This is a genomic window from Streptomyces sp. NPDC001093, from assembly GCF_040298985.1.
Classification (GTDB): Bacteria; Actinomycetota; Actinomycetes; order Streptomycetales; family Streptomycetaceae; genus Streptomyces.
Genome location: NZ_JBEPBF010000029.1, coordinates 1 through 56,953, shown reverse-complemented (window position 1 = coordinate 56,953; position 56,953 = coordinate 1). Strand labels below are relative to the sequence as shown.

The following is a 56,953-nucleotide window of genomic DNA, read 5'->3' as shown; positions in this document are numbered from 1 at the left end:
GATCGCCAGCGCGGTCACCACCGGGACGAGCATGGCCTTGCGGATCGCGGCGCCTGCGGCGAGTACCGGAGTGGGGACACCCGGCTCGGTGTCGAGCAGGGCATGGCGGCCGCGTCGCTCGCTGTTCTCAGGGCGGGAGCCCAGCGGCACGTCGACGGACGCCCCCGCCGAGGGGTCGGCCGAGGAGGTGGAGGGGCTCGACTCGACACCCTCGGGGTACGTGTGCGGGGGAACGGGCGTGGTGTGCTGCATGTGGGTATCTGCCGCTTACGCGCGGCCTGCGGTAGGGACTTCTTGTATGAGCGCCAACTGGGCTTCATCCGTGCGGACTTGCCTAGGGAGCGCCTGGGCCGGGCCAGTCCGCGTCAGCGGCTGCCGGCCGGCCGCATGACGCCGGTCACGCAGCGGGGTGGCGGGACCGGCGCCGGTCACGACATGGGCCGTCGACGGCAGCGGGCCTCGGTCGAGAAGGCTTCTAGAAGAAGCCGCCGTCCACGGGCAGCGTGCGGCCGGTCATGTAGGCGGCGTCGTCGGAGGCGAGGAAGGCATAACCCGCGGCGATCTCCTCGGGCTTGGCCAGACGGCCGAGAGCGCCGTGGACCGACAGCCACTGGGAGAGCGGCATCGAATCCCTGAGCAGGGGGTGCTGATAGCGGGCGCCGTGCTCCGCGGCCATGTCGGTGGCGGTGCCGCCGGGGGCGATCGCGTTGACTGTGATGCCGCGCCGGCCGAGCTCTGCGGAGAGGTTGAGGACTATGGATTCCACGGCCGCCTTGGACGAGGCGTACAGGGTGTGGCCGAACACCGCGCGGGAGGCGCTCACCGAGGAGGTCAGCACGATCCGCCCGCCCTCCCGCATGTGGGCCGCGGCGTGCTGGACGGCGAACAGCTGACCGCGAGTGTTCACGGCGAAGACGTGGTCGAAGTCGGCCGGGGTGATGTTCTCCAGCGCGTCGAAGTGCTCGATGCCGGCGCACGAGGCCAGGACGTCGAGCCGGCCGAACTCGGACACCGCCTGCTCGACCAGGGCCCTGGTCTGCTCGGGATCGGCGACGTCCGTGCGCACGGCCAGTGCCCTGCCGCCGTCGGCCGTGACCGTGTCGACCAGCTCGTCCGCCGCCTGCTTGTTGCCGCGGTAGCCGATGGCGACCGCGGCTCCCTCTGCGGCCAGACGCGCGACGACCGCCGCGCCGATCCCCCGGCTGCCTCCGGTCACCACCGCGGCCTTGCCCGCGAAGCGGCTGCTGCCCAGTGAGGTCATAGGTCTTCTTTCCTTCCCGTGTTGACGAACCGGCTCTCGGGACACACCGGGTGCACCAGCCGCGCCGCCGCCCCCTGCCCACGAATGCAAGGGAGGTCGGGGCTCTGGGTCCAGCCATCGCGTTCCACGGGCCGACACGGACCAGGCTAGCACTAACCGCAGTAAATCCTTCACTTATCCTGGGTGTCGTACGCTCGGCACGCACGCGGAGCACGACGACAGCAGAGGTGGACCACCGTGACCGGCAGCACCCCAGGGCGAGACGGGACCCCGCAGCTGCGCGCCGACGCCGCACGCAACCGCGCCCAGATCCTGACCGCGGCGCGCACCGCCTTCCGTGAGTCGGGCACCGCCGTCCCCCTGGACGAGATCGCCCGCCGGGCAGGCGTGAACATCGCCACCCTCTACCGACGCTTCCCTGACCGCGACGCCCTGATCGCCCAGGTCCTCCTGGACGGATTCGCCCTCGTGCTCGACACCGCCCGCGCGGCGGCGAAGCAGGCGCAGACCGACCCGTTCACGGCTGTGGAGACCTTCCTGCAGGACCTCATCGACAACCGCGACCTGCTGTCACTGCCCCTGATCGGGGGCCCGATGACGAACAAACCCCAGGCCCGCGAACTGCAACGGGAGATCGCCGCCGCACTGGAGGAGATCCTCACCGAAGGGCGCACCCGCCAGGCTCTCCGGCCCGACATCACAGCCGTCGACCTGATCACCACTGCCGCGCTGATCTGCCGCCCCCTGCCCTACCTCCCACCCCAGCAGGCCACCGCGCTGGCCGCGCGACACCTCGGCGTCTTCCTCGACGGGCTGCGCCCGGAACGCACCCGCACCCTGCCGGCAGCTCCCACCCACGAGGAGATGACAGCCCACCTCGTCCCCGAAGGCGGATCGGCCGACACCCCGACCGAGCCCTGACCCGCAGCCATGCCCGCTGTGGGGCCTGCCTTCCCCGTCCGGATGGCAGGCCCCGCAAGCTTTTCTGGATACCCGCCGGCGATGGCCGCGGTGATGGCCCTGTCCGGCTGGACCCTGGAACGCTTCGGCGCCCGGACGATGTGGAGCACGAGCATCCGCCTGTGCCTCCTCGGGTCGGTACTGTGCGGCACCGCCGGGGATGCCCGCAGTCTCATCGCGTTCGGGATCCCGTCCGCGTTGGGCCCGGTGGTCGGTGGCGCCATCGTCGATGACTGGAACTGGCGCTGGATCTTCTTCATCAACGTCCCGGTGTGCATCGCCGCCATCGTGCTCGCCTGGCGGACCATGCCGACCAGGCGGTCACGCACCGCCGGGAAGCTGGATGTCCTTGGCCTCCTGGTGCTCTCCCCGGCCTGCGCCGGGGTGGTCTTCGGCCTGAACGAGGCCAGCAAGCACATTTCGTTCGCCGATCGGCACGTCGTGGTCCCGCTGGCCATCGGGGTCCTGCTGCTCGCAGCGTTCGCGGTGCACGCGCTCCGCACCGACAACCCGATCCTGGATCTGCGGTTGCTGAAGGTCCGCGGCTTCCTGTCCTCATCGGCTGCGAATCGACGACACCGAGGATGCGCGGGGTGTCGTAGAGCGGGTCGGGCATCGCCCCGATCCGGTTCAACAGTCCCATCCGCCCCGCCGTCACTCCCAGGGCGTTGGCCCGTCCGAGCTCCGGCCCGGCCGGTCAATGCGAGCGCGATCCGGTCCGGCACCGCGCCCAGTCGATCGGTGCACCGGGGCGTAGGGGATGGTCAAACCCGGTATCTGTGCGACAGATGTGCGCTGAGAGCAGGAGCCGTCAGCGCAGACGAATCGCCTCACCGACAGCAAGGGTCCGCACGGCGTGCCCGGCCACCGGGAGATCCTGCAGACGGCGCTCGTAGCGGTCCTGCACACGAGCCGATGCCCGGCCACAGGCTGGACACGAGCCCGCGTCGCGGCGGCCGCTCAACCGCGCCACCATCCCGCACGCGCCGTACGCCGCCGCGGTGACCAGTACCTCGAGGCCCTTGAACAGCACATCCTGCCAGGTGAGTTCGTCGCGGTTCATGTCCTGGGTGCCGCCAGACCCGCTTTCCGGCCGTGCCGGCTGCGGGGCCCACAACCGCTGGTGTTCGGGTCGCCTCCGCGGGTTAGCCGGTCGCCGCGGGGACGGGGAGGTGACCAGCGCCGCGTGCTGCCGGCCTCCACAGCAGTCGCGGTCGTGGACGTCGCCCTGCCGGACAGGCCGGGGGAAGGAGACCTTCACAGCCCGGGCGAGGCCATGGTGCCAGGTGCTCGATGACGTCGCGGTCGCGGATCCCGCCCATCGCGATGGTCTGGCAGCCCACCAGGCGGGAGCCCTCCAGCCTGATCGTGCAGGTGTCCGCCTCGTGGTACTCGGCCCCGCTCACCCGCACCGTGCGGTCATCGAGCGCGGTGTAGCTGGCGCGTCCGGTGTCCAGGGCACCGGACGGCTCGTTGATCAGGTAGGGGTTCGCGTTCTCGTACAGAGTGGCCGTCTGCTCCGGGAAGGTCACCCGGGCGGCTGCGCAGCAGGCCGTGGTTATCGACTGGACCACGGCGCTCAGCAGGCTCGGTCTCAGCTGACGGCTCCTGCTTCTGCTTCTCGAATTGGGTGCGCTTCGGCCGGCGGTGTGGCACCGTGGGGCCGCTGGGCCCGTCGCTCTCCCCCGTGACGACGGGCCAGTTCTCGTATCAAGCGTGCGCCCCGGCGAGCCCTGGGTGTGAGGCCGACACGAACGGCACCTGCTTTTGGAGGCCAGGCGGCGACGCTTCGTCCTCATCCTGGCCCCACAGCACTGGTCAGCCGTCATTCAGAGGGGCAGTTGTCCCACAGCTGGGAGAGCTCCCGGGGAATTCCGACGCAGCCGCCGCTGAACGGGGCGGCGCTGTGGCTGTAACCCCAGGGCCGGCCGCCCCGGAGGATGAAGTACTTGCGCGCACTGCCATCGTCCTGGATGCCGACCTGCTCCTGGCGCGTCGCGCCCGGGGTGAGTTCGAAGGCGGTCGCGGCGTACCGCGTGTCCCCGCACTGCCCGTAAAGGAACTGGCCCGGGCGCGGCTTGATGTGGTGGAAAAGGGCGTTGTGGCTGGTGTACGCCCGGGTGACCGCCGTCTTGACCGCCGCGGTCGCGACCAGGTTCCGGCATCCGGTGATCTTCGCAGACGCAGCCGGCACCGTCTGGCCATCGCCTGCAGACGCGGTGGCCGCCGGCTGAGTCCCGCCCGGAGCCGCTGCAGCCGAACCGCCCGCATGAACCGAACCAGCCCCAGAACCAGTACCGGTACTGCTGCACGCGCCGAGCAGAAACACGGCGGACACCGCGACAGCGGTCGAAGCCATCGCGCGAGGCATAGTGGAACGCATCAGAACTGGTCCCCCCCAGAAAGAGCACATGACGTGGAAACAGGCAGGTCGCGCCTGTCCCGTGCACGCCATTCTTTCGGCCGTTCTCGACAACAATCCCCCCGTCCCGTCACAGCCCTGCAACGACAAACCGCCCATCCTGGGTTCGACGGGCGCCCCACTGGCCTCCTTGGTCCGGCACCCCAGCCCAGGTGTTGGAGGAGCTGCTGAATAACCTCGCAGACGGCGACGGCTGGGACGCGGCCATCGGCGCTCCGGTGATCGAGAAGATGGCCACCGCCCCAGGCATCAGACATTTGCGTGGGTCAGAAGCGCGGCAGATGGTGCACCACCAGCAACCAGGGAACTGCTGAGACGAACGTGCAGCGCGCCGAAGGCCGGATCCCCTATCTCCGGTCGAGTCACCCACTGCGCGGCGGCCCTGGGGCCAAGGGCTCAGATGCCGGTGCTCGGAAATCACGAGGGAGCGTTTCCGTACCACTCGATCCGCTGCCCGGCAAACCGCGGTCTACAGCGGAGGCTCAGGCCCTGTCGTCGAATGTGACCTTGAGGACCTTGCATGCCCATGCAGTTCATGAACGCCAAGCAGACCGCCGAGTATCTGAACATGTCGATCACATGTGTGTACCGAGATGCACCCAAACTCGGACTCGTCCCCTACAAGTTCGGGAACGGCCGTAGCGCCAAGCTGCAGTTCAAGGTCACCGATGTGCACGCCTGGGCTCGGCAGCAGAAGCTCGGCTGAGTTCCTCCACGCTGGATTCCTGGCCACCGGCGCGGCCAGGAATCACCCGCCGCGTCAGGCTGCGAGTGCCATGTCCAGCACCTGCGCCGCCTTGCCGATCGATCCCGGCAGAAGGTGCCGGTAGATCTTGAACGTGACGTCGACGCTCTTGTGTCCCATCCACTCGGCGACGTCCGTGATCGGGATGCCGTTGCTCAGGCAGTTCGACGCGTAGAACTGGCGGTTGCCGTAGAGGACCATCCCTTCCGGGACGTCCGCCTTGCCCGCTGCCCTGATCCGCTTCCACTGGTTGTCCATCCCCCAATGCGGATACGGCTTGCGAGGGTCGGTCGGCTGACGCAGCAGGCAGCCGTCAAACGTGCCGTACGTGTCGGCGTACCACTCGATCGTCTCCCTGATCCGCGCGGGAAGGGGCACGTCGCGGTACTCCCCCGCCTTCCTGTGCTTGAGCGGCCCGTACCGGCGAGTCGACAGCACGACCTGCTCGGTGACCCGGTACACGTCATCGGCCACGATGTTGTCCAGGTTCACCGCGAAGGCCTCGCCGTTCCGCAGGCCGCAGCCGCTCATCAGGTCCACGACCAGCATGAAGGCGTCGTCACCCGCGGCCCGTATCGCTCGAAGCTGTTCGAGAGACGGGATCACCGCCCGAGCCGGTCGTACTGCGGCGGCTTGACGCCATCCAACGGGTTGTCGGAGAAAATACCGAGCCGATGCGCATCGAGGAGAACCGCGCGCAGCTTGTCGAAGGCGTTGGACTGCGTGGCCACACCAACACCATTGCGTTCCATGGTTCGGATGAAGCCGTCAACCACCTTGTGGTCGAAGGAGTTCATCCGCCGACTGCCGAGCGCCGGGTAGAGGTGGTGCTCCAGCAGCGAGTCGAGGTGCCGCAGCGACGAGACAGCCAGGTGCCGCTGGCCGGCCTTCCACTCCTCGACATACTCCTCGAAGCGCATCCGCCCGTACTTCTGGATCCGCTCCGCCTTCGACTGGGACCGAGGCATCGCCTTCTTCTGGTTGTAGACCTCCATCAAACGCGCGATCGCCTTGTCCTGGGTTCCGAAGCCGGACTCCTCCGTATGCTTGCCCCCCCCCATTGCGGTACCGGATCTTGTACTCGTGCGGGCACTTCGACCAACGGGACTCGGGGTGCTCGCAGCCCTTGAAGAAGGTGCCCATCCCGCGGGCGAGCGCGCGTGCCGCCATGCGGTGCTGTCTCCTCGGCGTCCAATGCTGACCTTTTGCTGACGTCCGAGGGTCTTCGATGCCCCTGACCTGGGAAGAATCGCCAATCACGTGATATGTGGTGGGATTTCGCGGGGCGCACCCAGTCAGAGATCGAGCAGGCCCGCGACGACTGGACGAAAGGGACCCGATTCGGCGAGGTGAAGGGGTACGAAGGGGGGCCGTTGCCCGCGCCGGAGCTGCCGCCGGTACCGTTGAAATCTCGGGGTCGAGCGCGCTGAACTGGCATTTTCGCAGTTCTCATCAGGCCGATGCTGACCCAATACTGACTTTACTGACGGATGCTCAGCTTCGTGGGCCACCTGCCCGCACTCCACCGTGTTCAGAAGCTGACGTTGCTTCGTGCTCGTCGAGCGACTGGATGTTTCCCCCGGGGGGGATCTCGAGGTGACGGTGGTGGGGGGCGTCACGATCGGGCCAACTCGGCGCACCCACCGTCTTGGGTACCGCGTCGACGGCAGCGACACTGTGCCGAACTCGCCCCAAGCCTTCACACGACCCCGAAGCCGAACTCGCGTCGCCGACCGGGTGACACCGCCCGCCAGGCGGAGTCGCCGCTCACCTACCTGATGAGCCGCGCGGGCCGGGTGGCGACGTAGAGCAGGTACTCGAGGGGACCGCGCCGGAACAGCCGCGTCCACACGGCCGCCAGGAGTACGGCAGCCGCCAGGAAGCCGAGGAGTACCGGCAATGCGCTCATGGTGTCCCCCTCGGTCGCGGGCACGTACCAGACGTCGGCGAAGAACCAGAGGGCGACGATGTGCAGGACGTAGTCGGTCAGCGCGATCATGCCGACCGCCGCGATGGGACTGGCCAGACGCGTGAGACGCGGCATCCGGTCGGCGACGGTCAGACAGCCGGCCACCACCACCAAGGCGACGCCCGTGTTGCCGAGGATCGAGAAGGACGTCTGGCTGTGCGGTGCGGCGACCAGCAGCCAGGCGGGCGGGACGCCGTTCTCGGGTTCGCCGACGGTGTCGGACCACCATGCCGACGACGCTGGTTCGCCCGTGGCGGCCGCGATGGTGGAAAGAGCGTGCGGGACCAGCCGCAGGGCCAACCAGGAGCCGCCGTAGCCCAACAGAGCGAGCGCCCCGCCCGCAACAGCCAACCGAGACCGGATGCCCGACCGCGAGAGATCCAGCCGGGCCACAGCCATGCCCGCGACGAGGAACGGTGTCCAGGTCAGAACCGGATACGCACCAGTGAACGCTAGTTCGAGAATGCCGTCCGTGCCGCTGATCCGGGCCAGCGGGTCCCAGGCCGTGACAGCGTCTGACCAGGTCCCGTCCTCGATCGACCTCCGTACCGCGTACAGGGCCTGGGGCAGGATCAACGCGCCCGCGGCGGCGATGAGCGCGAGCGTCCGCGCCCGCAACCGGTACAGCGGGAGAACAACCAGGAAGAGCAGTCCGTAGAAGCTGAGGATCACCTCCACCGTTGTGTCGAGAGCGGTCAGGGCGTATCCGAGCGCCAGGAGGACAACGGCCCGGATGACGATCCTGGCCACTGCCTGACGGCCGGAGCGCCCGGTGTGGGGGTGCGGCCGGCCGGTGATGATGACCAGCGAGAAGCCGGCGAGCAGCGCGAAGAGGGCGGAGGAGCGGCCCCGCGCCGTCTCCAGCAGGAACCCCACCGGCCCGCCCACTGTCACGTCGGGGCCGACATGGGCGGAGTACATGCCGAAGACTGCGAGGCCACGGGCCAGGTCAATGCCGATCAGCCGTCCGGTCGACGGCATTGCACCAGCAGGGGCGGAGGGGCGCTCCGCCTCAAGGTCATGCGGCGCCTGCGTGGGCGCAGCCGGCGTTGCGTTCTGCGTCATGTCTTCAGGTCTTGCCAGGCCACCGCCCCACATCACCCGACGCGTTTCCGAAGGCCCCCCGCCAACCTGCCGAAGCCACTCCGGCCGACTGGCTGGGGCCGCGCCGCCAATCGGCGGGAATCGCCTCCGGCCCGACGAAGGACGGCTGCCGCGGTGGTACGCATCGAGTGGCGAGCATGTGAGGAGCGGAGCGCAGGTGATCCGGGTACTGGTGGTCGACGACGAGGCTCTGATCCGCACGGGCTTCACGCACATCCTGAATGCGGCAGACGACATCGAGGTAGTGGCGGCGGTCGACGGCAGCCGGGCCCTGCCCATGGTGCGTGAGTCACAGCCTGACATCGTTCTCCTGGACATCCGGATGCCGGACGTGGACGGCCTCACCGTCCTGGCCGACATCCGCCGCATGCCGGATCCTCCCGTGGTGGCCATGCTCACCACCTTCGACACCGACGAATACGTGGCGACCGCACTGCGCTCGGGAGCCGCCGGCTATCTGCTCAAGGACACCGACCCCGAGCAGCTGCCCTATCTGGTGCGAGCCCTGGCCGAGGGCGGGACGGTGCTGTCTTCCAAGATCACTCGCACCGTGGTGGACGGATACCTCGACCAGGACGGTCGCGAGCCCGCCGCCCGCCTCACCGCCCGGCTGACCGAGCGCGAGCGGGCCGTGCTCATGCTCATGGCCGAGGGCCTGGCGAACACCGACATCGGCGAACGTCTGCACCTGAGCACCGGCACGGTCAAAGGCCACGTCAGCACCGTGCTCGGCAAGCTGCAGGTCAGCAGCCGCGTTCAGGCCGCCCTGATCGCCGAACGCGCGGGTCTGCTGGCGCCGCCCCAGGGCGCGGACGCCCGGTGAAACCGAGAGGACTGTCGGCTGCGCTACTGGACGCCTCCCTGGTCCTGGTCGCGCTGGCGGACGCGTGGGTTCATGTCGACATCGAGGCACTGCCGGCCATGGTCTGGCCGCTCCTGGCCGGCCTCGCCCTTGCACTGCGCCGCCACAGACCGCTGCTGGCCTTCACGCTCACGATCCCCGCCGCCATGACCACCGACGCGGTGTTCGCCACCACGGCCGCCCTGTACGCTCTCGCCTCGTTCAGCCGCCACCGCGTCCTGCTGGCGGGCTGCGCCCTGGCCTACGCGATCACCGACTTCCTGCCCTGGCCGTGGTCGTCCCTGAAAGCCAACGAACTCACCCACGCCGACACGCTGTTGCACCTCACCTACACGTTGGCCACCGCAGCCGCTCCCGTCTTTCTGGGCCAGCTCGTACAGGCGCGCCGCGACCTCTCCCAACGGCTCGCCGAGATCTCCGAGGCCCGCGAGCACGAACGGCTGCTCACGGCCCAGAGCGTCCTCGCACAGGAGCGCGCACAACTTGCCCGGGAGATGCATGACGTGGTCTCCCACCAGGTCAGCCTCATCGCCGTCCAGGCCGGAGCACTCCAGGTGGGCAGCCGGGACGCCGAGACCAGACACGCCGCAACCACGATCCGTCAGCTCAGCGTGCAGACCCTCGAGGAGCTGCGGCACATGGTGAGCGTGCTGCGCGCCTCCGGCAGTCGCCACACAGAACTCACCCCCCAACCGTCCCTCGCCACCCTGGAGCGGCTGGTCGAAACCAGCGGCATCGACGCGGAACTGAAGACGGACCTGCCTGACGACCTTCCTCCCACCATCCAGCGCGCCGTCTACCGCACCGTCCAGGAGGCCCTGACCAACGTCCGCAAACACGCCCCCGGTGCCAGGGCCATCGTCCACATCACTCACGCGGACGGCACCATCCGCACCACCGTCGCCAACAGCGCCCCCACCCGGCCCGCGCTCCTCCTGCCCGGCGCCCATCACGGCCTCATCGGCCTGCGCCAACGCGCCGAACTCCTCGGCGGAACCATCAGCTGCGGGCCGACGCCCGACGGCGGCTACGAGCTCAACCTGGAACTGCCGGCCGCCAACTCGCCATGACCCTGCATGCGGATGAAGGCGTGATGGTCGCGGATGGTGTCCAAGACCTCGGCGAGCTGGCCGCGGGCCGCAGCCGAGCGCAGGTGGTCCAGGTAGTCGCGGGATTCAACGTGAACGTTGATCCCGGTGGGCCTACGCCCCTATGTCCTCCTCCCGTCGGACGGCAAGCCGGTTCGCCTGCCGGGGCCATCGACCGGGTCGACCAGTATGTGGCGTTCGCCGGCTTCTCCTCCAGCGTCTCGACTATGACCCGCTCCACATCGGCATCGGTGTTCTTCCTGGCGACGCCTGACCTGGGCTCGTCGGACAGGCCCTCCAGACCGCGGGCGAGGAAGCGGCTTCGCCCGGTGCGGACCGTGTCCGGAGCGGCCTTCAGCCGCCGTGACACCTCCGTGATCGAATGCCCCTCGGCACACTCCGGAACGATCCGGGACCGCAAGGCCAGAGAGCCTGAGCCGTCGACCGTCGACGCACCCGTCCCTGCAGCACAGCCCGCCGTGCATCCGTCACCGACAACGGCGGGATCAGGTCACTAGGCCTCCGGGGCCAGGGTGTCCACCTGTGCGGTGTCAGTGGTGTCGGCGATGTCGAGCATCTGATCGCCGTACAGGTCCTGCAGCCAGTTGGTCTGGTAGACGGTGTCGAGGTAGCGCTCGCCGAGGTCCGGCGCGATGGCCACCGCTGTGACGACACTCCCGTCATGTCGTGCGAGCCAGTCCGTCGCGGCGCTGACCACCGTTCCGGTGGAGCCGCCGAACAGGAAGCCGCGTCTGGCCATGCGCCGACACATGCGGATGGTGTCCGTCTCCTCCACCTGGATCACCTCGTCCACATAGGACTCGTCGAGCAGCGGCGGGCGCATGCTCATACCGAGGCCCGGGATCATCCGGCGGCCCGGCTCGCCGCCGAACGCCACGGAACCCACGCTGTCCACGGCGACGATCCGCACCGGCCGGTGCCGCTGCCGGAAGTAGCGCGCGCAGCCCATCAGGGTCCCGGTGGTGCCCGCCCCGACGAAAAGGACGTCCACTTCCGGGAACTGACGGGCGATCTCCGGGCCCGTCGTGCGGTAGTGCGCCCACCAGTTGCCCTCATTGGTGTACTGGCTGAGCCAGACGTACCGGTCGTCGGAGGCGCACAGCGCACGGACGTACTCGATTCGCGTGCCCAGGAAGCCGCCGTTGGAGTCCTGGTCGGCAACGATGTGCACCTCGCTGCCGACCGCTTCCATCAGCAGCCTGGTCGAGAGGTTGCACCGGGAGTCCGTCACGCACAGGAACCGGTAGCCCTTGCTCGCGGCGATCACGCTGAGTGCGACCCCCAGGTTCCCGGAGGACGACTCGACGAGGACGGAATCCGGTGCCAGGATTCCGTCACGTTCGGCGCTCTCCACCATCTCCTTCGCGGCCTTCAGCTTGATGGAGCCGGCGAAGTTGAACGCCTCGCACTTCAAATGGAGCGGGTATCCGCAGATCGACTCCAGATCGATGAAGAGATCGCTCTGGTTGAATTCGTACGGAGCCGAAACGACAGGCACGACAGACCTCCTGGTGCCGGGCCGAGGACGACAGCCTCAGCCGTAACGGCGAAGTTCGTGGAAGAAGTCATCGATGAGACGGAGGTTCCCCTCCCGGGACACCTTGTCGTAGACATACTTGCCGACGGCGAGGTCGAGGACGCCGAGCCCGAACGGTGAGAAGACCACCGGCCGGCCGGGTGGTGGTGTGGCGCGCCCGGCCATGACGTCGCTGAGCGTTCCGTTCAGGAAGTCTCGGTTGCCGGTGAGCTGTTCCACCAGGTGGGGCGACGTGTCGGCCTTCAGGCAGTGCTCGACGTCGTCGACGAAGTTGGCCGAGCCCAGCAGGACCTCGGGGGCGAGGTCGCGCAGGGACACGTGCAGGACCAGGGGGTTGTGGCTGAACCAGGCCGGGTCGGTGACGTGTGGCCGGCCGGCGATGGTGGCGAAGACCACGAGGTCGCTGGCGCGGACGAGGTCCTCGGCGCTGTCGTGGACCGTGATCGCTGCTGTGGTGCCGGCCTGCCGCAGATAGCCGCAGAAGCCGGTGGCGCTGCCGGCGGACACATCGTGCACGCCGACCGCCTCGAAAGCCCAGCCGGTGGCGCTGAGGAACGTGTGGATGTAACGGGCGATCAGGCCCGTGCCGAAGAAACCGATGCGGGTGGGGCGGGGACGGCTGCGGCTGAGCCAGTCGGCCGCCAGTGCCGCGGACGCCGCGGTCCTGGTGGCGCTGATGATCGAGCTCTCCAGGCAGGCGAACGGGTAGCCTGTGTCGTGGTCGTTGAGGATGAGCACCGCGGAGGCCCGCGGCAGCCCGGCACTCACGTTCTGCGGAAAACTGGAGATCCACTTCAGACCGTCCACGGGGACCGACCCGCCGAGGGAAGCCGGCAGTGCGATGATCCGCGCAGTGGGACGGTCGGGGAAGCGCAGGAAGTACGACGGCGGGTTGACCGTGTCTCCGGCGTCGTGCAGCCGGTAGGCGGCCTCGACCAGTTCCACGAGCTGCTTCTCGCGCCCACTCAGTGCTTGCTGCACCTGTTCACCGCTGATCACGGCGAAGGTCGGCAGGGAAGCCGGTTCGCGCGTGGCCGGCCGGGTGGCGGTCGGCAGTACGTCGGTCATCGCTCGCTCGCCTCCGAAGCCGGGCAGACGTCGGCCGGCCGGAGGGGCTCGGCCATGCCGACCAGCACCTGCCGCTCTCCGGTGAAGGCCTCTCGGCTGTGCGCGGTGCGGATGTTGTCCACGAGCAGCAGGTCACCGGCCTGCCAGGGTTCGCGTCGGGTGTGCGCCTCGTAGGTGGAGTTGATCAGCTCGACGACGTCCGCACCGATCGGGCTGCCGTCGCCGTAGCGGGTGTTGAACGGCAGTCCGTCCTCGCTGTAGACGTCCACCAGGTACTCGCGCACCTCGGGGGCCAGCGTCCACTCGTTGAGGAAGGCGATCTGGTTGAACCAGCAGCGCCGGCCCGTGAGCGGGTGCCGGACGACGGCGCTGCGGCGCTGCTCCGTGCGCAGTGTCCCGTCGGACTGCCAGGTGAAGTCGATGGAGTTGCTCCGGCAGTAGCGCTCGATCTCGGAGCGGTCGCCGGTGCCGAACGACTCCACCAGGCTCGCCCCGATCTCGTCGTTGTAGGTACGGGTCAGGATCCAGCCCTCGCGCTCGAACCGTTCGGTGAGCCCGGTGGGCAGGGCCCGCAGCACCTCTTCGGCATCGGCCACCGCCGTCGCCCCGCCCTGCTCGGGCGCGGCCAGGCAGGCGAACAGCATCAGACCGGGCACCTCGAGCAGGTAGCTGAGCTCGTGGTGCATGCACATCGGCTGGTTGGCGGGCCAGGTCGTGGACGCGTACAGGCCGAGGCCGTGGGCCTGACGGGGTGCGAAGGCCTCCCTCTCCGCCATCAGGCCGTCGGCCAGACGCGCGAAGACGGCGCCGACCTGGTCGACGTCCCGCAGCCCGAGCCCACGGACCACCAACGCCCCGTGTTCGGTGACCTGCGCGCGCAGCGCCTCGCGGAACTCGGCCGCCCAGCCGGCGGCGTCGTCGAGTGGGTCGACGTGCAGCAGCGCCGGTCTGTCCGGTCGCAGCTCCACATCGAGTGCTGATGTCAGGGATGAGAAGGGCAATTCGGATTCCTTTCGGTCGACCGCCGGGGATGCGACGGGTCTCAGGAGGAGGCAAGTGGTACGACGGTGCTCAGGACGGCCTGTGCCGCCTCGGCCGGACGGGTGCGAAGGAAGTGGTGGCCGCCGTGGGCGAGCTCGTGCAGACTGACGTGTTCGGCCAGGAGCAGCCAGTCCATGTGGTGGTCGGCGTAATCGGCGGTGTGCGGGTCGTCGGCGGCGACGACCACGGTGACCGGCGTGGGAAGCCTCACCCTCGGCGGCGCATCGAGGACCTCGCGGAAGTAGCGGTGTGCGCCGAGGCAGTCGTGCCGGTAGGCCGCACCGATGTGTTCGGCGTGCCGCTCGTTCAGCTCCGCCAGTTCCGTATAGCCGGTGTCCGCGGTCAGCCGCGCCGCGATCTCGGCGTCGCTGCGGCTGTCGAGTTCGCCGATGGCCGTGTGCCGGTCGGTGGCCGTACCGAGCAGGTGCGCACCGAGGAACAGCCGCGTCACGCGCACGCCTCGCTGCAGGAGTCTCCTGGCCGTCTCCATGGCCGGCGCGGCGCCCGAGGAATGGCCCCACAGCATGACCCGGGTCAGGCCGCGCGCCGTGATCTCGGCGGCGACCTGCTCGGCCACCTGCTCGATCGAGGCGAACGGTCCGGGGGGTGCGGCCAGGTTGTGACCGGGGAGCTCCACGGCGAGGACCGCCACTCCGCCGGCCGCCAACGCGCTCGCCATCGGCTGGTAGTTGACCGCGTTGCCGCCTGCGTAGGGGAAGCACACCAACGCGCACTCCGGCACACCGCGGCCGTCCGACAGGGGCACCAGCAGCTCTGGGCGCTCCCGGGCCGTGCCGTCGATCAGGGCGGCCAGGTCGGCGAGCACCGGGTGCCGGGTGATGTCCTTCAGGGACACCACGCGGTCGAGCGCGAGGGTGAGTCTGACCGCGGTCAGGGAGGTGCCCCCGGAGTCGAAGAAGTGGTCCGTGCGGCGAATCTGCTGCTCGGGCACCCCCAGCAGCTCGGCCCAGGCCGCGGCCAGCCTCCGCTCGGTGGGGCTGAGCGGGCCGGCGTCGTTCCCCGCCTCCCTTTCCGGTGCCGACTCCTCGGCCAGTGCGGTCAGGGCCTTGCGGTCGATCTTGCCGTTGGCGGTCAGCGGGAGGCTGTCCTGCCAGTGGAAGGCCGACGGGACCATGTAGGCGGGCAGCGCCGCGCCGAGGGCCTCACGGAGTGCCTGCGGCAGCTGCCTGCTGCCGGAGTAGAAGGCGATCAGCTGCTTGCCGCCGCCGGACCGCTCGGCGACGACCACCGCGCCGTCCCGTACTCCGTCCACCCGCAACAGGCAGTTCTCGATCTCGCCGATCTCGATCCGGAAGCCGCGGATCTTGACCTGGCTGTCCCGGCGGCCGAGGAACTCCAGTTTGCCGCCGGGGTGCCAGCGCCCCCAGTCCCCGCCCAGGTAGAGCCGTTCACCCGGCCGGTACGGGTCCGTCCGGTACGCCTCCCGGGTCCGCTCGGGATCGTTGACGTACCCCCGGCCCACGCAGACACCGGAGAACGCGATCAGCCCCGGGGCGCCGAGCGGTACCAGGGACAGGTACTCGTCCACGACGTAGACGCGCACGTTGTTCACGGGCCGCCCGAGCAGCACCCGGTCGGGCACCCCGTGAAGGATCTCGTGGTTGGTGTCGTCCGACGTCTCCGTCAGCCCGTAGGCGTTGAGCAGAGCGATGCCCGGCTGGACCGCGAACCAGCGCTGGACCAGCTCCCGTTTGAGTGCCTCGCCGGTGACCGACACGCACCGCAGGTCCGGCAGCGTACGCGGATGCTGCTCCAGATACGAGACCACGACCTCGAGATAGGACGGCACGACCTGTGCCACACCGACCCGGCCACGCTCCAGTGTGTCGACGAACCGCTCCACGTCCGTGATCACGTCCTGCTCGACCAGCAGGGTCCGCCCGCCGGCCAGCAGCGGGGCCATGAGCTGCCACAGGGAGATGTCGAAGCACTGCGGGGCGGTCTGGGCCACCACGCACCCCGCGCCGATCGCCAGGTCCTCGATCTTGGCGTGGAGATGGTTGAGCATGCCCGCGTGCTCGCACATCGCCCCCTTCGGCTCACCGGTGGAGCCGGACGTGAAGTAGATGTAGGCGAGTTGGCCGGGGTCGACCTGAACGCCGAGGTCATGGTCGGCGTGCGGTTCGGCGTACGCCGTGTCGACCAGCAGCTTCTCGACTCCCGGCAGGGTGGCCAGCGCCTGGTCGAGGGTGTGGGTGCTGCCGGACTCGGTCAGGACCAGTCGGCACCCCGCTCGCGACAGCGTCGCCGCGATACGGCCGGCCGGGAAGTGCGGCTCGATCGGCAGGTACACGCCGCCCGCCTTGAACACCGCCAGCACCGCTGCCGGCCAGTCGAGGTTGCGCTCGGTGACGACGGCGACCACGTCCTCCCGGCCCAGGCCCCTCGCCAGCAGAGCTCGCGCCAGTCTGTTGGCGCGCCGGTCGAGCTCGCCGTACGTCCACTCCTGCTCGCCGTGCACGGCCGCCACGGCCTGTGGATGCGCCCGCACCCGCTGCTCGAACAGTTCGTGTGCCCGCGCGTCGGGCAGCGGCCGGCGGGGCCCTGCCAGACCTTCCAGCTGCTCCTGAGCCTCGTCCGCCGACAGCAGGCTCTGCCGCGTGTGGTCGGCGTCCGGATCCGCCGTCATGAGCCGCAGCGCCGTCAGGTGGTAGCCGCCGATACGTGCCGCCGCCGCGGCGTCCAGCACATCCGTGCGGTACCGCAGGCGCAGCCTCAGATGTCCGCCCCGGTCGGACCAGCGCACGTGCAGGACACCGTCGTCGGCGTGGGTCTCGTCGGCTCCGATGGGACCGAACACGACCTCGTACGGCGGCTCCGTCAGTCCGAGCTCCCGCCGTAGCTTCTCCACCGGGAACTCCCGGTGCTCCAGCACCTCCGCCTCGGCGTGCTGGGCGGCCGACAGCAGTGCCAGCCAGGACCCCGGGGAGACGGCCGCCCGGCACGGCAGCGGCTCGCCGCGCACACCGGTGGTGTAACCCGTGACCACGTCCGGCTCGACGGACAATGCGGCCAGCACCTTGAGGTGTGCGGCCAGCATCAGAGCGCTGACCGGCAGTCCCCGGTGCCGGACCAGTTCCCGTACCGCCTCCGTCACCTCGTCCGGCACCGCCATCTCGTGCTCGGCCGCTCCCGGCACCGGCTCCCGAACCCAGCGCGGCACCGTGGTGCCACTGCCGGCGGTCAGTACCCGGCTCCAGAACTCCTGGTCCGCTTCCACGCGCGTCCCCATCGAATGGCCTTCCTCAACTCGTCGCTGTTGTGGCGGAGTTGGCTGTTGACGTTCCCCGGCCAACGCCGGTGGACCGGTTGCCGCTCTCCGGCATGTCCACCGCGGGATTGCCGCCCCAGTGTGCGTTCCGAGGGACTTCCTCGCCCTTCATGAGGAAGGAATCGGGTGCCAGCACCGAGCCGTCGCCCATGGTCACCCCGTAGTGCACATGGGCGCCGACGCCCAGCGTGCATCCGGCGCCGAGCGTGGTGCCGTCGGACTTGAAGGTGCCGTCCTCCTGCGAGTGGCACTGGATCTTGCTGCCGGCGTTGAGGGTGCAGTCGTCGCCGATGGCGGCGAGCGTCCGCTCGGTGAGATAGCAGCCGTCGTCGAACACCCTGTTGCCGATGCGCACGCCCAGCAGCCGCCAGACCAGGCTCTTGAAGGGGGTGCCGTTGAAGAGGTTGAGGAAGTGGTCCGGGACCTTCCACAGCCGCTCGTGCCACCAGAAGTACGGGTCGTAGATGGAGCACAACCGGGGGCGCAGCGCACGGAACGATGTGATGCAGCGCTCCACCAGGATGAAGTACACGGTGGAGAAACCGAGTGCGATCGCCAGGTATCCGGCGATCACCACGTGTCCGATCACGCCGTACAGGTCCACCGAGACGAGACCGAACAGGGTGAGCGCGAAGGTGTGCAGCCATCGCACGAGCAGCATGAGCGCCATGGACCGAAGGTTGTAGCGGTTCTTCGCGGCGAGCCGGTGGCGGAGTGTGTCGCCTGTCCTCAGATGGTCGAACCGTGCGTCTCGGTCCACCGTTCGGGGAATTTCGAAGCACGGTGAGCCGAGCAGCCCCACGCCTTCGCGGACCTCGCCGTCGAGGGGAATCATCACCTTGGTCGCGAGCAGGCAGTTGCCCCCCGTCCTGCCGCCTGCGGGATAGGCGATGTTGTTGCCCAGGAAGTTGTGCGGCCCGATCGACACCCTGGACAGCCGGAAGGACGTACTGGAGAAGTCCGCGTTGAGGATCGAGAGTCCGTCGGCGACCATCGTTCCGCTGCCGACGGAGACCAGAAGCGGCGTCTCGTGCTGCACTTCGGTGCCGAAGTTCGACCCGGTCTGCTCGACCCGTGACAGGTCGTACCCGAGTCCGCGGAGGTAGTGCACGATGTAGGAACTGTCACCGAAGAGCCAGGCGAAGAACCTGACGTTCGTCATGCGAGCCGTGGCCCGGTGCAGCGCGTAGTGGAAGCCGTAGAGCGGGTAGACCTGGTCGGGCTTGACGAACAGACCCAGCAGACGCGGCACGGTGCACAGGGCCACCAGCCCCAGGGCGGCGCACCCGAAGAACAGCACGAGGGAGAGCACCAGCGCGTCGGAGAGCAGTTCCGACCGGGACAGTGCGGCCGTCTGCGGGTCGAGTCGCTTGCCGATCGCCGGTACCTCGGTGAACAGCATGTACGCACCGCCGACGACCAGCGGGATGTACAGGAGGAACAGCTGCACCAGGGTGCCGAGGCCGAACCAGGCCCGGCGCGCGGTGCCGCATCCGGCCGGAGCGACCCTGACGTAGTCGATCCGCGTGGGCTCCGCCGGAGATCCGTGCCAGTGCTCACCGTCCGGGACCGCCTGGCCGCGGTGCAGGGCGGACGCATGGCCGAGCTGGGCACCGTGGCCCATCGACGTGTCGATGTCCAGGACGGTCTTCTCACCGACGAAGACATCGCGGCCGAGCGTGATCCGCCCGGTCTGGATGTGTCCCGCGTGGGCCCGGTAACCGAGGAAGAACGAGTCCTTGCGGATCACCGTGCCCGCGCCGATCGTCAGCAGGTCGGTGCAGACCGGGACGGAGTGGGAGAGGATCGTGACTCCCTTGCCGACGTGTGCGCCGAGGGCCCGCAGATACAGCACGTACAGCGGAGTCCCGGTGAAGAAGACCATCGGGTTCGCGTGGAGCAGCGCCTTGACGAGCCAGAAGCGCAGATACGTCAGGCCCCAGACGGGGAATTCGCCCGGTCGCCAACGGCCGATGAGGAGCCATTTCGCGACGACCGGGAACGCACACAGCGCGACGAACCCGATGCCGCCGAACAGCAACGACCGCAGGTAGACGTGCGCGAGGCCCGAACCGGTGGCGATCCACTCGTAACCCGCGGCGGTGACGAATCCGGAGACGAGGGAGTAGCTCAGGAAGACCAGTAACTGGAAGGTTCCGCAGAGAAGATGGTTCCACCGGTGCCCGGCCGGCCCCGGAGTCGGCGACGGCACGTGCGCCGGCGCCGATGGGGCGTCCACCGCGTCGACGCGAGCCGGAGCAGCCTCCCCGAGAGCCGCCGCCAGGCTTCGGATCGTGGGGTGCTGATAGATGTCCCTCATGGATGGGGACGGCAGATCCGCTCTCTTCCGTATCCGCGCGCAGAACTGGGCCATGACCAGGGAGTTGGCGCCGAGATCGGCGAAGAAGTGGCTGTCGACCGGAACGCGCTCAGCGCCCATGAGGTCGGCCAGCGCCTGCGCGAGCTCCCGCTCGGTCTCCGTCCCTCTGGGGGCGGCGTCACTCAGGACGACGGCAGGGTCGTCCGGCTCCGACAGGACCTCTGAGGACTGATCCGCCATGCGCTCTCCTCTGGAACGTGGATGTTCCTGATCACGAACCGGCGGATCCAGTTTGTCTATATAGGGGGCAAGTTGCCACTTATTTCCTTGATTCCACCCTGCGCTCGGTCTGGGAGGTTGGGGCTTTTTCCCTTGTTTCCGGGCTAGGAAAGGGAGCCCGCACGTCATCCACTTGGCGGTCCCCCAGATGCCGCGGAAGGATCCGGCGAGCGCCGTGATCGGGTTGGGCGGCAGCGCCGATCGAGCCGGGCATGGGGCGCCGGTCCGATCCGCCGCCCGTAAGCCGTCGATCGCCTTGCGGTCGAGGCAACTCAGCCGTCGGCCGCCGGGCGCCAGGTGGAGGTGGTGCTCCAGGAGTGAGCGGAGGTGCCGCACCGAGGCGGCAGCCAGGTGGTGCCGCCGGTGCCGCTGAAGGCACGAGGCCGTATGCGCTGAACTGGCATTTTTGCAGTCACGGAGAGCATGCGGCAACGTCAGCTTGTGAACATCGTTGATGGAGATCCCGGCCCGAGTCACATCGAGACCGGCCCGAGTTCGTCACCTGAAAAGCGTTCGTCGCCCGTCGTCCAGCGGCGCTAGCCTCGCCGGTCATGGGAGCACGAGCGCAGTACGTGGTGGTCGAGAACGGCGCCTGGCAGCGGTACTACTCGCACTGGGCCGCCAACCGGGTGGTCGACGATCTGCTGCCCGGTCCGGTCGCGGCGACACGCTGCTTCCGCGCCAACCGGGAGATCGACGAATGGCTCGACGACGTGTGGTGCGAGGGCGCCGCACTCGTCGACCACGACCGCCGGATCCTGCTCTGGTTCGCCTTCGAGGGCAGCTGGGCCGACCACGTGGCCGCCCGCGCCGCACTGGCCCGGACATGGCCCGGCTGGGACGTCCGCTTCGCGCACGACGGCATGGGTGACTTGACCCACCACCTGGGACTCGGCAGGGACCTGACCCGTGCGCCGGGCTGGTTCGAGACCTTCGAGCCCTCCGGGTTCGCGGCCACCGAGTACACCGAGCCCTGCTCTGTCGTCTCCCTGCGCCTGCCCGACGGGAGTGTTCGCGCGTGGGGCAGCGACTGGGAGCCCATCGAACACCTCGCCTCCGGCCCCCGCCTGATCGACCTGCTCGTTGCGTCGCCGGCCACCCCCGCACTCACCGACATGCCGTACGGCGGCGTCCACTTCGACCCTCAGGCACGCACCGTCTCGCTCTGGGCGGTGCAGACCGTGGCCGGCATCCACAACTGGCCGTTGCCGGGCTGGGAGAACTGGGTCCTGGACTTCCACGGCGACGACCACACCCAGCAGGCCGCGCTGCTCCCCGCGGACTTTCCCTTCCCGCAGCCCCCGCTCACGGACGCACTGCGGCGACTCAGCGACAGCCTCGGCACCACGCCGCCCGACCACGGCGCGCTCCTCACCCCCGCCACGGCTGCGCCTGGTCCGCAGGGCACCACCGCCGTGGTGAACCCCGCTGCGCTGGTGCCGCACGAACCGGCCGATCCCACCCCGGCTGAAGTAGCCGAGCTGCGAACGGCGCTCGATGCGCTGCTCGCGGCGGCGGAGGCGGACTGACCGCTGTCCCAAGGACTACCCGCGCCTGCAAGGTGCTCGGCCGGGCGCTGCCACGCGAAGATCCGCCGGACCGGCCGCAGAGCGGACCGAGGTCGCCGAGTTCCTTGTGGAGGTCGGCGCGCCCAGCTCGGCAATCCATGGCTCCCGTACCTGAGCGAGGAGCAGATCGAGTCGGCGGCCTACGCCTTCTATCTGCGCTCGGTGGGCGCCGCCTTCCACCCGGCCAACACAGAGCCGGTCTGCCGCTCGATCAGTTGGCCTTGTCCGAGTCCGGGATGCCGTTCCTGGTGGCTTTCGTGTAGGCCTGCTCGACGGTGAGGCCCTGGTAGGCCGCGGCGGAGGCGGGGAGGCCGCCCAGGGGCCACGGGCTGGCCGGGGCACATTTGACCGTGTCGCCGGCGTTCTCGGTGTGGGCGCCGGTCGTCGCCGCCCCGATGTTCGCCGGGGGCTTGGGGGCCGACGGGACGCCTTTGGGTTTCAGGTCGGGGCCGACCACGACATGGATCGAGGTGATGCCGGAGGCCGTGGTGAGGGAGGAGGACGGCAGGCCGAGGACGGCGGCCACCTGCTGGGCCTCACGCTTGTGGATCGGGTCGGAGGTGGGGTACTCCACCTTGCTCGCGGTCACGGTCGGCGTCGGGCCCCCGCTCACGACGGAGTTGGAGTAGCCCTTGCCGGCCAGCTCGCTCTGCACTGCGGCCGCGCGGCCGGTGATCCCGGTGCCGTTGAGCACGTGGACCTCGACTGTCGACGGGTCCACCGACTGGTCGGTGGAGGCGGTGGCGCCCGGCGTCGGCTTCGACGACGAGGTGGTCGGTGTCAGCGACTGGTCGTTGGCGATCGCGTCGAAGAGCTGCTGCGCGTTCGGCCCCGGCACGAGCCATGCCTTCGGGTTGTAGGGATCCTGGGCGGTCTGCATGGTCGTGAAGGTGATGTGGTCGGCCGGTATGGATCCCAGCGTGTTGGCCAGGGTGACCAGCTTCGTGACGCCGGCGAGCCCGTCGTCCACCGCGAACGCCTTGGAAGCGGCCTCCGCCAGGCTGAAGACGTTCGTGGGGTCGGCCAGCGTGCTGGCGCTCTTCATCTTGTGGATGAGGGCGCTGAGGAAGATGTGCTGGGTCTGGGTGCGGTCCGTGTCGCTCGCGGTGCCGAAGGCGTGCCGGGTGCGCAGGAACTCCAGGGCGCCCTGGCCCACCAGGGTGTGGGTGCCCTTGGAGAGCTTGAGGTGGGAGCCCGGATCGTACACGTTGCCGGTGGTACAGACCTGGACGCCGCCCACAGCGTCGGACATGCTCACCACACCACCGAAGTCCACCACCATGAAGTGGTCGATGTGGACCCCGGTCAGGGCGTTGACTGCGGACACCGTGCAGCCAGGACCGTAGTTCAGACTGTTGGTGATCTGGTCGTGCCGGGGGAAGTGGTACGTCTTCCCGTTCTGCGTGCAGTCCGGGATCTGCACGTCGGTGTCGCGTGGGATGCTCATCACCGTGGCGTTCTTGTGGTCCGCCGAGACGTGCAGCAGCATCTCGACGTCAGCGTGCGGCAGCGACGGGTCCGAGCCGCCCAGGTTGCTGTCCAGCGCGCTGTTACGGGTGTCGGAACCGATCAGCATGATGTTGATCGCGCCGGGGATGACGGCGCCTTTCTGCGGCTTGGAGCCGGTGTCCAGGGCGCTGTGCTTGATGTTGCTGTTGAGCTGGTAGATCCACGCGCAGCCTGCCGCGGCGACGAGTATCACGAAGGCGCCGGCGCCCATGGCTATGCGTTTGGCCCGCTGCCTGGGCTTTTGCTTGCGCCTGCGGCCCGGGGTCGCGCCGTTGTCTCGTGCGGGTCGGCCCGCCGGGTTCAAGGTGTCCTGGGACGTTGTCATGAAGGGCGTACTCCTTGTGGCTGGGAAGTCCGGCTTCCTGGGCGTCGTGGCGCACCTGCGGACGTTCGTGCATGGGTTTGATCACGCTGCGCGGGGAGCCGCCGGCGGCGCCGCGCGGGCATCACCGCACGGCTCGATCCGTGTCGCGTGCCCCCGCCCGTCGGATGGCCGGGCCGGTGGCCGGCTTACTGGGCTGGGCGTCCGGCCTTGCATGGGTCCGCGTCACGGTCCCGGCGCCCACTTGGGGCTCGTCGCGATGGCGATCAGCTGAGCGGCGCTCAGGATCGGCGCGGACCTCACAGGGGCGCGGTCCGGGTACGAGGCGGACGACAGGGTCATCAAGACGTCCATCCCGTCGGATCGCAGCGCGTCGACCACTTGGTACGGGGCCATGCCCGGCTGATGCTGGATCTGCTGGGTGTGGACGAGCGTCCCGTCGGGCAGCGGGGATGTGACGGTCAGCATGTAGCCGTGCTGCTGGCGCAGTTGGTCTTTGACCAGTTGGTGAGCCGAGATCGCCAGCCAGCAGGCCCCCCGTCCGTCATCGAGTTCCACGTACCGCACAAAGCTCTCAGCGCCCGCGGCAGGAGGCCTCCCCGGGGCCACTGTGATGCCGGCGGGCACCAACGCCCTGAACCGCAGGAGCACCGCCTCGGACGACCAGGCCCAGGGGGTGGTGCGGGACACCGCCGGAGGTGAGGCACGTGGCGTGGGTGTTCGGGGCGGTGGCGTCGCTGGGGCCACCGCGACCGTGTGGGGTTCACCGGCAGCGCCGGTCGGGTGCTCCGGTTCCGGCAGCAGCAGGCCGGTTATGCCTCCGGAGAGCAGGACGGCCACGCAGGCGAGCAGGGCCGCCCGCTGCCTGCGTCGGCGCCGGCCCCGGCGTACGCCTTCGGAGAGGATCACGAGCACATCGGGCTTGCACGAACTCAGCTCCGCTCGGAGCGTGTTGGTGAAGTCTTCCTCGATCGGCATGGCGCACGGCTCCAGAAGAGGGAGGAGGGGACGGGTCGGACAGCGTTCAGTGGTGCGCGAGTTCCGTCAGATCGCAGCCGAGCAGCTCGCGCAGTCTGCCCAGAGCCCGCATGCTGCGGTTGCGTACCGCCCTGGGGCGTATCTGCAGGATGTCCGCGGTTTCTTCGACGCTGCGGTCCTCCCAGTACCGCAGCAGCAGGACCGCCCGGTCCCAGGGCGACAGATGCCCCATCGCGTTCAAGAGCGTCACCCTCAACGGCGCGTCGGCCTCGGCGGGCGCGGGCGGCTCCGGCACAACGGACGTCGGCAGTTCGGCGCTGCTACGGCGACGACGGTGGGTGAGGAACGTGTGCACCAACACCGTCTGGGCGTACGCAGCAGGATTCTCGACCTGCCCCATCCGGGGCCACCTGGCGCAGAGGCGCCCCAGGGCCTCCTGGACCAGGTCCTCTGCCAGGTGCTCGTCGCCGCTGCACAGCACACACGCCGAGCGGAACAGCGATCCCGAACGCGCTGCCGCGAACGCGAGGAAGCTCTCTTCGTCGCGGCGCCTCATCCAAGATCCTTTCGATCGGCTCACTGTAACGACGCCGCGAGCGTCCCTCCGCGTCCCATCTTCGTCGAAAGAATCTTCAGATACTCGCAAGCACCCCTCGGGATGAGTCGCGCACGGTGCGCAGAGCAAGGTGCCGCCGACCGACTCCGCGCTCGCCTCACCTCACCGCCCACCCCGCAGACCGGCGCAAAGCGCACCTAACGGAACTCGGCCAGCCTGGGCCGCAGCCCGAGCAAGGACAGCAGGGCAGCCGCCGCAAGCGAGCCGCCCGCCCAAGGCAGCAAGCCGCTCACCATTGCGCGGCCGTCCCGGACGGAGGACGTGAAGTGGGCACGGTTGATGTCCGTCACCTGGTCCAGGGCGGCCATCCATGCTCCGAAGTGCGCGTTGGAGGTGTCCGGTTCCCAGCCCATGCAGAATTCGGCCGCCTCGCGCTCCTTGCCGGAGGCCATCAGTGCGCGGATCCTGCGGTCGTCGCGCTGGTAGACGGCGTAGGTCTCCACCGTCTTCTCGGCCGCGGCCCGCTCTCCGGGGAAGGTGATGTTGTCCAGCTCGCGGCGGAACTCGCCGGTGAAGCGCAGGTCTCGGTGGTCGGCCTCGTACGCCTGCCAGGTGGTGCTCAGTTCCGAGTCGTACGTGGAGAGGGTGGCGCCCTTGAGGCCGTACAGCGCTTGGGACTTGGCGAGGAACGAGTCCGCGTACTGCTCGCGGCGTTGCGGGTCGAGCAGGTAGCGGCTCTCGTCGGCGTTGGCGTCGTAGGCGATGGCGCGGGCGCGGGAGAGGGCGACGACGGAGTCGAAGGCGTCGTGCCGGGCCACCCGCAGGTGTTCGGCGGAGGCCGACAGCATCCCGGACCCGAGGATCACCGCGAGCAAGGTGCAGACCGTGGCGGCCAGCACCCCCGGGTTGAGGACGCGCCGGAACACGCGGGCCAGATACCACTGCAGGGCGCCCAGCACGGCCAGCAAGAGCACACCCAGGACCAGGACGGTGACGAGTTGCGCGGAGAGGGTGGATCGGGCCGAGGCGTACTCGGCGTCGAAGGCCGCGTTGTTCGACGACACCAAGGTGTTGGCGGCGGGCACGAGTCGGGTGCGCAGCAGGTCCGTCGCGCGGCGGTGGTCGGTCAGAGCGGCCGGTCTGCCGCCGGCATGGCCGTCGTTCTCCAGGGCCCGGCCTATCAGCTCCTGGTACTCGGCGAAGTCGTCGGTCAGCGACTCCACGGTCTTCTCGTCGGACCCACTGCCCTGCGCGGCGACGGCGAGCGCACGCAGATCGTGTCCGATCTCGCGCCGGGAGGCACTGTAGAAGCCGACCGCCTTCTGGTACGGGGTCTGCAGGCGTCCCTTCCCCGCGTCGCCGTTCGACAACAGGATGTTGGCGGCCTGGGCGTCCATGTCGTTCAGCGCCAGCTTGAGATCGGCGGCGCTGGTGGTGCGGGGAGCGTCTCGGTCGGCCACGCTGCTCCAGGTGCCGAGGGCGGCGAGCCCGGCCACGAGCAGGAGCCCGGCGAGGGCGGCGGTCAGAAGGACCGTGGCCGCGCGCAGAAGACGCAGCCGTGCGGGCACGGTGGCCCAGTAGCGGCGGCGCAGAGCGGCCCGCGCGGCCACGGCCTGCCGCGACAGGCGCCGTCCCGGACCCGGTCCGGCCGTCCGCGAACCCCCTCGCTGCCGCGGTCCGGGGCTGCCCCCGCGCGGGGCGGCCACCGCACTCCGTGGCGCTGCGCCTTCCTCGGTCCGAGGATCCTGCGCCGACCCGGCCGTGAGCGTCACGGTCCCTCCAACGTCACACCACGGACGGTCGCCCGTCCCCCGTTGATGATCAGTCTGCGGCGGGATTCGGCCACCGGCGGCGCACGTTGACGGGTCCCTGATGGTTCCTCAGCCTCGTTTGACGGCACTTTGACGTCCGGGGCGCAGACGCCGTATGGGTCGCGCAAATTCCCCGCCCGGCACGACAACTGTCGCCGCACACAGGGCTAAATTCGCTGTCAGCCGCCGGTGGGGGCCGCGGGCGTCAGCGGCCCCCACGGCTGAGGAGTCGTCACTCCGAAGCGGCGCGACGGCGGTGTGGTGCGTGTCAGAAGAGGCAGGCACCCGCGCACGATGTTGTCGTCGTCCCGTGCCGACGTCCGTGCGCCACCGTGTGGTGCCGGGGCTCCGGCACCACACGGACCGCGGCCGAAGTCCCCGTCTCCCCCCAAGACACGAAGGTGTCCATGTTTCCCGCTGCCCCCGAACAGGCCCCGCCGACACGCCTCCGGGGCAGATCCCGGACCGGACCGGAGGGAGGGGCTCGCCGCCGGGCCCCGAGTGGACTGTTCGAACCCGCCCAGCTCATCCGCTCCTTCCCCGAGGCGCTGCGCAAGCTGCACCCGCGCATCCTGGTGAGGAACCCGGTGCTGTTCGTCGTCTCCGTCGGCGCGGTCCTCACCACGCTGTCGGCGTTACTGCACCCGGCCGTCTTCACCTGGGTCATCAGCACCTGGCTGTGGCTGACGGTCGTCTTCGCCAACCTCGCCGAAGCCGTCGCCGAGGGCCGCGGCAAGGCGCAGGCCGAGTCGCTGCGCAAGGCCCGCACCGACACGGTGGCACTCCGCCTCCTGCACTGGAACTACGGTACGAACCTCGCCACCGCCCGCACCGAGGCCGTCGCGGCCACCGATCTGAAGCCTCTGGACGTGGTGCTCGTCGAGGCGGGCGAGATGATCCCGGCCGACGGCGACGTCGTCGACGGCGTGGCCGCGGTGGACGAGTCGGCGGTCACCGGGGAGTCGGCGCCCGTCATCCGGGAGGCGGGCGGCGACCGGAGCGGTGTCACAGGCGGTACCACGGTCCTGTCCGACCGGATCGTCGTCCGGGTCGGTGCCCGGCCCGGGCACAGCTTCCTGGACCGCATGATCGCGCTGGTCGAAGGCGCCTCCCGGCAGAAGACCCCGAACGAGATAGCGCTGAACATCCTGCTGGCCTCGCTGACCGTCATCTTCCTCCTGGTGGTCGTCACCCTCCAGCCGATGGGCGAGTACGCGGGCGCCGCGCAGTCGACGACCGTGCTGGTCGCCCTCCTTGTCACGCTCATCCCGACCACGATCGGCGCCCTGCTCTCCGCGATCGGCATCGCCGGCATGGACCGGCTGGTGCAGCGCAACGTGCTCGCCATGTCCGGCCGTGCGGTCGAGGCGGCGGGCGACGTCAACACTCTGCTGCTCGACAAGACCGGCACCATCACCCTCGGCAACCGCGAGGCCGCCGCCTTCGTCCCGCTCCCCGGCATCGACGAACGTCAACTGGCCGACGCGGCCCAGCTCTCCTCACTGGCCGACGAGACGCCGGAGGGCCGCTCCGTCGTCGTCCTCGCCAAGAACGGGTACGGCCTGCGGGCACCGGCCGAGGGCGAGTTGGCGAACGCCCGTTGGGTGGCCTTCAGCGCGCAGACCCGGATGAGCGGTGTGGACCTGCGCTGGGGGAACGGGGCCGTCTGCGCCATCCGCAAGGGCGCGGCCCGGCAGGTGATCGAGTGGGTGCAGATGTACGGCGGCCAGGTGCCGCCCGAGGCGCGGCTCCACGCCGATGCCGTGGCCGCCTCCGGGGGGACGCCGCTGCTGGTCGCGGTGCACGACTGGGACGGGCCGCGTGTCCTCGGCCTGATCCACCTCAAGGACGTCGTCAAGGACGGCATCCGAGAACGCTTCGCCGAACTGCGCCGCATGGGCATCCGCACGGTGATGATCACCGGCGACAACCCCCTGACCGCCCAGGCGATCGCTGAGGAGGCGGGCGTCGACGACTACCTGGCAGAGGCCACCCCCGAGGACAAGCTCGCCCTGATCAGACGGGAGCAGGAGGGCGGCAAGCTGGTCGCGATGACCGGTGACGGCACCAACGACGCGCCCGCCCTCGCGCAGGCGGACGTCGGCGTGGCGATGAACACCGGTACGTCGGCCGCCAAGGAGGCCGGCAACATGGTCGACCTCGACTCCAACCCGACCAAGCTCATCGAGATCGTCGAGATCGGCAAGCAACTCCTCATCACCCGAGGGGCCTTGACGACCTTCTCCATCACCAACGACGTGGCGAAGTACTTCGCGATCATCCCGGCGATGTTCGCGGGTTCGTACCCGGGACTGGAGTCGCTGAACGTGATGGGCCTGCACAGCCCGACCTCCGCGATCACCTCGGCGATCATCTTCAACGCGCTGATCATCGTCGCCCTGATCCCGCTCGCCCTGCGCGGGGTGCGTTACACCCCGTCCTCCGCGCACGACCTGCTGCGCCGCAACCTGCTCGTCTACGGCCTCGGGGGTCTCGTCCTGCCGTTCGTGGGCATCAAGCTGATCGACCTGCTGATCTCGGGGGTGCCCGGCCTCGGGTGAACCGCGTCCAGCCGCCTGGCTCGCTCGTCAAGGTCCCGTATGCGCACGTCAGGGCCCCGTCAGAGAACGGCGTTCGGCGTCGTGAGCCGCGCTGACCGGAAGCGCCCGCGTCCCGCCGACGCCGCTTTCCGTGACCCGAGGGGCGCCGTGATCGGCTCCGGCGCCCCTCGTTCATCCTTTCTCACCGCACGTCCACCGCCCCTCGCGGGGCCGCATCGGCGTGCCCGCAATCCCGGATGGGATCATGTCCAACTCCACACTTTCGTCCCGTACCGTCCTGGTGACCGGTGCCACCTCCGGCATCGGCCACGAGACCGCGCGGCAGCTCGCCGAGCGCGGCGCGACCGTGCTGCTGCACGGCCGTACCGCCGAGAAGGCGCGCGCGAGCGCCGACCGCCTGATCTCCTCGGCCGGCGTCGACGGCGGTCAACTGTGCACCTGTGCGGCCGACTTCGCGCGCCTGGACGAGGTCGAGACCTTCGCGCGCAAGGTGGTCGCCGAGCACCCGCATCTCGACGTCCTCGTCAACAACGCGGGATGGCCGCCCCCGAGCGGCACACCGTCACCGCCGACGGCAACGAGATCGCCTTCCAGGTCAACTTCCTCGCCCACTACCTGCTGACGTGCCTGCTGGAGCCGGCGCTCACCAGCGACCCGGGCGGCCGGGTCGTCAACGTATCGTAGAGCGGGAGCAGGGCCGTGTCGCAGACGCCGGGGTGGACGGAGACGGCGGTGACGCGCGGGTCGGCCGCGAAAACCGTGAGGGCGGGCTGGGACTGGGCGTAGCCCACCAGGGTGTCTCCCCCGCCGAGGGCGCCGCCCACGTCGTGCGGCTCTGCGATCCGGCCGTCGAGATCGTCAACGGCGCCTACTACGACCGCGACGAGCGCGTCGACCCGGCCCCGGCCGCGACCGAGGACCGCACGATCCGCCGCCTGAACAAGCTCGCGGACCTGCTGGTCGGCCGCACCGCCTGAAGAACAGTCCCCGGAAGCGGATCCCGTTGCCCTGCGCTCGGACATGGTCGGGGGACGTGCGGGTGCCCCGGGTGCGGGCGGTGGTGTTCGCCATGGGCCTGGTGATGCGCACCGGCACCGGGCTTCACCGCCTTCCTGCCTGGAAGCGCGAATCGATGGGCAACAGGAGAGCGGAGCTCTCGCGGAGGAGCCGCCCCGGGCAATGACCCGAGCCTGCCGCGGAGCGGCACGGTGACGCAATGGATTCTGTCTCCTGGGGTCGTCTGCGGGCCCGGGCATCACGGTGGCGAACCCGGGTGCGTCACCTGCTTGCCCGGCGGTGACCGTGGTGGCCAGAGGACGGGCGTGCGTGTCGCCGAGCTCGGCACCCGGTGGAATCCACGGGGACGGTCCAGATGCTCTCCACCGCCCCGTCGACGGCCCACCGCAGCAGCCGCTCGTGGGCGGCCTCGAAGGAGCCGAGCTCCGCGGGCGTGGCGCAACCGGACAGATGACTTCCGATCAACCGCATCAACTGCCCAGTCCGTCAAAGAGACACCTGCGCCCCGGGCCCGGCACCGGAACAGCGGCATGCTCGGCGTTTTGGCCACCGCCGCGCCATCCCCCCGCCCTTGCGCCGCAAGGGTCGATGCAGTCCGCACGCTCCGACGCGCCCTCAACCGCGGGGTTACCGACACGACCGAAACACATGTGTTCGAAATTCCGGCTGATTCGTTGAACCGCACGAACCAGCCGCACAACCGTCAAGGGGGATGGCGTTGACTTCGGCCAATACACCAGCACAACCGACTGGGCACGACCGCAAGGGCGCGGCGGCTGCCGACCCCGGCTCTCCGGGCTCCGAGCCGGCCCGTGCCGCGAGGCGGCGCCCTGTGACGAGGTTCTTCCGACGCGTGCAGATGGCCGAGCCGGAGGTCTCCGACGCCGAGCTGGAGCTCTTCGGCGGCCCTCTGCGTTACGACTTCGGCTGGTCGGAACACGAGCGTGCCCGGCTCGACTTGACGATGACGTCGGCTCTGCGCTCCATGCCCAGGCTGGTCGGGGCGACCTTGCGGATGGCATGGCAGGCGGACCGCCGCGCTCTGCTCACGGTGGCCGTCAGCGAGATCGGGCAGGGCGTCGCCGCGGCCGTCGGGTTGCTCGCGGTCAACGCCGTCATGCACGCGCTGCTCGGCTCGGGCACCCCTGCGCAGCGGCTGCAGGCGGTGCTGCCGGGCCTGCTCGCCGCCGCCGGAGCTGCCGTGGTCAACTCGGGCCTGGCCGGATGGTCCACCTCGCGGGCGGGCCGGCTGGAGCCGTTGGTCGAGCGGATCGCCACGACCCAGTACCTGGCCGCCGCCGCGTCGGTGGAGCTGGAGGCCATCGAGGACCCGGAGTTCCGGCGGCTGATCGACGTCGCCCAGTACGGCGCCGGATCCGCCCGTCGCATGATCGGCGCCTGCGTGGCCGCGCTGAACGGGACCATTTCCCTGATCTCCACGGCCGGCGTGCTCACCATCCTCCACCCGGTCCTCCTGCCGATGCTGATCCTGATCGCGGCGCCGCGCGGCTGGGGTGCGATGCGGGTGGCGCAGGAACGGTACGTGTCGGTGATGAGCTGGATCGAGCACGTGCGGGCCAGTCGCCTCATCGGCAACCTGCTGACCGAGCGCACCGCCGCACAGGAAGTGCGCATCCACGCCGTCGGGCCGTTCCTGCTCAGCCGCTACGAGCGTATGGCCGAGAGCGCCGAGGCCGAGCAGGAACGGCTGGCCGCCGGCAAAGCCGTCACCGAGTGGGTGGCCGCCGCGCTGTCCGGCCTCGCCATGGCGGCGACGTACGCGGCCATGTTCTTGCTGATCATGAGCGGGCACATGAGTCTGGCCGTGGCCGGGACCGCCGTCATCGCCGTCCGGTCCGGCTCGGCGAGCCTGGGCGCGCTGGTGATGAACGTGAACCAGCTGCACGAGGAGTCCCTCTACGTCCGCGACCACGCCCGGTTCCTGGACGAGGCGGCGCGACGCACCATTCCCAGCGGGGGAGATCCCGTCCCGGCGCAGGTGAAGCAGGTCGTTCTCGACCGGGTCGGCTACCGCTACCCGGACCGGGAGACTCCGGCCCTGAACGGGGTCTCACTCACGCTGCCCATGGGCTCGGTCACCGCCGTGGTCGGCGAGAACGGCTCCGGCAAGAGCACTCTGATGAAGGTGTTGTCGGGCCTGCTGCTGCCGCAGAGCGGGACCGTGTGGTGGGGTGAGGCCGACGTCGCCTCCCTCGAACGCTCCGAAGTCTTCGACCGCGTCGCACTGCTCACCCAGGACTTTCAACGCTGGCCTGTCACGGCGGCGTTGAACATCCGGATCGGCCGGCCGGCCCGGCAGGCCGGTCCCGAGGACCTGCAGCCGTCCGTGGACTATGCGGGTGCGGGACCGGTCATCGCGAAACTTCCCGACGGCCTTCGAAGCCTGCTCGCCAGGATGTTCCGCGGTGCCAGTGAACTGTCCGGCGGCGAGTGGCAGAAGATCGGGCTCGCCCGGACCCACTGGCGCAGCTCCAGCTCGGATGCCGACGGCGTGCTCATCGTGGACGAGCCCACCTCCGCCCTCGACCCGGAGGCCGAGATCGCCGCTTTCGACCGCATCCGCCGGCTGGCGGCCCCGAACCGGGCCGTCGTCCTGGTCACCCACCGCATGTCCGGCGTCCGTCACGCCGACCGCATCTACGTCCTGCACCACGGACGGCTCGTCGAGCACGGCAGCCACGACGAACTCATGGCCGCCCAAGGGCGCTACGCCTCGATGTTCGAGGCGCAGGCCGCCCAGTACGCCCCCGCCGGCACCATCCCCCGCCCCGGCTCCCCCACCGTCCCGGATCCCGCATGACCCGCTCGAACGGCCCGGGCGTGACGACGTCACGACCCGCACGGCCTGGGCTGGGGGTGACCCAGCCGCTCGCTCGCCCGGGCAGCCAGACGCTGCCACGGCCGTTCCAGCCGCCCGGCACCGCAGCGCCTTCTCTGGTGCTGTCCCTGCTTCTCAGCCTCCGCCGGCCCACCAGGACAGGGCCCCGGCCGTCCCGCCCGCTCACAGAAGGAGCCGAATGACGACCACCCCAGCCACCGCCGACCACTGGGAGCCGCTCTGGTCCGGCGGACGCCGGTACCGGGAGGTCACCGGCACCGAGGCCGCGCTGCTGGCCGACCATGTCGGACCGGGCCGCGGACGCCCGGCACTCGACATCGGCACTGGCGAGGGCGCCCTCGCCCGCCACCTCGACCAGCTCGGATACCGCACCACCGGCATCGACTTCGCACCCAGCGCCATCGCCGCAGCCCGGAACACCCCATGCCCCCAGCACGGCGATGGGCCGGCCTGGCGTGTCATGGACTTCGCCACGGACGACCTGCACTCCCTGCCCGATGCCGCGTATGCGGTCGTCACCTGCCGCCTGGTCTACCGGTGGATGGACGACAAGCCGGCCTTCCTCGGCCGCGTCCGGCAGATCCTCGCCCCCGGCGGGACCTTCTGGGTCGTCACCGAACTCGCCGGCCGCCGCGAGGCCGGTGATCCCCGCCGGCACCTCGGGATCAGCGCCGCCGAGGCCGAGATCCTCACCGCGGGCTGGTCCGTCGTACGCACCGCCGATCTCGACGTGCTGCGGTGCTACGCACTCCGCCCCTGAACCTGGGAGCCAACGCGTTGGACATGGAACAGCAGACCCGCCTCGCGTGGGAGGCGTACGGAGAACACCACCTGCGGCGAGGTACGCCCCTCACGGAAGTGGACCGGATCACCTGGGGTCCCGCGGCGAACGGACCGGGGGACGACCTGCTCGGAGACCTCAGTGGCCTGCGCGTCCTGGACCTCGGCTGCGGCCCCGCCCGGCACGCCGCCCACGTGGCCCGCAGCCACGGCGCACAGGTCGACGGCATCGATGCTTCCCCCGGCCAGATCGAGCGGGCCCGCGCCCGCTATGCCGATGTGCCGGGCCTGCGGCTGGTCCTCGCCGACGCTGTCGAGCACCTGGGCACGGCAGCGCCGTACGACGTGATCTACTCCCTCAGCACCCTCCACTTCCTCGACCCGCACCGGCTCCTGCCCGCCGTGGCGGCCGCCCTCAAACCCGGGGGCCGGCTGTACTTCACCGTGCTGCACACCAACTCCGCCGGCGACGGCCCGACCTCGACCGTCACCCCGCGCCCGGAGATCCTCCGCCTGGCCGGCGGCGACGATCTCACCGTGCACATGTGGGTGCTCACACCCGAGTTGTGGGAAGACCTGCTCGCGCAGTACGGGCTCCACGTGCAGGGCATCACCGTCCTCGACGCGCCGGAGGAGCACAACCACGCCTCCTACCGGCTGTTCCAGGTCCACCGGCCGGCCCGGATCACCGCCCGTCCCCGCACCGCGAAACCGCCTGTCCCCCACGCGGCCGTGGGCGTGGGCGCCGTGTTGCTGGGGCCTCGGGGACTCCTCCTGGGCCGGCACCGGCTGGGCACGCGGGAGCTGCCCGGCGGGACCGTGGAGCCGGGCGAGTCACTGCAGGAGGCAGTCGTACGCGAACTCGCCGAGGAAACCGGCCTGTACGCCGATCCCGCCGACGTCCGCGTCCTCGGCATGCTCCTCGACCAGGTCGGCGACGTCGTCCGCATCACTTTCGGCGCCCTCGTCACCCGCTGGCGCGGAGAGCCGGCCGACCAGCCCGGCGAGAGCGTCGGCGACTGGCGCTGGTGGCCGCCGGACGCCCTGCCCCCGGACCTGTTCGAGTGCAGTGCCCAGATCCTCACCGCCTGGCGCCCCGACCTGCCGATCGACCATGCACCCGCCCGCTTCACCCCGGTCACCGACCTGAACACGACCACCCCGGCGTGATCCCAGCCCTGACCGGGAGGGACCGCACGGACAACCGGACGGTGGCCCCGCTGCCGCCTCACCCAGCGCCGATACGACAAGGAGCGATGCCGTGACCACCCCCCGCCGTGCCACGCCCGCCGACGCCGAAGGCATCACCCGCCTGCGATCCGAGCTGATCCTCTCCCGACCGCTCGACTCGGCCTGGCTGGCCCTGTGCCGAGACCAGCTGGCCGAACGCCTCCAGCCTGGTGGCGATGCCCGGGCCTACGTCGTCGAGGCACCCGAGGGTGGACTCGCCGGCTGCGCCCTGGCCCTGGTCAGCCCCGTGCTGCCCGCGCCCCGGTACCCGCAGGGACTGGCCGCACGCATCCAGGCCGTGGCCACCCGACCCGGCCACCGACGCCGTGGCTACGCCAAGGCCGCCCTCACGGCACTCCTCGGCGACCTGGAGCAGGAGGGCATCACCCTCTTCGAACTGCACGCCAGTGAGGCGTCCAGGCCCCTGTACGAGGCACTCGGATTCGTCAGCGATCCGGCACTCATGCGCAGAACCGCTGTGCCTCCGCAGTCCCGCGAGCATCACGCGCGCGCCGCAGCCACCGACGCCTGGGACACGATCCGGCGTCTGGCCGACACGTTCAGCCACCTCGACACCGGGAACGGCCTCCGACCAGAGGAGCAATGGACCCTGCAAGTGCTCAAACTCGCCGAGGAGGTGGGCGAGGCCGCACAGGCCGTCATCGGCGCCCGGGGCACCAATCCCCGAAAGGGGCACAGCCACACATGGACAGACGTCCAGGACGAGGTCGCCGACGTCGTCATCACCGGCATGGTCACCCTGGCACGACTGCGCCCCGACGCACGTGAACACTTCACTGCCGTCCTGGCCCGCAAAGCCGTGAAGTTCCTTCACCCGCAAGAAGGATGAACGCAGGAGCCGGGGCACCCGAGGCCGTCGTGAACACGCTCGTCCAGGTGGGTGACCGGACCGCGCCGGGAGTCGAACAGGCGGAGGTCTCCTGCCGGCACCCTCGCCCATCGCTGACGCACACCCTCGGCGACCCGGTGTCACCTTGCTGCCGCACCGGATTCACCCGGTTGGACGGTGCTGTCGTGCCTGCCCCCCGCCCATGGGTGAACGCTGAGATGCCCCAGGAGTCCCAGCGAAAGCGAGAACGGCATGACGGTAAGGGTCCTGAGCTCACTGCGCCGCACACTGCCCCTCCGCTTCGCGACGGCGGGATGCGCCGCTGCCCTGTGCGCGACGACCACCACCCCTGCCTTGGCGGGTGACGCCGGTGCGAGCGGCGGGAAGCCGACCATCGTCCTGGTGCACGGCGCGTTCGCAGACTCCTCCAGCTGGAACGGAGTGATCGAACGACTCGAACGTCGCGGTTACACGGTCATGGCCCCGGCCAATCCGCTGCGCGGTCTGTACAGCGACTCCGCATACATCGCCTCGGTACTGAAGTCGATCAGAGGTCCCATCGTCCTGGTCGGCCACTCCTACGGCGGCGCCGTCATCAGCACGGCCGCGGCGGGCAACCCGGAGGTGAAGTCACTGGTCTACATATCCGCGCAGATGCCCGACGTCGGGGAGAGCGGCATGTCGCTGGCCGCCCGGTTCCCCAGTGCGATCGCCACCGCCACCACCTCCGTGCCCTATCGAACAGGTGAGGCCGGCGGGGCCGATCTGTACCTCAAGCGGGACAAGGTGCACCCGGTCTTCGCTGCCTGCCTGCCCATGAGCCAGGCGAACCTGCTCGGGGTCACCCAGCGCCCGGCCGCGACGACCGCGTTCTCGCAGACCGCCAAGGTCGCCGCCTGGAAAAACATCCCCTCCTGGGCTCTCGTGAGCCGCCAGGACAGGACCATCAACCCGGACCAGGAACGCTTCGAGGCCAGACGCGCCAAGTCCCACACCGTGGAGATCAACTCCTGCCATGTGTCGCTCATCGCGCGTCCCGACGCCGTCGCCGACTTGATCCTGCAGGGCGCGACCGCTGCCGGCTCGGCGCGCCCCGGCTCGCGGACACCGGCTGCGACGGGCACCCCCAGCGCGCCGCCGCGCTCGGCGGCATCGCGAGCACGTTCCTGACCCACGCGCTTCAGGCTGTGCCGGAGCCGACCAGCACATTGTCGCCGGAGCGGCCGGCGAGGTAGTCCTCGATGTCGGCCATGGTGGTCCGGGCGATCTGTCCGACGGCGACCCTGGTGAAGTACGCCTGGTGCGAGGTGACCAGGACGTTGCTGAAGGTCATCAGCCGTGCGAGGCGTTCGTCGGTCATCACCTCCAGCGACTTGTCCAGGAAGAACACGCCGGCCTCCTCCTCGTACACGTCGAGGCCGACACCGCTCAACCGCCCCGCGCGCAGCGTCTCCAGCAGGGCGTCGGTGTCCACCAGCCCGCCGCGGCTGGAGTTGACCAGGATCGCGTCGTGCTTCATCAGTGCCAGGGCCGTGGTGTCGACGAGGTGACGGGTCTCCGGCAGCAGTGGCACGTGCAGGCTGACCAGGTCCGCCTCGGCGAACAGCCGCTCACGCGGGACGTACTCCATCCCGAGGGCGAGGCAGTCGGGATTCTCCGCGATGTCCCAGCCCAGCAGCCGCATCCCGAATCCGTGTGCGATCCGGGTGAACGCCGCTCCGATCCTGCCGGTGCCCACCACCCCGGCCGTACGGCCGCGCAGGTCGCGGCCCATCAGCCCGTCGAGCCGGAAGTCGAACTCCCGGGTGCGGTGCGCGGCCCGGACGATCCGGCGGTTGACCGCCAGCGCCAGTGTCCAGGCGAACTCGGCGACCGAGTACGGCGAGTAGGACGAGACCCGGCCGACCGTGAGCCCCAGTTCCTTGGCTGCGGTCAGGTCGATGTTGTTGTAACCGGTGGACCGCTGGGCGATCATCCGCGTGCCGCCCTTGGCCAGGGCGCGCAGGACCTCGGCGTCGAGAGTGTCGTTGACGCTGCTGAGGACGACCTCGTTGCCCGCGGCCGTCGGGACGGTGTCGCGGTCCAGGAACAGCCCGAGACAGCGCAGTTCGTGCCGGCCGGCGAACGCCTTGTCGAACGCCTCCCCCAGCAAGGGCTCCTCGTCCGCGAGAACGCCGTACGCGATGATCTCCACCTGCACTCCTCCCGCCGGCACAAAGCCATCGCCTGTCCACCGTAGGCCGAGGCCGCCGGGGTGGAGAGGGCCGATGGGCTCGGGCAGCCCGGTCCATCGGCCCGGACGCCGGGCACCTCGGCGCCGGCTGGGCACGCTCACGTGTGGGGGACGACGGCCAGCGGGCAGCGGACGTGGTGGACCGCGGCATGGGTGACGGGGCCGAGGCGCGGAGGCGTCGGCCGTTCGGCCAGACGGCGGCCGACGACCAGGAGGCTCGCCGCGGAGGCGGCCCGGACCAGCGCGGTGGAGGCCCTGCCCTCCACGACGGTCTCCAGTACCTCGGTCCGGGGGTGCTTCTCACGCCACATGTGCAGGACGGCGGACAGGAACCCCCGCCACTCCTCGGCCCGTTGGGGCTCGTCGACCAGTGCGATGTCGCCGGGGCCGAGGCCGATCGCGGACGGTGGCTGCCAGGCGTGCACCACGCGGAGCCGGGTGTGCCGCAGCCGGGCCGCCTCGAAGGCGAACTCGATCACTTCGTCGCAGGGGTCGGCGAGGTCGATGCCGAGCACCACGTCCAGGTATCCGGTCCGGGTGGACGGGCTGCCGTCGGCATCCGGTACGTGCTCGTCCTCGGCCTCCTCCCCCGCTCGGACGAGGACGACGGGACGGGTGGCCCTCGCGACCACGCCCAGGGCGACCGAGCCGACCAGAAGCCCGGTGAAGCCGGTCAGGCCGCGGGAGCCCAGCACCAGCAGCTCGCACTCCTCGGCGGCCTTCAGCAGGGCTGCGGTCGCCGGTCCCTCGACCTGCCGGTCGGTGAGGCGGACGTCGGGTACGGCGCTGCGGAGGCGTTCCTCCGCCTGGCGCAGGGCACGGCGCGCCGGGTGGCGCTGCGCGGCGTTCGCGGACTCGCCGCCCGTCCGGTGGGGGTGCCGGTGCCAGGCGTGCACCAGTCGGAGCGGTCGGTCCCGGCGCACCGCCTCGCGGGCGGCCCACTCGGCGGCGGCGAGGCTCTCCGACGATCCGTCAACTCCAGCGATGACCGGCGAAAGCATGGTGCGCACCTCCTGCGCTTCGGTCTGCTCGGTACTGCCGGCGTCGAGCCACGGCCACCCGGCGGGCAGGGGCCGCAAGGTCTCCCCCAGGCCCGTTGGACCCGTGGATGTGGTTCTCCGTGGGCCAGGCATCACGCCGTCCTGGTGCGCGAAGCTCCACGAGCAGGGTGCCCACCCGGCGGTGGTGCAGTCCGTCGGACACGGCGACGGGGATCTCCGCCGGCTCCTCCTCGCCCGCCGTGTCGTACCGGCGAGGCCGATCGCATCGGGCCAGCCTCTCAGCAGCCGGTCGCCGCCGTCACGCCCGCTGGGGTACGACGGCGACCGGGCAGGCGGCGTGGTGCAGCACCGTGTGGGCGACACGGCCGAGCTGGAGGCCGTAGTGGCCCTCTCGCCGCCGGGCTCCGACGACCAGCAGGTCCGCCTCCGCCGAGACGGCCGACAGCACCTGGCGGGCGGGGCCCTCGACGGTACGCCGGTGCGTCTCGGCATCGGCCGGGGCGTCCTGCACGGCCGCTTCCAGCACCGCCGCGGCCCGCTGCTCATGCTGTCGGGCCGCGTCGCCCGACCAGCGGCCGTTGTCGTTGCTCTCGTGCGCGGGGCACCGCCAGGCTCGTACGGCGTCCAGCGGCACCCCGCGCAGCCGCGCCTCCTCGAGGGCGAAGCGCACGGCCGCCGCGCTCCCCGCGTCCCCGCCGACACCGACGGCGATGCGGCCGCGCACCCCGGACCGTGCCTGGTCGTCGTGGCTGCCGCGCAGCACGATGACCGGGCAGTGCGCGTGACCGGCCACCGTCACGCAGACGGAGCCGAGGAGCGCCTCGGCGGTTCCGCTCCGGCCGCGGGAGCCCAGGACGACAGCCGAGGCGGTGCGGCTCTCCCGTACGAGGGCGTATTCGGGCTCTTCCGGCAGTACGTCGGTGGAGATCTTCACGTCGGCCTGCCGGCGCCGGGCCCGCCGCTCGGCGGTCGCCACGATCTCCTCGGCCATCAGCTGCTCGGAGGGCTTGCCGAGGTCCGCGGCGAGGGAGACACCCTCGTACCGCTCCCACAGCGAGGCGTACACCAGGCGGAGCGGCACCCCGCGCACGGCGGCCTCGTCGGCCGCCCAGTCGACGGCCCGCAGGCTCGGCTCGGAGCCGTCCACGCCGACGACGATCGGGAGGTCCATCGCTGTCAGCCCTCCATCCCGAGGTCGTGGACGACCCGGGTCCGGCCGGCCGCGTGCAGCTGGAAGACCTCGGCGGAGTCGACCGCCTCGAACGCGGCGTCGTTCACCGCGAGCGCGATCGCGGCGTGGGCGCCACCGTGCTGCTTGAGTACCTGGCCGGCATCCTGCTTGCGGGCGTCGATGACGAGGTCGGCGCCGAGTTCCCTGGCGAGTACGAGCTTGTCGTCGGTGACGCCGATGGCGGCGACGGTGGAACCGGCGATCGCCGCGCACTGCAGGGCGAGGTGGCCAAGGCCTCCGATATCCCAGCCGGACAGGCAGTGCTCGCAGCGCCCGCAGGCCTTGACCGGCCAGGGCACGGCGACCCGCCGGCCGACGGTCAGGTGAGTGACCCCCTCGCCGACGGCCTCGACCTGGCCGACGCCGGGCTCGGGATCGGGGCGCTCCTCGATGACCAGGGGTGCACCGAAGGCTCGTACCACCGCTGCCTTCATGATGTCTGCTCCTCGGGGTGGGTCAGTCGTGCGGGACGACGGCGACGGGGGCGGTGGCGTGGTGCAGGACGGCATGGGTGACGGGTCCGACGTGGGCACCGGCGGGAGCCCGGCGGATGCGCCGGCCGACGACCACCAGCGAGGCCTCGCGGGAGGCGTCGATCAGGAGGTTGGACGGGCTGCCGAAGCGCGACTGCGCGACGACCTGGACGTCGGGGTACTTCTGCTGCCAGGGGGCCAGCACCTCGGTCAGCGCGTCGGCGTCGCTGTCCGCCAGCAACTGCTGGACTCCGGGGTCGGGCGCCATGCCGTAGGCGTGGTACGGCGTCGGGTTCCAGCCGTGTACGACTCGCAGCGGCGCGTCGCGGCGGACGGCGGCGTCGAGGGCGAACCGGATCACGGTCTCGTCGGGGCTGCCGAGGTCGAGTCCGAGGACGACCGGGCGGAACGAGGTGGCGTGGGACCGGACACCGGCCGCGCCCGTCTCGTGCTCGTCCGCGGCCTGCTCACCGGCCCGGACCAGGACGACGGGCCGCTCGGCGTGCGCCACGACCGCGAGACCGACCGAGCCGACCAGGAAACCGGCGATCCCGCCCAGCCCGCGCGAGCCGAGGACCAGCAGTTCGGCGTCCTTCGCCACGCCGACCAGGGCCTCGGCGGGCGAACCGCTCAGCTGCTCCGTGCTCACCTCGGCATCGGGGTGGCGCAGCCGCAGACCCTCGGCGGACTCCCGGAGAATCCGCTCGCTCCAGTGCTGATAGGTCTCGGCGCCGAGGAACGGGGCGTGCGCCGTCGGGGCCGGTGCCGGCTCCCAGACCTGGACGAGCTTCACGGGCAGTCCGCGCAGCTCCGCCTCGCGGGCGGCCCACTCCGCGGCGGCGCGGCACTCGGGCGAGCCGTCGAGACCCACGGTGATGGTGCGGGGCATGATCTCCACCTCCTGAATCGGGAAACCCGATTCCAGCGTCGTGTTCAGGGGTTGCGCGGGCAGGGGCCGCTGCCCCTCGTCCCTCACTCTCGTCCGGTGCACGGCGTCCCGCCGCGTGCCGAAGGTCTCCATCGAGTGGGCTGAACGTCCCTGCCCGGCGGGCTGTTTGGTCTGCGAGGCGGACTCAGCCACTGCAGCGTGCTCAGCCGGCCGTGAGGTCCGGGCGCATCAGTGTGCCCGAGCGGCCGTGCACGCTCTCGTACGCCGCGTCCAGGGCGCCGATCGCGGCCAGGCCGCCGACGCGCTCGACGAAGCGGGCGGCGGCCTCGGCCTCGGGGCCCATCGAACCGGCGGGGAACTCACCAGTGCACCGCAGTTCAGCAGGTCGTGGAGGGTGCCGGTCTCCACGGCCCGCTCCGGCGCGGGTGAGGCGACCACCCGGCGCCGGTGGAAGCGGCGTGGTCTGCCGAGATTGCCGCTGACGCGCCCGGAGTCGCGTGGTGCCGGTGCCAGACCGGCGTAGCCGGCGAGCCGGTCGGCGCTGCCCCACCTCCGCGGCGTACGACGGTCCTGTGGGCCGTGATCCGTGACGGATCGTGCCACCAGCCACACAACCGGTCACGGCCGCGGCACGACATCAGCATGGGGAGCTCCTTGTGCGGGTCGCTCGCGGATGGGTCCGGCCGGTGTCGCAGGAGGGTCTTCAGACCCTGCCCTGAGGGCCGGTCGGCCCTCTTCCCGGCGACCCGTCCCGGTTCCACTCTCGTAGGCAGCAACCGCGGCAGTCCTCTCGGGACACGACGTCAACCAGGCTGCGGTGCCGCGTCCTTGCGACTCCGAAGAGGTGGGGCACTCCTTCCCGCGGTCCCCCACGAGTGGCAAGGACGTCCGCGCGGGTCTCGTGTCGGGGGAGGCACGACGCTCGCACGACGGCCGTCGCCCTCGTCGGCACAGGGGCGACGGCCGTTGTCGTCGGCACACGGGCGAGGGCGGTTGTCGCCGGCCGAACTCGCCGGCCCTGCCCGGCTGTTCGCACCGCACCTGCCGCACCTGGGCGCCGAGGCGACGACCCGGGTGCGGGGCCTGCGAGTTCGACGCCACGGCCGTACGTTCCCTGTGCCAGGACGACCCGGCCCGCGGCCGGGCCGTGTGTCGGGGCCACGGTCTGGGCGGACCGCAGCGACGTCGAGCCGGCGCCGCTAACCCTCCGAGACCGGCACCCGCCAGACGATCGTGGTGCCGCCGTCGGGCGGGCCGGTGAACGTCAGGTCCCCGCCCAGCTGTTCGGCCCGTTCGGCCATGTTGCGCAGTCCGCTGCGGCGGCCCTCCGGCGGGATTCCCACGCCGTTGTCGGAGACGGTGAGGCAGAGCTCGCGGCCGTCGGTCGTCAGTGCGACCTCGGCGCGGTCGGCGTGCGCGTGCCGGGCGGTGTTGGTCAGGGCCTCCGAGAGGACGGCCACCACGTGGTCGGCGACCTCCTTGGGTACATGAGTGTCCAGCAGGCCCTCCATGCGCAGGCTGGGCGCGAAGCCCAGCACCGGTGCCGCCTCGCCGGCCACGCGCACCGCCCGGGTCCTCAGGCCGGGACCGTCGGCGCCCTCACGCGTCCGCAGACCGAAGATCGTCGACCTGATGATCTTGATGGTCTCGTCCAGGTCGTCCACCGCGCGCAGCACCCGCTCCGAGGCCTCGGCGTGCTCGATGAACCGGCCCGCGCTCTGCAGGGTCATGCCGGTGGCGAACAGCCGCTGGATGGCCAGGTCGTGCAGGTCCCGGGCGATACGGTCGCGGTCCTCCAGCAGCCTGATCTGCTCGGCGTCCTGCCGGCGCTGCGCGAGCTCCATCGCGACGGCCGCCTGCGCGGCGAATCCCTGCAGGGGCTGGGTCTCCTTGCCGGTGAACACCGTCCGGCCCGCCGCACGGACCAGCAGCACCACACCCCGCACGCCCTCGCCGGTTCCGATCGGGACGGCGACGGCCGGACCGAGTCCGGTGAAGCGTGCCGGGGCGGCCGAGTCCCCATCGCCGCGGGACACATCAGGGCTGGTGACGGGCGCGGCGGTGGCGAAGGCACGGCCGATCAGGCTGTCGTCGACCGGAAGGACGAGGCCGCTGTGGCCCTCCGCCTCCTGTCCGATCGCGAGTTCCACCGTGAGGGCGCCGGTGTCCTCCATGGGCACCGCGACCACGGCGAGCACCGCGTCCGTGATCTCCAGGGCCCGTTCGGCGATCAGTCCGAGGGCCTCACCGCGACCGCTGCCGGACATGAGGCTGTGGGTGATCTCCGCGCTCGCCTGCAGCCAGCGTTCCCGCAGCCGGGACTCCTCGTACAGGCGGGCGTTGTCGATGGCCACGCCCGCGGCGACGGCAAGGGTGGACAGGACCGACTCGTCCTCCTCGTCGAACTGTGCCCCGCCGCGCTTCTCGGTCAGGTACAGGTTGCCGAACACCTGGTCGCGCACCCGGATCGGTACGCCGAGGAAGGTGTTCATGGGGGGATGGCCCGGCGGGAAGCCGTACGAAGCGGAGTGTTCCGAGAGCTTGGCCAGCCGCAGCGGCTCGGGGTGCCGGATCAACTGGCCGAGGATGCCGTGGCCTTCGGGGTAGGGTCCGATCCGGGTGATCTGCTCCTCGCTGACGCCGACGGTGAGGAAGTCCGACAGCCGTTTCCCGTCCGGTCCGATCACGCCGAGGGCCGCGTACTCGGCCTCGACCAGAACGGCGGCCGCTTCCACGATGCTGCGCAGTGCCTGCTTGAGGTCCAGCTCCCGGCCCACCGAGAGGACGGCCTCCAGCAGACTGTGCACCCGGTCCCGAGTACCGCGCGCCGCGTCCAGGCGCGCCTGCAACTCTGCGAGCAGCTCGTCCAGCCGCAGCTGCGGCAGTCGCACCTGCGTGCCCTCGGTGCTTCCCACCAGTGTGTCCTCCAAGCCCCTCGCGCACCCTCGGCCCGTCGTTCCGGCCGGGGGTCACGGTAGCGGCTCCCGAGGGGAGGCGGTTCCGGGGCTCAGGATCCTTCCTGCCGCTGCCGGTCGTGGACCTGAGTGGCGATGACGGCGGCCTGGATACGCCGTTCGACGCCGAGCTTGGCGAGCAGCCGCGAGATGTGGTTCTTCACCGTCTTCTCTGCAAGGTAGAGCCGCTGACCGATCTGGCGGTTGGTCAGCCCCTCTCCGATCAGGGCCAGGATCTCCCGCTCACGTTCCGTCAGGCCCTGCAGCTCGTCCGGCTCCTCCTCCTGCTGCTCACCGCCGCGCAGCCGGGCCATCAGCTTGGTGGTGGCGCTCGGGTCGAGCAGGGACTGGCCGCTGGCGACGGTGCGCACGGCGGACACGAGGTCCGAGCCCTGGATCTGCTTCAGGACGTAGCCGGACGCGCCCGCCATGATCGAGTCGAGGAGTGCCTCCTCGTCGTCGAAGGAGGTCAGCATCAGGCAGGCCAGGTCGGGCATCCGGGAGCGCAGTTCCCGGCACACGGTCACGCCGTCGCCGTCGGGCAGGCGTACGTCGAGCACGGCCACCTGCGGGCGCAGCGCGGGGACGCGCACCAGGGCCTGCTCCACCGTGCCGGCCTCGCCGACCACGCTGATGTCGGGCTCGTCGTTCAGCAGGTCGCGCACGCCGCGCCGCACCACCTCGTGGTCGTCCAGCAGGAAGACCCGGATCGTGCTGTCCTGCTCGCCGTCCGCCATCGAAAACTCCTTGTTCTGCGTTCCGCACCGATGTCCGCCGATGGACAGGACCGACCCCGCCCACCGAGATCCTTCTCGTTTCCGGGCCCACGGACCAGGGCCGGTCGGCCCTGATTTCACCCTGTCATGACAGCCCCAGGGGCGCCGGAGGCCCGCGCGCCGCCCGTCCGGGCACCGACCTCGCGCCGGGACGGGTGGCCCGGGCACGAACTGGCCGGGGACGCCGGCTCGCGTTGCCCGGTCCGAGGCGCTCGACGCGTGGATCGACGGCCGCGGCCGCGGGAGAGGTCATGGCGGACCCTGCGGTCACGGTTCACGGAGCAACGCGTGTCGGACGCGGCACGGATGATGGAGCGTCATCGGGTCGACCGGCTGCCTGTGGCGGACGGGGAGGACCGCATCCTCGGCATCGCCACCCGTCGTGGCCTGCTGCGGCCCTTCCTCCGTACGGACGAGGAGATTCGCCGGCAGGTGATCGAGGAGGTTCTGCCGGGCGGGAGGGGTGCCTGGCTCCCTGAACCGGACGCCGGCCGGCAGCTCAGCGGGGCGGCGGGGCTTGTCCCGGATCCTGCCGGCTCACGGTGCGCCCGGCCGAGGAAACAGGGCCGAACGGCCCTGGTGTGCGGGGCCCCGGAGCCGTTCCAATGACCCGATCGATCTGTCCGTGGCCTCGGGCTCGCCGCCGCCGCGGACGGACAGCCGCCCGCGACCAGGAGGACAGCGCACATGCCGTACCGGTACATCGCTCGTCCCAACGGCGGCAGGGCGCGTGGAAACCCCGCCACGTCGGCCGGAGACACAGCGCAGTGAGCAGCGAGTCCGTACGGAAGCCCGCCATGACCATCGACAACGTCCAGACCGTTCCCCCGGGGCCGCGCCGCAGCGTCGAGCTCGACAGCGACGAGGCACTGCGGCTGCTGGGGAGTGTCTCCCTCGGCCGGATCGTCTTCACCCGCCAGGCACTGCCCACCGTCCGCCCGGTCAACCACGTCCTGGACGACGGCGACATCGTCATCCGCACCCATGAGGGTGCGGCCCTGACCTCACGCACCCGTCAGGCCGGTGCACCGGGCGTCGTCGTCGCCTACGAGGCCGACGCCATCGACCCGCACACCCATCTGGGGTGGAGCGTGGTCGTCACCGGGTATGCCCACCTCGTGACCGATCCCGGGGAACTGGCCCGCTACCAGGCGTTGCTGCAGCCGTGGGTGAACCGGACCATGGACTACGCGGTGCGTATCCACCCCGATCTGATCACCGGTGCCAGGCTCACCGCGGCCGAGGAGTCCGGATCCGCCTGACCACGGTCGCCTGATCGCCTCCGTTGCAGCTGCGCACCGCAGTCACGCGGAGAGGTGCACGCCGTACATCGTGTGGCCGGCGAGGAGTTCCCGCCCGCTGACCAGTTCGGGCTCGATGCGCACGTACACCTCCTCGGGTGAGGGCACCCAGGAACACAGGCCGATACGGTCCAGGCGTCTCAGCTCGGCCTCGTCGGTCACGACCTCGGCGCGACCTGTGACGACGACGCTCCAGCCGGCCTGCGCGACCGCATCGACCGCGTCCGCTTCGAAGGCCACGACCGCGCCGTCGACCGCGCGGGCCAGTTCCGAGGCCGCCGCGGTGCGCAGCACGACGGCGCCGTCGTGGTCCAGACGGAAATTGACCGGCAGGACGGCGGGCAGCGCCTTGCGCGTGTGGACGATACGGCCGACAGGAGCCGTCGCCAGCAGGCGCAGGCACTCTCCACGACCGAATTCGCGGAAACCGTCGTTCGGGTACATGGTCAGCCCGTCTCTCGCCCGGTGGGAGGATGCACGCTCCATGCTGCGCCGGGAGACGGCGGCGGATGAGGGGCCACCGGTCCCGGCCTCGCCGGAGAGCGGCCCACCGGTGAGCGCCACAAAAGGGGCCAAACCGCCCTTACCGTTTCCCGGTCAGCCACTCCGCCAGGACAGCGGCCTGGCTGTGGTCCACGTCCTTGGTGGCGGTCAGCAGCATGAGCCTGTCGTGTGCTGCCAGGTCGCGCAGATGTTCGGCCGCCTCGCGGTGCTCCGTGTCGCGCAGCTCTGCCAGATAGCGGCGGCGGAACTCGGTGAAGCGGCTGGGCTCGTGGCCGTACCACTTGCGCAGGTCGCTCGACGGGGCGACGTCACGGAGCCACTCGTGCAGATGCGCGTCCTCCTTGCGCATGCCCCGTGGCCAGACCCGGTCGACGAGCACGCGCTTCCCGTCCTGCGGTGAGGTCTCCTCGTAGACTCTGCGATAGGCGATCTGTCTGGCCATCGCGCTGCCCTTTCCCCAGGTCGGCCGCCCCGGCCTCGAGCGGACGGGCGACTTCGCGCCCTGCTGCGGAGCGGACGTTCTCGACTCGTCCATTTTATCGGGGACCGGTCAGGTCACCTCGGGCCCTCGTCGCCGGGCTCGCCGTCCCGGACGAGCACACGCGGCGCCAGGTGGGGGCGTTTCCGGTCGACGGGTACCCGATGGAGCATGGAGGGGGACGCTCCACGGCGTGGGGCCGTGTGCGTCACTCCGTCGGTGGTGAGATGGGCGATGAAGGGTTCGATCAGGATCGGAAGTGTGCGGAGTGTGACGGTGCGCGCGCACTGGAGCGTGCCGTTGGTCATGCTGCTCTTCGCGTACGGTCTGGCCGACCGGACGCTGCCCGCGTACGCACCCGGTCTGTCGTCCCTCGCGTACGCGACGGCCGGGGTTGCCGGCGCTCTCCTGCTGCTCGCCAGCCTGGTGATGCATGAGACGGCACACGCGCTCATGGCCCTGCGGGCCGGGGTGCCGGTGCAGGACATGACGCTGTGGGCACTGGGCGGAGTGACCCGGATGGACCGGCCCGCCACGGCGCGGACGACGTTCGCGGTCGCCGTCAGTGGGCCGCTCGCCAGCCTGCTGCTCGGCGGGGCCGCGGTCGGCGCCGCGGCAGGGGTCCACGCGACACTCGACTGGCGACTCCCCGTCGTCGTACTGGGCTGGCTCGGCGGCACCAACCTGCTGCTGGGTGTCTTCAACCTGCTGCCCGCCGCTCCGCTCGACGGAGGCCGGGTGCTCCAGGCCGCGCTGTGGTGGCGCACCGGCGACCGCGAACGGGCCCAGCGCGCGGCCGGGCGCACCGGACAGATCATCGGCATGGCTCTGGCCGTGGTGGGCTGGCTCGCGTTCGCCAGGGGTATGACGGGCGGACTGTGGCTGATGGTCGTCGCGCTGTTCGTGGCGGGCGCCGCCGCGGCCGAACGCCGGTGGGCGCAGCTGGCCCTGGCCGTGCGCGGGGTGCGGGTGGCCGACGCGATGACCAGTCCGGTGGACACCGGCCCCGACTGGCTGACCGTGGACCGTTTCCTTTCCGACGTGGCCGCCCGGACACGGCATTCGGTGCTGCCGCTGCTGGACTTCGAAGGCCGGCCGAGCGGGGTCGTACAGCTGCGCCGGCTGATCGTCGGTCCGTCCGGCGAGCAGCAGGCGCGTCCCGTACGGGACCTCGCGACACCCGTCTCCCAGTGCACCATCGCCGCACCGGACGAGCAGCTCACCGCAGTCCTGGCACGGCTCGGCACCGACGGCGGGCTGCCCGTCCTGGTCATGGACGGCTCCCGCCTGGACGGCATCATCACCGCACACGACATCCAACGGCTCTACCAGCAGTACACGGCACGCAAGAGCGACGGGACGGCAGCGCCGAGCGGCGGAGCGGGCCGCGAGGGGATCACCACGTAGCCGACGAGCCCCGGATGGCTCAGCGCACCGACACCGGCGCAGGGCACGCGGTGCCACCGCCTTCCCCGGTCGCAGCACCGCCAGGACCTAGGCCTTGGCGCCAAGTCCAGGAACCGGCCCCCGCTTGTGCCCGCTCCCGTACGCCGGAGCGGAGGATGCGGGAGTGGCGGGTTCGGGGCACGGTGGGGGCGGGGCCGGTTTCCGGCCGATTCCTCCCGAGCACCGAGCACCCGAAGGAACCTTGATGTCCGTAGCCACAGACTTGCTCGTTCCGGCGCTGCGCGAGGTCCGTGAGACCAAGGCGGCGCTCGCCGACCGCTTCAAGGCCCACCTCGCCGTCACGCCCCCCGGTGAACACCGGGATGTCCTGGAGCGCCGCCTCGGCGACGCCCGCGGCCACGTCTACCGCATCGACGAACGCCTGGACACGTTGCACCCCCGCGGGATGATGCAGAGCGTCCTCGGAGGCGCCTGGCAGCTCACCGGGCATGCGGCCCGGCTGCCCCTCGAGATGGCGATGTCGGTTCCGGCCGCCGTGTTCCGGGGCCGGGGAACGGCCACCCAGCTGCGGCTGCTGAAGAACGCCGAGGACGAGTACGCCGTCACCGCACTGGCCCTGGCCGTCTGCCGGGCCGCCGAACGCATCGCCCAGGAGTCCGGGGACGGCGTCACCACCGAGCTGCTCGGCTCCATCCGCCATGACGACGAGGAGGCGCTGGAGGAGCTCGCCGACGCTCTCGAGCAGCACGCCGAAGCCGCGGTGGCGGCCAGCGAGACCACGGACGGATCGGGTGTGGGCGGTGCGGCCCTGGCGGTGCGGGAGTGGAGCAGTTGGCTGCGGGAGACGGCTGAGCGCATGCCGGGTGCGGACCGGCTCCAGGGCGCCCCGCGGGGAGCCCTCATCAGCGAGGTCGAGCTGCCGATCCCGGACTACCGCAGGCTCAGCACCAGGATGATCATCGACCGGCTGCCGCACCTGGCGCAGACGGACCTGGCCATGGTCGGCGCCTACGAGCGTTCCCACGCGGGCCGCCCGGCTGTCCTGAGCCGGATCGCCGCCCTGCTCGGGCCGGTGCCCTGGCCCGGTTACGACAGCATGACCGCGGAGGAGGTCGTCAAGCGGCTCAATGACGCCGAACCCAGGCACTGCCGGCGGGTTCTGGAGTACGAGCGGCGCCATCAGGCACGTTCCACGGTCCTCAAGGCCGCGGAGAAGGCCGCCGAGCGAGTGCCCGCCTGATTGGTGCGGCTCGCGCTGCCCCGCTGGACGGCCCCGCGGTCGCGCCGCCGGACTCACACGGTCGGCCGCGGGGCTCGGGGGTGCTGCCGCCGGTAGGTCCACAACCGGTCGACAAGGGTGAAGCCGAAGGAGCCGAAGAGCCGGGCGGCGGCCTCGCCCTCCGGGGTACGGTCCGGGATGTCGTCGATGACGAGGGCGACCTCGCAGGCACCCTGTTCGGCCAGCAGGGCCAGGGCCTGGCCGAGCAGCTTGCGGCCAAGGCCCCGGCGACGGTGGGTGTGACGGGTCTCGATCCAGTACACGGTGGCGGTGCGGCCGGGTCCGGCACCGACCACCGCCTCCGCGACCGGCTCGGCCCCGTCACGGACGATCAGCCGGTGCCCGGGAGGGACTTCGCAGGGAAAGACGTCGGCGACCAGCTTGGCGGGCGACGGCTCGCCCGGTAGCGCGCAGTACAGGTAGGCACCCTGGCAACGGCCGGTGAATCCGGCCTCCACCAGAGCGTCATGGGTCACGGCGCGACGGACACGGGGCAGGCCGCCCGGCCCCAGTGGCCCCGGCGGGGCGCCGACGAACGCGTCGATCTTCGGGCAGTGGGCGAGTTCGGCGCATGCGTGACCGAGGAGGGCACGCAGCACGGGCGGATCCTCGCGGCCGTAGGCCCAGCAGATCACGCCGGTGCGGGCATCCGTCCAGGACACGTACGCGACGACGCCGCGGGGGCGCTCGTCGGCGTCGGCGAGGACGCCGATACCCGGCCGGGCCGACGTGGCCCAGCCGGCCAGGGCGAGCGGACGGCTCCGCGCGGCGGCCAGCTGCTCCGGCGTGCAGCGCTGCTGCCCCGGCAGGCGGTCCGCATCGATCAGCTCCTGCACCCCTGGCTCGTCCTCGGGGCGATAGGGGCGCATGGTCGCGCCACTGGGGCTGGGTGAAGAGGCCATGGTGTCGGTCCGCACAGGTGCTGACGTTCTTACCGGCTACGTTCTTTCCTACCCCCTACGTCCCAGCGTCCTCCGATTCGTCGTCGATGTCACGGGCGGGCGGAGCCGATGTCACGGGCGAGGCGGAGATCATGCGGCGGCCACGGCCTGGCCGGCGGCGGTCAGCAGGGAGCGCATCTGATCGATGACCGGCTGGTGCAGCGGCAGGGTCAGATGTCCGACACCGGGCACGAGCACGTTGCGGGCCTTGAGGTGGGGATGGTCGATGCGGCCCCTGGCGGCCGGTACGACGGCCTCGTCCAGGTCGCTGTAGAAGGCCACGAACCGGGTCCGGCAACCGGTGGCGGGCCCGGCGAGCTCTGTCAGCACATCGCTGCCCGGCCGCAGCTGGCGCAGCAGCGGATGGGGCGGAGCCAGCAGTGCCGTCGCGGTCCCCGCGTGCGGGGTCGCCAGTGTGATGAGCAGGGGGACACACCGGTCCCCGCCGAGGCGCTGCACGTAGTAGCGCGCGATCAACCCGCCCAGGCTGTATCCGATCAGGACCACGGGCCGGGCCCCACCGCAGGCGTGGACCGTCTCCACCTGGTCGCCGAGAACCCTGGCCGCCGTGCGGATGTCCGGGCTGAGCGCGTTGTAGCTGACGGTGACGAAGGGACCCGCGCCGCAGCCGTCCAGGCCACGCCGCAGGGAGGACGTGACCCACTCCCGGTCGGCCAGGCCGTGGACCAGGAGCACCGGGACCGTCGCGTCGGCCGACGGTGGCCTGCTCCACTCCGTCGGCCGCGCGGGCCGGGCGTGACCGATCCATCCGGTCAGCTGCTCCACGCCCTCCACGGCGATATCGACCGGGAGCCTGACCAGGCGTACGGCCGCCCGGCCGGCCTCGGCGCCGAGACCGCGCACCGGCGACAGGCCCGGCACCGACAGTTGGGTGCTGAAGGGAGTGCCCGTACCCGCTCACCTCCCGACCTACGCCCCGAGGTGCTTCTATCTATTCCCCGTGTTCCCCCAAAACGCTGCACGCGCCCCTCTGATTCCCTCCCGCCACCGTGGCTGCGCCGTCGATACCGGTCTGGAGGGTGGTGTCGTGGTGGAGAACGCGCGTACGCCGTGGTCGGCACGGCGTGCCCCCTGGCTTCCTCGCCCGGCGCGCGGCGTCGACCGCAGTCGCCGGAGCGATGACGCAACCGCCAGGCAGCCGCCACGGCCGCGCGTAGGGCGGCGCGGGCCCGGACTGCCGTCGCGGACGCGTTCGCCCACCCCGTCGCCGCCCGGCCCGGCCCGGCTCGCCCGGCGGCTGCCGCCGTCGCCGCGCCCGGATCCCCGGCTCGGGGAGCTGATACAGGCCCTGGTCCCGCATCTGCACGCGTTCGTCCGCGAGGTCAGGCCGCCCGAGGCCGAATGGCGGCGGGCGATCGACTCCTCACCGGGCCGGTCGTATCACCACCGACCGCCGGCAGGAGTTCGTGCCGTTCTCCGACGTCGTCGGCCCGTTCTTCGTGGACTGCTCGCCGGAGATCCCCAGGAGCGGCGACCTCATCCCCGTACGTCGAAGCCTCCCCGCCCGTCGAACCGCACCTCCCGGACCTCGTCGAATCCGTCCGCCGGCGATGGCTTGCGCAGCCGCTTCAGTGTGGTGAGAACGCCGACGTCCGGGACACGGTCACGGCCCTCGCGTGCGGCGTTGCGTCGCAGCGAGCCGGCCGCGTCCGGAGGGAACCAGTAGGCCGTGACCGTCGCCCCGTGCGTGTGGGCCAGCTCCACCAGCGGGCCCCACTCCTGCGGCGAGGGGTTGGTGTTGTCGACCGCCACCGGCCGCCCCGCCACCAGATGCTCCTCCACCAGTCGCATCTGCCTCCGCTGCTTGTTCTTGGCGCCCCGCGGAAACAGGTCCTTGCTGACCAGCGCGTACTGACCGGACAGGCACCGCGTGTAGAAGGTGGACTTTCCGGAAGCCTGCAGCCCGACCAGGACGGCCACGTCTACGTCGATCGCCATGACCGCCACGATGACACGTGAAGGCCGGCGTCCGACAGCCCGCGTGTCTCACGGCCCCTGCCGACCGCGACGGCGGCGGGGGCAGGCGGCGCACTCGAGCGGTCCGAGCCGAACAGTGTGGATGCGTACGAGGGGAGCGAATCGTCATGCCCCGTCCGGCCGGCGATCGGATGCCTGTACCTGCTGCGTCGCGGCGGCCACCGCGGGCAGGTGCGACAGACGTACACGGTGGTCATCGCCTCGGCCGCGGTGGTGTCGCTCCTCGCCGGACTGGCGTGGTACGGATTCGGCATCCCGCCCGGCCGGCGAGTACTGGGCTGGCTGCATCCGCCGAGGACGGCGCGGTGCGCACCGGCCGGGATGCGGTGGTCATGGAGAACGCACTGCTCCGGGGCGGGGCGAACCTTCGCCGGGACGACCGGCTCCTCTCCTGCTGACCGGAGCCGAGGAGGGAATGGCTGCGTCTTCCGGGGGGTACGCAGCCGGGGTGGCCGGTGCCGCTGTGAGTGTGTTGCGGCGTACGGTGCCCCGGGCCGGGAAGGCCGGCTCGCCGCGCACCGTACTGGTCGTGATGTGCGTCGGCTACTTTCTGGTGCTGCTCGACGTGACGATCGTCAACGTCGCGCTGCCACGGATCGGTTCCGGGCTCGGCGCCGACGTGAGCGGCCTGCAGTGGGTGGTCGACGGCTATGCGCTGGCGCTGGCGTCGCTGATGCTCACCGCCGGCACGCTGGGCGATCTGCACGGCCACAAACGGATCGTGCTGATCGGGCTGATCGTCTTCGGGGCGGGCTCGCTCGCCTGCGGCCTGGCCCCCGGTGCCGCGGTGCTGGTCGCCGCCCGCGTCGTGCAGGGAATCGGAGCCGCCCTGCTGCTGCCCGGAACATTGGCGATCATCAGTGACGCCTTCCCCGAGGGGGCCGGGCAGGCGAGGGCGATCGGCGTGTGGGCGGGCATCGGCAGCCTCGCCCTGCCCGCGGGGCCGCTGCTGGGCGGGGCGCTGGTCGACGCCTTCGGCTGGCGTGCGATCTTCCTCCTCAACGTGCCGATCGTGCTGCCGGCCCTGGTCTGGGCCGGGGCGATCGTCCGAGAGTGCAGGGAGCCGCAGACCAGGGGTCTGGATCTGCCCGGGTTGCTGGTGGGGAGCCTGCTGTTGCTGGCGACGACGTTCGCGTTCATCCAGGGCGGGCGCTCCGGCGCCGGGTCCGCGCCGGTCGTCGCGACCGTGGTCGTGGCCCTGGCGGCGCTCGTCGCGCTGGTCCTCGTCGAGCGGCGCCGCGGGGATCGGGCCATGCTGCCGCTCGGACTGTTCCGGCGCGCGGGATTCAGCGTGGCGAACACGGCGGCCGGGACGATGAACCTGTGCACCCTCGGCACGCTGTTCGTCCTGATGCTGTTCCTGCAGTCCCTCCAGCATCGCCCACCGCTCGAAGCGGGGCTGGCGATCGTCCCACTGTTCGCGCCGCCGGCCGTGCTGGCGCCGTTCGGCGGGCGGCTGACCGGCTGGACCGGGGCCCGCCTGCCGGCCGGTGCCGGGCTGCTCCTCGCCGCGGCGGGGCTGGCACTGCTGACCCGGGTGACGCCGTCGTCGGGCTACGGCACCATGCTGCCCGCGTTCCTGCTGTGGGGCGTCGGACTGGGCCTGCTGACCCCCGCCGTCGTCGCCGCTGCCATCACCGCCGTGCCCGGCGAACGCTCCGGACTCGCCTCGGCCATCAACAACACCGCGCGCCAGGCCGGCGGTGCGATCGGCATCGCGGTGGCCGGTGCCGTCGCCGGCCGGCCCGGCAGCGGCGCGCACTTCGTACACGGCTTCCACACCGTCGCGCTGGGCTCGGCACTGCTCTACCTCGTCGCCGCCGTCCTCGCGCTCCGCCTGCTGCCCGGTCACCTGCTTCCTTGCCACCGCCGGTCCCGATGACCCCTTGGCCCAGCTCCTGTCGAGGGCGGTGGTCCGACATCCAGTGGTCTGGCACGCGGCCCCCTCCTTGAGCTCGGTCAACCCCTGTTGATGCGGTAATTACTTGGCTGTTCAGGAGGCCGACCGGGAAGGCCAGCAGGGCCTCTTGGCACCCGGATTGGTATGGCTCATCCGGCTACCAAGAGGCCTTGAAGGCAGGCGTTCAGGTCCACGCAGAGGGAGCAGTGTCCTGGGTGGTCGAGACGCCCTTCATCATTCGTCAGTTGGTGGCGAGGGTCTCAGTGATCCGGGACAGGGTGGCCGGGGTGGTGGTGGACAGGTTGGTGAACAGGTTGGCCGTGACCGTCCCGCCTGCGGAGACAGCCCACAGGTCGGGGATGCCGTCGCGGTTGGCGTCGGCGGCCTGCAGGGTCAGTGCGGCTCTGGTGTTCCACCCGGTGGCGACCGGGTAGGCGGTGTAGGTGAGGTTGCCGGTGCTGGGGTCGGCGGCCAGGTTCTTCCACAGGTCGAGTTCGCCGGTGGACTTCTTCCACAGGAACATCGCGGTGCTGCTTCCGCCGTCCGTGGTGGGCAGCTGCGTGGTGGCGACAGTCCAGTTGTTCCAGTCCGCGGTTCCGTCGGGTGTGCCGGCGTTGAGCGCGACGGGGAACTGGTAGTTGCCGGCGCCGGCGCTGCTCGGGTAGAGGTTGAGGGCGTAACCGTTGACGCTGTCGCCGGAGACACCGATGAGGTCGGGGAACCCGGTGTTGCCGCCGGAGGTGTTTCCGGCGTTGGAGAGCTGGACGGGGTTGTTGCCGTTGATGTCCTGGAACGCCCCGGCCGGGATGCTGACAGTGTTCCCGCTGACCGGGTTGAGCGGCGCGCCGTCTCCGTTGCCCTTGATGATCGCGCCGCCGCCCGCGTCGTTGCCGCTGGGGTAGTAGACCAGCACGTCCTGTTCGGTGCCGCCGGTGAACCGTCCGGCGACGACCGCCGAGCCGTCGAAGTCCGACGGCGAGCCGTTGGCGTTGAAGCCGTTGCCGTTGACGCCGATGTCCGTCGGCGCGGTGCTGACGTGTCCATCACCGGTACCGGGGGCCAGCCACAGACCTGAGGGAAGTCCGTTCTGGGCGCCGACGGTGAGCAGGTCGGGGATGCCGTCGCCGGTCAGGTCGCCGTCGGCCTGATGGGTCGTCGGCGCGGCGGAGTTGAAGGCAATGGTCGCCGTCCCGCCGAAGTTGCCTCCCGCGGACAGGCTGGTGACCGACAGGGTATTGGTGCGGCTGGTCGGGGTGACCGTGATGGTGGCGTTGCCGGAGGCGTCAGCGGTGACGGTGGCTGGGGCACCTGTGTTGAGCTGATATCGGTAGCTGCTCGGTACGGTCCCACCACTGGGCGCGGTGACGGCGATGTTCAGCGGCTGTCCGACGGTGGACGCCGCCGGTTGGGCGATGACGGGCGTGCCGGGGCGCGTCGGGTCGAAGGAGAAGTGGCAGATGGCCGACCAGGCGCCGGTGCGGTGGAAGTCGGTGGCCCGGACTTTCCAGTCGAACTCGGTGATGGAACTGCCTGCCGCCGACTCCAGGGTGGCCTTGGGGATGACGTAGACGGCCGTG

At 70.8% G+C, this 56,953-nt stretch carries 48 protein-coding genes and 8 pseudogenes (1 of these 56 cut by a window edge); 22 read left to right on the top strand and 34 right to left on the bottom strand.

The window, feature by feature from the left end:
* A protein-coding gene (locus tag ABT288_RS17290; RefSeq protein WP_351608030.1) for an ABC transporter permease crosses the window boundary here: on the bottom strand, positions 1-252 show its 5' end (the start). Its footprint begins 906 nt before the window's first position; the window shows 252 of its 1,158 coding nt (coding positions 1-252); the start codon lies at positions 250-252; the stop codon falls past the left edge of the window.
* A gap of 223 nt (positions 253-475) precedes the next feature.
* Positions 476-1,261: an SDR family NAD(P)-dependent oxidoreductase gene (locus ABT288_RS17285; protein ID WP_351608027.1), complete on the bottom strand. Its 786-nt coding sequence runs from the start codon at positions 1,259-1,261 to the stop codon at positions 476-478.
* Positions 1,262-1,498: 237 nt separating this feature from the next.
* Here ABT288_RS17285 and ABT288_RS17280 point away from each other — a divergent pair, with 237 nt between their 5' ends.
* Together ABT288_RS17280 and ABT288_RS17275 are read left to right on the top strand one after the other, a co-directional pair.
* Positions 1,499-2,182 (top strand): TetR/AcrR family transcriptional regulator, encoded by a 684-nt coding sequence (locus ABT288_RS17280; RefSeq protein WP_351608025.1) that lies wholly within the window; start codon positions 1,499-1,501, stop codon positions 2,180-2,182.
* Positions 2,183-2,191: 9 nt separating this feature from the next.
* Positions 2,192-2,647: pseudogene (locus ABT288_RS17275) on the top strand (MFS transporter); the annotation flags it as partial.
* Between the two features lie 385 nt (positions 2,648-3,032).
* Here ABT288_RS17275 and ABT288_RS17270 read toward each other — a convergent pair.
* From ABT288_RS17270 to ABT288_RS17260, 3 genes are all read right to left on the bottom strand, one after another.
* Positions 3,033-3,284 carry a transposase family protein gene (locus ABT288_RS17270; RefSeq protein ID WP_351608023.1) on the bottom strand — a complete coding sequence of 84 codons (252 nt, stop codon included), beginning with the start codon at positions 3,282-3,284 and terminating at the stop codon, positions 3,033-3,035.
* A gap of 82 nt (positions 3,285-3,366) precedes the next feature.
* Entirely contained in the window at positions 3,367-3,795 is a 429-nt protein-coding gene (locus tag ABT288_RS17265) for a hypothetical protein (RefSeq protein WP_351608020.1), read from the bottom strand.
* A gap of 251 nt (positions 3,796-4,046) precedes the next feature.
* A complete protein-coding gene (locus tag ABT288_RS17260) occupies positions 4,047-4,415 on the bottom strand; it encodes a hypothetical protein (protein WP_351608018.1) in 369 nt (122 codons plus the stop codon).
* 380 nt (positions 4,416-4,795) lie between these two features.
* Here ABT288_RS17260 and ABT288_RS17255 point away from each other — a divergent pair, with 380 nt between their 5' ends.
* Both ABT288_RS17255 and ABT288_RS17250 read left to right on the top strand, forming a co-directional pair.
* Positions 4,796-4,957, top strand: coding sequence for a hypothetical protein (locus ABT288_RS17255; protein ID WP_351608016.1), 162 nt, complete (start codon positions 4,796-4,798; stop codon positions 4,955-4,957).
* A gap of 206 nt (positions 4,958-5,163) precedes the next feature.
* Positions 5,164-5,349 carry a helix-turn-helix domain-containing protein gene (locus ABT288_RS17250; RefSeq protein ID WP_351608014.1) on the top strand — a complete coding sequence of 62 codons (186 nt, stop codon included), beginning with the start codon at positions 5,164-5,166 and terminating at the stop codon, positions 5,347-5,349.
* Positions 5,350-5,403: 54 nt separating this feature from the next.
* Here ABT288_RS17250 and ABT288_RS17245 read toward each other — a convergent pair whose 3' ends face one another.
* Both ABT288_RS17245 and ABT288_RS17240 read right to left on the bottom strand, forming a co-directional pair.
* On the bottom strand, positions 5,404-5,937 hold the full coding sequence (locus tag ABT288_RS17245; RefSeq protein WP_351608011.1) for a tyrosine-type recombinase/integrase: 534 nt from the start codon (positions 5,935-5,937) through the stop codon (positions 5,404-5,406).
* 53 nt (positions 5,938-5,990) lie between these two features.
* The gene (locus ABT288_RS17240) at positions 5,991-6,449 is read right to left on the bottom strand and encodes a hypothetical protein (protein WP_351608009.1); all 459 of its coding nucleotides are present in this window, start codon (positions 6,447-6,449) and stop codon (positions 5,991-5,993) included.
* Between the two features lie 204 nt (positions 6,450-6,653).
* On the opposite strand from ABT288_RS17240, the pseudogene ABT288_RS17235 reads away from it, so the two are divergent.
* Positions 6,654-6,818, top strand: a pseudogene (locus ABT288_RS17235) (pirin family protein); the annotation flags it as partial.
* A gap of 341 nt (positions 6,819-7,159) precedes the next feature.
* Here ABT288_RS17235 and ABT288_RS17230 read toward each other — a convergent pair.
* Positions 7,160-8,422: a DUF418 domain-containing protein gene (locus tag ABT288_RS17230; protein ID WP_450857705.1), complete on the bottom strand. Its 1,263-nt coding sequence runs from the start codon at positions 8,420-8,422 to the stop codon at positions 7,160-7,162.
* 196 nt (positions 8,423-8,618) lie between these two features.
* Between ABT288_RS17230 and ABT288_RS17225 the strand changes: the two genes are divergently transcribed.
* A complete protein-coding gene (locus ABT288_RS17225) occupies positions 8,619-9,284 on the top strand; it encodes a response regulator (RefSeq protein ID WP_351608003.1) in 666 nt (221 codons plus the stop codon).
* Complete coding sequence (locus ABT288_RS17220; RefSeq protein WP_351608001.1) at positions 9,281-10,393, top strand: sensor histidine kinase; 1,113 nt, start codon at positions 9,281-9,283, stop codon at positions 10,391-10,393. Before ABT288_RS17225 ends, ABT288_RS17220 begins: the two co-directional genes overlap by 4 nt.
* Here the strand turns inward: ABT288_RS17220 and ABT288_RS17215 are convergent.
* From ABT288_RS17215 to ABT288_RS17190, 6 genes are all read right to left on the bottom strand, one after another.
* On the bottom strand, positions 10,359-10,781 hold the full coding sequence (locus ABT288_RS17215; RefSeq protein WP_351607998.1) for a helix-turn-helix domain-containing protein: 423 nt from the start codon (positions 10,779-10,781) through the stop codon (positions 10,359-10,361). The genes ABT288_RS17220 and ABT288_RS17215 overlap by 35 nt on opposite strands.
* Positions 10,782-10,925: 144 nt before the next feature.
* The gene (gene sbnA / locus ABT288_RS17210) at positions 10,926-11,930 is read right to left on the bottom strand and encodes a 2,3-diaminopropionate biosynthesis protein SbnA (RefSeq protein WP_351607997.1); all 1,005 of its coding nucleotides are present in this window, start codon (positions 11,928-11,930) and stop codon (positions 10,926-10,928) included.
* Positions 11,931-11,966: 36 nt separating this feature from the next.
* Positions 11,967-13,037 carry a 2,3-diaminopropionate biosynthesis protein SbnB gene (gene sbnB, locus ABT288_RS17205; protein WP_351607995.1) on the bottom strand — a complete coding sequence of 357 codons (1,071 nt, stop codon included), beginning with the start codon at positions 13,035-13,037 and terminating at the stop codon, positions 11,967-11,969.
* The gene (locus tag ABT288_RS17200; RefSeq protein ID WP_351607994.1) at positions 13,034-14,038 is read right to left on the bottom strand and encodes a TauD/TfdA family dioxygenase; all 1,005 of its coding nucleotides are present in this window, start codon (positions 14,036-14,038) and stop codon (positions 13,034-13,036) included. The genes sbnB and ABT288_RS17200 overlap by 4 nt, the downstream gene beginning before the upstream one ends.
* Positions 14,039-14,079: 41 nt before the next feature.
* Positions 14,080-17,331, bottom strand: coding sequence for a non-ribosomal peptide synthetase (locus ABT288_RS17195; RefSeq protein ID WP_351607991.1), 3,252 nt, complete (start codon positions 17,329-17,331; stop codon positions 14,080-14,082).
* 13 nt (positions 17,332-17,344) lie between these two features.
* On the bottom strand, positions 17,345-19,930 hold the full coding sequence (locus tag ABT288_RS17190; protein WP_351607988.1) for a Pls/PosA family non-ribosomal peptide synthetase: 2,586 nt from the start codon (positions 19,928-19,930) through the stop codon (positions 17,345-17,347).
* Between the two features lie 590 nt (positions 19,931-20,520).
* On the opposite strand from ABT288_RS17190, the gene ABT288_RS17185 reads away from it, so the two are divergent.
* A complete protein-coding gene (locus tag ABT288_RS17185; RefSeq protein WP_351607986.1) occupies positions 20,521-21,498 on the top strand; it encodes a hypothetical protein in 978 nt (325 codons plus the stop codon).
* 250 nt (positions 21,499-21,748) lie between these two features.
* Here the strand turns inward: ABT288_RS17185 and ABT288_RS17180 are convergent, their stop codons facing one another.
* The 4 genes from ABT288_RS17180 to ABT288_RS17165 form a co-directional block, all read right to left on the bottom strand.
* Positions 21,749-23,371, bottom strand: coding sequence for an LCP family protein (locus tag ABT288_RS17180; RefSeq protein WP_351607983.1), 1,623 nt, complete (start codon positions 23,369-23,371; stop codon positions 21,749-21,751).
* A gap of 222 nt (positions 23,372-23,593) precedes the next feature.
* The gene (locus ABT288_RS17175; RefSeq protein WP_351607980.1) at positions 23,594-24,346 is read right to left on the bottom strand and encodes a hypothetical protein; all 753 of its coding nucleotides are present in this window, start codon (positions 24,344-24,346) and stop codon (positions 23,594-23,596) included.
* A 46-nt stretch (positions 24,347-24,392) separates the two neighbouring features.
* Positions 24,393-24,902, bottom strand: a complete 510-nt coding sequence (locus ABT288_RS17170; RefSeq protein ID WP_351607977.1) for a SigE family RNA polymerase sigma factor — start codon at positions 24,900-24,902, stop codon at positions 24,393-24,395.
* Positions 24,903-25,099: 197 nt separating this feature from the next.
* A complete protein-coding gene (locus tag ABT288_RS17165; RefSeq protein WP_351607974.1) occupies positions 25,100-26,512 on the bottom strand; it encodes a GlnX family signal transduction membrane protein in 1,413 nt (470 codons plus the stop codon).
* 608 nt (positions 26,513-27,120) lie between these two features.
* On the opposite strand from ABT288_RS17165, the gene kdpB reads away from it, so the two are divergent.
* From kdpB to ABT288_RS50260, 3 genes and pseudogenes are all read left to right on the top strand, one after another.
* Positions 27,121-29,274, top strand: coding sequence for a potassium-transporting ATPase subunit KdpB (gene kdpB / locus ABT288_RS17160; RefSeq protein WP_351607971.1), 2,154 nt, complete (start codon positions 27,121-27,123; stop codon positions 29,272-29,274).
* Between the two features lie 244 nt (positions 29,275-29,518).
* Positions 29,519-29,952: pseudogene (locus tag ABT288_RS17155) on the top strand (SDR family NAD(P)-dependent oxidoreductase); the annotation flags it as partial.
* Between the two features lie 107 nt (positions 29,953-30,059).
* A pseudogene (locus ABT288_RS50260) lies at positions 30,060-30,251 on the top strand (SDR family NAD(P)-dependent oxidoreductase); the annotation flags it as partial.
* A gap of 276 nt (positions 30,252-30,527) precedes the next feature.
* Here the strand turns inward: ABT288_RS50260 and ABT288_RS17145 are convergent.
* Positions 30,528-30,723 (bottom strand): annotated as a pseudogene (locus tag ABT288_RS17145) (hypothetical protein); the annotation flags it as partial.
* Between the two features lie 400 nt (positions 30,724-31,123).
* Here ABT288_RS17145 and ABT288_RS17140 point away from each other — a divergent pair.
* The 5 genes from ABT288_RS17140 to ABT288_RS17120 all read left to right on the top strand — a co-directional run bounded on the left by ABT288_RS17140 (position 31,124) and on the right by ABT288_RS17120 (position 37,181).
* Positions 31,124-33,112, top strand: coding sequence for an ABC transporter ATP-binding protein (locus ABT288_RS17140; protein ID WP_502972764.1), 1,989 nt, complete (start codon positions 31,124-31,126; stop codon positions 33,110-33,112).
* Positions 33,113-33,329: 217 nt separating this feature from the next.
* Complete coding sequence (locus tag ABT288_RS17135) at positions 33,330-33,911, top strand: class I SAM-dependent methyltransferase (protein WP_351607965.1); 582 nt, start codon at positions 33,330-33,332, stop codon at positions 33,909-33,911.
* A 23-nt stretch (positions 33,912-33,934) separates the two neighbouring features.
* Positions 33,935-35,101 carry a bifunctional class I SAM-dependent methyltransferase/NUDIX hydrolase gene (locus ABT288_RS17130; RefSeq protein ID WP_351607962.1) on the top strand — a complete coding sequence of 389 codons (1,167 nt, stop codon included), beginning with the start codon at positions 33,935-33,937 and terminating at the stop codon, positions 35,099-35,101.
* Between the two features lie 91 nt (positions 35,102-35,192).
* Positions 35,193-36,011, top strand: a complete 819-nt coding sequence (locus tag ABT288_RS17125) for a GNAT family N-acetyltransferase (protein ID WP_351607959.1) — start codon at positions 35,193-35,195, stop codon at positions 36,009-36,011.
* Between the two features lie 252 nt (positions 36,012-36,263).
* On the top strand, positions 36,264-37,181 hold the full coding sequence (locus tag ABT288_RS17120) for an alpha/beta fold hydrolase (RefSeq protein WP_351607956.1): 918 nt from the start codon (positions 36,264-36,266) through the stop codon (positions 37,179-37,181).
* A gap of 10 nt (positions 37,182-37,191) precedes the next feature.
* Here ABT288_RS17120 and ABT288_RS17115 read toward each other — a convergent pair whose 3' ends face one another.
* From ABT288_RS17115 to ABT288_RS17075, 9 genes and pseudogenes are all read right to left on the bottom strand, one after another.
* Positions 37,192-38,205 carry a 2-hydroxyacid dehydrogenase gene (locus tag ABT288_RS17115; RefSeq protein WP_351607953.1) on the bottom strand — a complete coding sequence of 338 codons (1,014 nt, stop codon included), beginning with the start codon at positions 38,203-38,205 and terminating at the stop codon, positions 37,192-37,194.
* A 137-nt stretch (positions 38,206-38,342) separates the two neighbouring features.
* Positions 38,343-39,245, bottom strand: a complete 903-nt coding sequence (locus tag ABT288_RS17110) for a universal stress protein (protein ID WP_351607950.1) — start codon at positions 39,243-39,245, stop codon at positions 38,343-38,345.
* A 298-nt stretch (positions 39,246-39,543) separates the two neighbouring features.
* Entirely contained in the window at positions 39,544-40,416 is an 873-nt protein-coding gene (locus ABT288_RS17105) for a universal stress protein (protein ID WP_351607947.1), read from the bottom strand.
* A 5-nt stretch (positions 40,417-40,421) separates the two neighbouring features.
* Positions 40,422-40,910, bottom strand: a complete 489-nt coding sequence (locus ABT288_RS17100; RefSeq protein ID WP_351607944.1) for a zinc-binding dehydrogenase — start codon at positions 40,908-40,910, stop codon at positions 40,422-40,424.
* A 22-nt stretch (positions 40,911-40,932) separates the two neighbouring features.
* Positions 40,933-41,838 (bottom strand): universal stress protein, encoded by a 906-nt coding sequence (locus ABT288_RS17095; RefSeq protein ID WP_351607941.1) that lies wholly within the window; start codon positions 41,836-41,838, stop codon positions 40,933-40,935.
* Between the two features lie 202 nt (positions 41,839-42,040).
* Positions 42,041-42,223, bottom strand: a pseudogene (locus ABT288_RS17090) (carbamate kinase); the annotation flags it as partial.
* Positions 42,224-42,279: 56 nt separating this feature from the next.
* Positions 42,280-42,387: pseudogene (locus ABT288_RS17085) on the bottom strand (transposase); the annotation flags it as partial.
* 650 nt (positions 42,388-43,037) lie between these two features.
* Complete coding sequence (locus tag ABT288_RS17080; protein ID WP_351607938.1) at positions 43,038-44,753, bottom strand: sensor histidine kinase; 1,716 nt, start codon at positions 44,751-44,753, stop codon at positions 43,038-43,040.
* 92 nt (positions 44,754-44,845) lie between these two features.
* A complete protein-coding gene (locus tag ABT288_RS17075) occupies positions 44,846-45,529 on the bottom strand; it encodes a response regulator (RefSeq protein ID WP_351607935.1) in 684 nt (227 codons plus the stop codon).
* Between the two features lie 327 nt (positions 45,530-45,856).
* Here ABT288_RS17075 and ABT288_RS50255 point away from each other — a divergent pair, with 327 nt between their 5' ends.
* Positions 45,857-46,177 carry a CBS domain-containing protein gene (locus ABT288_RS50255; protein WP_451336289.1) on the top strand — a complete coding sequence of 107 codons (321 nt, stop codon included), beginning with the start codon at positions 45,857-45,859 and terminating at the stop codon, positions 46,175-46,177.
* Between the two features lie 188 nt (positions 46,178-46,365).
* Complete coding sequence (locus tag ABT288_RS17065) at positions 46,366-46,830, top strand: pyridoxamine 5'-phosphate oxidase family protein (RefSeq protein ID WP_351607932.1); 465 nt, start codon at positions 46,366-46,368, stop codon at positions 46,828-46,830.
* 42 nt (positions 46,831-46,872) lie between these two features.
* Here the strand turns inward: ABT288_RS17065 and ABT288_RS17060 are convergent, their stop codons facing one another.
* Both ABT288_RS17060 and ABT288_RS17055 read right to left on the bottom strand, forming a co-directional pair.
* The gene (locus tag ABT288_RS17060; RefSeq protein ID WP_351607929.1) at positions 46,873-47,313 is read right to left on the bottom strand and encodes a pyridoxamine 5'-phosphate oxidase family protein; all 441 of its coding nucleotides are present in this window, start codon (positions 47,311-47,313) and stop codon (positions 46,873-46,875) included.
* A 139-nt stretch (positions 47,314-47,452) separates the two neighbouring features.
* Entirely contained in the window at positions 47,453-47,815 is a 363-nt protein-coding gene (locus ABT288_RS17055) for a DUF488 domain-containing protein (RefSeq protein ID WP_351607926.1), read from the bottom strand.
* A gap of 270 nt (positions 47,816-48,085) precedes the next feature.
* Here ABT288_RS17055 and ABT288_RS17050 point away from each other — a divergent pair, with 270 nt between their 5' ends.
* Positions 48,086-49,258, top strand: coding sequence for a site-2 protease family protein (locus ABT288_RS17050; RefSeq protein ID WP_351607923.1), 1,173 nt, complete (start codon positions 48,086-48,088; stop codon positions 49,256-49,258).
* 244 nt (positions 49,259-49,502) lie between these two features.
* Positions 49,503-50,498, top strand: a complete 996-nt coding sequence (locus tag ABT288_RS17045; protein WP_351607920.1) for a hypothetical protein — start codon at positions 49,503-49,505, stop codon at positions 50,496-50,498.
* A gap of 53 nt (positions 50,499-50,551) precedes the next feature.
* On the opposite strand, the gene ABT288_RS17040 is transcribed toward ABT288_RS17045, so the two are convergent.
* A complete protein-coding gene (locus ABT288_RS17040; protein ID WP_351607917.1) occupies positions 50,552-51,439 on the bottom strand; it encodes a GNAT family N-acetyltransferase in 888 nt (295 codons plus the stop codon).
* Between the two features lie 129 nt (positions 51,440-51,568).
* On the bottom strand, positions 51,569-52,360 hold the full coding sequence (locus ABT288_RS17035; protein ID WP_351607914.1) for an esterase/lipase family protein: 792 nt from the start codon (positions 52,358-52,360) through the stop codon (positions 51,569-51,571).
* A 10-nt stretch (positions 52,361-52,370) separates the two neighbouring features.
* Here ABT288_RS17035 and ABT288_RS17030 point away from each other — a divergent pair.
* A pseudogene (locus ABT288_RS17030) lies at positions 52,371-52,811 on the top strand (hypothetical protein); the annotation flags it as partial.
* Between the two features lie 164 nt (positions 52,812-52,975).
* Here the strand turns inward: ABT288_RS17030 and ABT288_RS17025 are convergent.
* Positions 52,976-53,437 carry an AAA family ATPase gene (locus ABT288_RS17025; protein WP_351607911.1) on the bottom strand — a complete coding sequence of 154 codons (462 nt, stop codon included), beginning with the start codon at positions 53,435-53,437 and terminating at the stop codon, positions 52,976-52,978.
* A gap of 454 nt (positions 53,438-53,891) precedes the next feature.
* Here ABT288_RS17025 and ABT288_RS17020 point away from each other — a divergent pair, with 454 nt between their 5' ends.
* Positions 53,892-55,358, top strand: coding sequence for an MFS transporter (locus tag ABT288_RS17020; protein ID WP_351607908.1), 1,467 nt, complete (start codon positions 53,892-53,894; stop codon positions 55,356-55,358).
* 259 nt (positions 55,359-55,617) lie between these two features.
* On the opposite strand, the gene ABT288_RS17015 is transcribed toward ABT288_RS17020, so the two are convergent.
* Positions 55,618-56,953, bottom strand: a 1,336-nt coding sequence (locus ABT288_RS17015) for a hypothetical protein (protein WP_351607905.1), incomplete at its 5' end; no start/stop codon positions are given.

What these genes read in the sequence shown, in the direction of transcription:
- ABT288_RS17285 (WP_351608027.1), bottom strand. Translation starts at nt 1,261, where the DNA reads ATGACCTCACTGGGCAGCAGCCGCTTCGCGGGCAAGGCCGCGGTGGTG.
- ABT288_RS17270 (WP_351608023.1), bottom strand. Translation starts at nt 3,284, where the DNA reads ATGAACCGCGACGAACTCACCTGGCAGGATGTGCTGTTCAAGGGCCTC.
- ABT288_RS17250 (WP_351608014.1), top strand. Translation starts at nt 5,164, where the DNA reads ATGCCCATGCAGTTCATGAACGCCAAGCAGACCGCCGAGTATCTGAAC.
- ABT288_RS17245 (WP_351608011.1), bottom strand. Translation starts at nt 5,937, where the DNA reads ATGCTGGTCGTGGACCTGATGAGCGGCTGCGGCCTGCGGAACGGCGAG.
- ABT288_RS17240 (WP_351608009.1), bottom strand. Translation starts at nt 6,449, where the DNA reads ATGGGGGGGGGCAAGCATACGGAGGAGTCCGGCTTCGGAACCCAGGAC.
- ABT288_RS17230 (WP_450857705.1), bottom strand. Translation starts at nt 8,422, where the DNA reads ATGACGCAGAACGCAACGCCGGCTGCGCCCACGCAGGCGCCGCATGAC.
- sbnB (WP_351607995.1), bottom strand. Translation starts at nt 13,037, where the DNA reads ATGACCGACGTACTGCCGACCGCCACCCGGCCGGCCACGCGCGAACCG.
- ABT288_RS17195 (WP_351607991.1), bottom strand. Translation starts at nt 17,331, where the DNA reads ATGGGGACGCGCGTGGAAGCGGACCAGGAGTTCTGGAGCCGGGTACTG.
- ABT288_RS17190 (WP_351607988.1), bottom strand. Translation starts at nt 19,930, where the DNA reads ATGGCGGATCAGTCCTCAGAGGTCCTGTCGGAGCCGGACGACCCTGCC.
- ABT288_RS17185 (WP_351607986.1), top strand. Translation starts at nt 20,521, where the DNA reads ATGGGAGCACGAGCGCAGTACGTGGTGGTCGAGAACGGCGCCTGGCAG.
- ABT288_RS17180 (WP_351607983.1), bottom strand. Translation starts at nt 23,371, where the DNA reads ATGACAACGTCCCAGGACACCTTGAACCCGGCGGGCCGACCCGCACGA.
- ABT288_RS17175 (WP_351607980.1), bottom strand. Translation starts at nt 24,346, where the DNA reads ATGCCGATCGAGGAAGACTTCACCAACACGCTCCGAGCGGAGCTGAGT.
- ABT288_RS17170 (WP_351607977.1), bottom strand. Translation starts at nt 24,902, where the DNA reads ATGAGGCGCCGCGACGAAGAGAGCTTCCTCGCGTTCGCGGCAGCGCGT.
- kdpB (WP_351607971.1), top strand. Translation starts at nt 27,121, where the DNA reads ATGTTTCCCGCTGCCCCCGAACAGGCCCCGCCGACACGCCTCCGGGGC.
- ABT288_RS17135 (WP_351607965.1), top strand. Translation starts at nt 33,330, where the DNA reads ATGACGACCACCCCAGCCACCGCCGACCACTGGGAGCCGCTCTGGTCC.
- ABT288_RS17130 (WP_351607962.1), top strand. Translation starts at nt 33,935, where the DNA reads ATGGAACAGCAGACCCGCCTCGCGTGGGAGGCGTACGGAGAACACCAC.
- ABT288_RS17120 (WP_351607956.1), top strand. Translation starts at nt 36,264, where the DNA reads ATGACGGTAAGGGTCCTGAGCTCACTGCGCCGCACACTGCCCCTCCGC.
- ABT288_RS17110 (WP_351607950.1), bottom strand. Translation starts at nt 39,245, where the DNA reads ATGCTTTCGCCGGTCATCGCTGGAGTTGACGGATCGTCGGAGAGCCTC.
- ABT288_RS17105 (WP_351607947.1), bottom strand. Translation starts at nt 40,416, where the DNA reads ATGGACCTCCCGATCGTCGTCGGCGTGGACGGCTCCGAGCCGAGCCTG.
- ABT288_RS17100 (WP_351607944.1), bottom strand. Translation starts at nt 40,910, where the DNA reads ATGAAGGCAGCGGTGGTACGAGCCTTCGGTGCACCCCTGGTCATCGAG.
- ABT288_RS17095 (WP_351607941.1), bottom strand. Translation starts at nt 41,838, where the DNA reads ATGCCCCGCACCATCACCGTGGGTCTCGACGGCTCGCCCGAGTGCCGC.
- ABT288_RS17075 (WP_351607935.1), bottom strand. Translation starts at nt 45,529, where the DNA reads ATGGCGGACGGCGAGCAGGACAGCACGATCCGGGTCTTCCTGCTGGAC.
- ABT288_RS17065 (WP_351607932.1), top strand. Translation starts at nt 46,366, where the DNA reads ATGACCATCGACAACGTCCAGACCGTTCCCCCGGGGCCGCGCCGCAGC.
- ABT288_RS17060 (WP_351607929.1), bottom strand. Translation starts at nt 47,313, where the DNA reads ATGTACCCGAACGACGGTTTCCGCGAATTCGGTCGTGGAGAGTGCCTG.
- ABT288_RS17055 (WP_351607926.1), bottom strand. Translation starts at nt 47,815, where the DNA reads ATGGCCAGACAGATCGCCTATCGCAGAGTCTACGAGGAGACCTCACCG.
- ABT288_RS17050 (WP_351607923.1), top strand. Translation starts at nt 48,086, where the DNA reads ATGAAGGGTTCGATCAGGATCGGAAGTGTGCGGAGTGTGACGGTGCGC.
- ABT288_RS17045 (WP_351607920.1), top strand. Translation starts at nt 49,503, where the DNA reads ATGTCCGTAGCCACAGACTTGCTCGTTCCGGCGCTGCGCGAGGTCCGT.
- ABT288_RS17040 (WP_351607917.1), bottom strand. Translation starts at nt 51,439, where the DNA reads ATGGCCTCTTCACCCAGCCCCAGTGGCGCGACCATGCGCCCCTATCGC.
- ABT288_RS17025 (WP_351607911.1), bottom strand. Translation starts at nt 53,437, where the DNA reads ATGGCGATCGACGTAGACGTGGCCGTCCTGGTCGGGCTGCAGGCTTCC.
- ABT288_RS17020 (WP_351607908.1), top strand. Translation starts at nt 53,892, where the DNA reads ATGGCTGCGTCTTCCGGGGGGTACGCAGCCGGGGTGGCCGGTGCCGCT.